This window comes from uncultured Polaribacter sp. (assembly GCF_947497125.1).
Taxonomy (GTDB): Bacteria; Bacteroidota; Bacteroidia; order Flavobacteriales; family Flavobacteriaceae; genus Polaribacter.
Window position 1 is genome coordinate 634,388 of sequence record NZ_CANMFI010000001.1, and the last position, 57,671, is coordinate 692,058.

Consider the following 57,671-nt stretch of genomic DNA (forward strand, 5'->3'; position numbering starts at 1 on the left):
AAAAAACACCAGGTACAGTTGGTAACTTTATCGCTTTAACAGAAGGTAATCTAGAAAATGCCGTAAAAGAACAAGGAACACCTTATTATAACGGACTAAAGTTTCATAGAGTTATACCCGATTTTATGATTCAAGGAGGATGCCCACAAGGAACCGGAACTGGTAACCCAGGTTACAAGTTTGATGATGAATTTCACCCAGACTTAAAGCACGATGTTCCTGGTAAATTAGCAATGGCCAATTCTGGTCCTGCAACCAACGGAAGTCAGTTTTACATTACCCACGTTCCTACTCCATGGTTAGATGGTAAACACACTGTTTTTGGAAGTGTTATAGAAGGGCAAGATGTAGTAGACTCGATAGCACAAGGCGATGAACTAACTTCTGTAGAAATCATTAGAGTTGGTGCAGATGCCGAAGCTTTTAATGCTGTAGAATCTTTTAGAACTTTTGAAGGATCTAGAGAAAAACGTGAAGCAGAAGAAAAAGCAAAACAAAAAGAATTATTAGATAGTGTAGCTGCTGGTTATGATGAAACTGAAAGCGGTTTACGTTACCAAATTTTACAAAAAGGTACCGGAAAAAAAGCTACAAAAGGTGCAGGAGTATCTGTACACTACAAAGGTCAATTATTAGACGGTACTGTATTTGATTCTTCATACAAAAGAAAACAACCTATAGATTTTAATGTAGGCGTTGGTCAAGTTATATCTGGTTGGGATGAAGGTATACAATTATTACAAGTTGGCGATAAAGCTCGTTTTGTAATTCCTTCTGATTTGGCTTATGGTGCAGCTGGTGCTGGTGGTGTTATACCGCCAAATGCAACATTAATTTTTGATGTAGAATTAATGGATGTAAAGTAAAAAACACTTTTACAAATACCTTTATAAAATGCAAAAGCTCTCTAATTTTAGAGAGCTTTTTGTTTTCAGTAACATGTTGTTTAATCAAGAACTAATAAACCCTTTTAAAAAGGGAATTATAGAAATATTGAACAAGAGTAAGAAGATTATAATCTTACTCTAAACCTTGCATTTCTGCATCATAAAACGCACCAGCTTTATCCATTAAATCGGCTAATTCGGTTGCAATATCTTCTTCACGCTCACCCGTTAAATCTTCGAACCATTCTACTTCATCATCTTTTAAATTGATTAAAAATCGAGGAAATTCTGTGTGCAACACAAAAATATCATCCGGAAAATTACTGTTGTCTGCTAATAAAAATTTAGGTAAATCCATTTGTTGTCTTTTATCTGTTCGAGCGCAGTCGATAACTATTATTAAAATTATACTTTTTATGTATCTCTCGACTGCACTCGAGTAGATAATTTCACTTTAATTTTGTTTTTCTTTTATCAACTTTAAAGTTAACTTATTAAATCTTATAAATAATAAAACCGAAGCAGTTGTTAAACCTGCTAGCAAACCTAGCCAAATACCAAAACTACCATACATATCTTCTTTTCCTAAAAAGTAAGAAACCGGAAAACCAACAATCCAATAAGAAATAAAAGTAAGTATCGTTGGTATTTTTACATCTTGCAAACCTCTTAAAGCACCTAATACAACTACCTGAATACTGTCTGATATCTGAAAAAATGCTGCAGCTAAAAGTAAGTTTGATGCAATAGAAAGCACTTCCATATTGTCTTTATAGTTTTCTACATCACTTAAATCTACATAAATATTTGGTAAAAACTCGTGAAATATAAAGAAAACAAGAGCAAATAAAGTTGCTAAAATAACCCCCAATAGAAAAATAGAAAAAGCAATTCTACGCAACTCACTATAATTTTGCAACCCTTTTTGGTTGCCAACTCTAATCATAGAAGCCACACTTAATCCCATGGCAACCATAAATGTCATAGAAGATAAATTTAAGGCAATTTGGTTTGCAGCCTGCGGGTTTTTACCTAACAAACCACTTAACCAAATGGCTGCTGTAAAAATTGCTACTTCAAAAAACATTTGCATCGCACTTAAAGACCCTAAATTGATTATTTTTTTTATCATCAAAAAATCGACCACAAAAGACTCTATATTTTTTACAATTTTAGCAGAACGCTCTTTAAAACGTAATAGCAACCATAAATAAACAACCATAATAACCCTAGAAGCTAGTGTACCGTATGCAGCACCAACAATACCTAATTCTGGAAAACCGAATTTTCCAAAAATTAAAATATAATTCAGTACAATATTTACAATATTCGCTAATAATGTGGCATACATTGGGTATTTGGTCATCGACATTCCGTCGCTAAACTGTTTAATTGCCTGAAAAATAACCAAGGGAATTAATGAAAATGCTACCAAATCTAAATACGGAATTGCCAAAGTAACAACCTCTTCTGGCTGATTCATTAAATGCATTAACGGTTTACAGAAATAGACACCTAAAAAAAGTGCAATTCCTAAAGTAGTACATAAAAACAAACCACTTTTATAGGTAGATCTTGCTTGTTTTAAATTATTAGAGGCATCTGCTTCTGCAATTAAAGGAGTTATAGCCGTAGAAAAACCAATACCAATAGACATGGCAATAAACATAAAACTGTTCCCTAAAGAAACCGCAGCCAATTCGGCAGTTCCTATTTGACCTACCATTATATTGTCTATAAAACTCACAAAAGTATGCCCAAGCATACCAAGCATTACCGGTGCAGCAAGTTTCCAGTTATATTTAAATTCTGATGTATATTTAGAAATATTCACTTTTAGCTATTCATTTTTCAGACTGCGAAGATACTACTTCTGTTTAAAGTTCTTAATCGAGATGCAATTTAAAGTTTCAATTAAAAGATTCAACTTTTTTCAAGAAAAAAAGTTATTTTTGACTTTTATAAAAAACTCTACAAATGGCAAATATTACGTTAAAAGGAAATGCAATTGATACAATTGGTCTACTACCAGAAATAGGCAAAAAAGCACCCGATTTTAAATTGACAGCAGTAGATTTATCTCACAAAACACTTTCTGACTATTCGAATAAAAATATCATACTAAATATTTTTCCGAGTGTAGACACTGCTACTTGTGCAAGTTCTGTAAGAGAGTTTAACAAAAAAGCAGCCTCCTTAAAAGATACTGTTGTTATTTGTATCTCTAAAGATTTACCTTTTGCTCAAGCTCGTTTTTGTGGTGCAGAAGGCATTAAAAATGTAAGTATGCTATCTGATTTTGCTGATGGTAATTTTGGCAAAACATATCAACTAGAAATTAAAAATGGTCCTTTGGCTCATTTGCATTCTAGAGCAATTGTTGTAATTAACAAAGAAGGTGTTGTTAAACACACAGAACAAGTATTAGAAATTACAGAAGAACCTAATTATACCGATGCTTTAAACGCTATTTAATCTATGAAAAACCCCAAAGATGGATTTTTAAAAGGTAGATTGCGTAGTTTTAAATTTGCTTTAAAGGGTATGTGGCTATTAATTACTACAGAAGATAGTATTAAAGCACAATTATTTATTGCAGTTTTAGCAACTTTAATTGGTTTATATTTTGATATTAGTACCACAGAATGGATGTTTCAATTTTTTGCAATTGGGCTAGTTTTAGTAGCAGAAGCATTAAATACTGCTATTGAAAAAATTGCAGATTTTATACACCCAGAATACCACGAAAAAATTGGCTTTATTAAAGATATTGCTGCTGGAGCGCCAAGTTTTGCAGCATTTACCGCATTAATTATATGCGTTTTTATATACAAATCTAAACTAGTGGTATTATTTAGTTAATTCAGGTTTACACAAAAAAGATCTTACATAAAATGATTAAAAGGAAACAAAGCACAAAAAAAACAATTAATTCTTTAGAGAATAAACCTAGTTTTTTTTCTTCTTTGAAAACAAGACAAGCACAAACAATATTAGGTACCTTCTTACTATTGTTTTCTATCTTTTTATGCATTGCCTTTGTTTCATTCTTTTTTAATTGGCAAGAAGACCAAAGCACATTAACTCAATTAACTAATAAAAATGTTCGTAGCAATAACTTATTGGGTAAAATTGGTGCGAGTCTTAGTCATTTTTTTATATATAAAGGCTTCGGTTTAGGGGCTTTTATAATTGCATTTCAACTATTTGTTAGTGGTCTGTTTATCTTTTTAAAAAAGAAAATATCTAAACATATAATCTCTTGGAACTGGAGTCTTGTAGCATTACTTTGGGTAGCTGTTACTCTTGGTTTTAGTAGAAGCAACAATGCTTTATTATCTGGAGTTATTGGTTTTGAAATAAATGAATATTTACAAACTTTTATAGGCAAAACTGGTTTAATAATTCTATTAGGTTTCTTTTTTATCACCTACTTAGTAACAAGGTACAAAGTAAATTTTGATGTTTACTTAGAAAAACTAAAACAAAAAAGAGAAGAAAGAAAAAACGCTGCTCCTAAAGAAAACACTCATACAGAAAATACAGAAGAAACAACTAATAACATTAGTTTAAAAGAAGAAGAAAACACCTCTGAAAATAATGTTTCAGCTACCGATGAAAAAGAAAAATCTAGTGTTGCACTTTCTGTAAAAAACCTACAACCAACGATAAGCAAACACTCTGAGGTAAATACCCCAAAAGAAGAGATTACTTTAAAGGTTGAAAAAGAAATAACACCTACGTTAAAAACAACTATTGCTGATAAAGAAGAATCAGTTATCGATGTAGAGATCGATGTTGCTATCGGTCGAGACGAAGAGCATTCTACTGAGAATTTATCAAATCAACTAGTAAAAGATTTTGGAGAATTTGACCCAACATTAGAATTAAGTAATTTTAAGTTTCCTACTTTCAACCTTTTAAAACAGTACAATGATTCAATATCTATTGATCCAGAAGAACTAGAGGCTAACAAAGATAGAATTGTAGAAACTTTAAAAAACTACAAAATTGGTATTGCAGAAATTAAAGCAACTGTTGGTCCAACAATTACATTGTATGAAATTGTACCAGAAGCAGGAATTAGAATTTCTAAAATTAAAAATTTAGAAGATGATATAGCACTTTCTTTATCTGCTTTAGGTATTAGAATTATTGCACCAATACCAGGTAAAGGCACCATTGGTATCGAGGTTCCTAATAAAAAATCGACCATCGTTTCTATGCACTCTGTTATTTCTTCAAAGAAATTTCAAGAATCTACTATGGAACTGCCCATTGCATTAGGAAAAACAATCTCTAACGAAACTTTTGTTGTAGATCTAGCTAAAATGCCGCATTTATTAATGGCAGGTGCAACAGGACAAGGAAAATCTGTTGGTTTAAACGCCGTATTAACATCACTCCTATACAAAAGACACCCTGCAGAAGTAAAGTTTATATTGGTAGATCCGAAGAAAGTAGAATTAACTTTGTTCAATAAAATTGAGCGACATTATCTTGCTAAATTACCAGATGTAGAAGACGCAATTATTACAGATACAACCAAAGTGGTTCATACATTAAACTCTTTGTGTATTGAAATGGACAATAGATACGATTTGCTTAAAGCGGCAATGGTTAGAAATATAAAAGAATACAATCAAAAGTTTAAACAACGTAAATTAAACCCCAATGATGGTCATCAACACCTACCTTATATTGTTTTGGTTATTGATGAATTTGCAGATTTAATTATGACTGCTGGTAAAGAAGTAGAAACACCGATTGCCAGATTAGCACAACTTGCAAGAGCCATTGGTATTCATTTAATTGTGGCAACGCAAAGACCTTCTGTAAACGTAATTACAGGTATTATTAAAGCCAATTTCCCTGCAAGAATAGCCTTTAGAGTAACCTCTAAAATAGACTCTAGAACCATATTAGATGCTGGTGGCGCAGACCAATTAATTGGTAGAGGAGATTTATTATACACTGCTGGTAACAACCTAAATAGAATACAATGTGCCTTTGTTGACACACCAGAAGTAGAAAAAATTACCGATTTTATTGGCTCGCAGAAAGCATATTCAGAAGCATATTTATTACCAGAATATGTAGATGATGAAAGTGGCACAAGTATTGATATAGACATTGCCGATAGAGATAAGCTTTTTAAAGAAGCTGCAGAAATTATTGTAACAGCACAACAAGGATCTGCCTCTTTATTACAAAGAAAATTAAAATTAGGCTACAACAGGGCTGGTAGATTAATCGATCAATTAGAAGCTGCTGGTATTGTTGGTGGTTTTGAAGGCAGTAAGGCTAGACAAGTATTGGTGGCCGATTTTGTTGCTTTAGAACAATTATTAGAAAACGAAAAAAATATATAATCACTATTTAAAAAGTGCTAAAAACAACCTAATATGAAAAAAATAGGAATCTTATTTTTAATGTTCATTTTTACGACAATCAGTTTTTCTCAAAACTCAGAAGAAGCAAAAAACCTGTTAGATGAAGTTTCTCTAAAAATGAGTGCATACAACAATATGACTATTAATTTTAGTCAAACATTAAGTAACGAAGATGCTGGTATTATGGCTGGGGATGAACCTGCTATAAGAGGTAAAATAGCTTTACAAGGAGAAAAATACAATTTAAACTATTTGGGTAATCAATTTATTTTTGATGGTAAAAAATTGTATGTAATTAACAATGATGAAAAAGAAATTACCATTAATGACGGCGATATGAGCGGAGATGATGGTTTTATCTACCCTTCTAAACTACTTACTTTTTATAAAGAAGGCTATACTTTTAGTATGGGTAATTTAACGAACGTTAATGGCAGAAAAATACAGTTTGTAACTTTAAATCCTATCAATAGTAATTCTGATATTGTAAAAGTAGAATTGGCTATTGATGCAAAAACAAAGCATATTTACAAACTATTACAAACGGGTTCTAATGGTTCGAAAACAACGTTTACAATTAACGAATTTAAAAGCAACCAACAGTTACCACAAAATTTTTTCTTCTTCGATCAAGAAAAATTTAAAAAATTAAACTTTACCATAGACTAAAGTTCTGCAATTAATAGAAAAATAATAGCAACTGTCATCTTAAGAAGCTATTTTTGCAAAAGATGAAAATTTTAGACAGATACATCCTAAAAACATTTTTAGTTCCTTTTATAGCTACGTTTCTAATTGTGCTATTTGTTTTGGTAATGCAACTCTTATGGCAAACTTTCGAAAGCATTGCTGGTAAAGGAATTAGCCTGCCTTTTATCTTAAAATTTTTATATTACTCTACCTTAATAATTACCCCGCAAGCACTGCCAATTGGCGTGTTATTATCTTCTATTATGGCATTGGGTAATTTAGGGGAGAATTATGAATTTGCTGCGGCAAAATCTGCCGGAATTTCTCTACAAAGACTGGTAAGACCTTTGGTATTTTTAACCCTCTTATTAAGCGGTATTAATTTTTTATTTTTAAACAACGTTTATCCTTACGCGGTCTTAAAACAAAAGAATTTATACTTAAACATAAAAAAGAAAAAACCTGCCATGGCATTAGTACCTGGTAGTTTTAATGGCGATTTAACTGGCTTTCAAATTAAGTTTGAAGAAAAATATGGTGAAGAAAAAAACTTACTTAAAAAAGTTCTGATTTATGATTTATCTGGTAATAAAGGAAATCAGAAAGTAATTACTGCAGAAAGAGGAAAAATTATTTCTGAAGAAGGTAGCCGTTACATGACCTTTATTTTATACGATGGTTATTATTATGAAGAACATGTAAAATCTGCCACCACAGCTATCAAAAGAAAAAAGATGGCAGCCTCTAATGCTACTTTTAAAGAATATGAATTTAATATTGATATTTCTGACATTTCTGGTGATAAAGGTTTAGATGAAACCAAGCACACTAAAAATTTTATGATGCTTAGTCTAAATCAACTTAAAGATACCATTCCTAATTTAAAAGCAAATTATGATGAAACGTTGCTTTTAAAATCTAAGAATATTTATGCCACAACATTGGCAAATAAATTATACAAATATCCGGACAGTTTAAAAGACCATAAAACAGATAGTATTGTTTTAAATAATTTCGATTTACAAGGTAAAATTACAGTATTAAATGCGGCTTCTACAAAAGCATCTAGAGCTTTAAGCTCTATAAAAGACAATATTGTTTCTATCAAATGGAAACGTAAAAACCTTAACTTTTTTGATACCGAATATTACAACAGAATATCATTATCATTATCTTGTTTGTTTCTGTTTTTTATTGGTGCTCCTTTGGGTTCTATTATTAGAAAAGGTGGTTTTGGATTACCAATGATACTAGCTATTGCTGTATATGTTACCTATTTCTTTGGCAATACCTTTGGAAAAAACTTAGCAGAAGAAAGCTCTATTTCGGCCTTTTTGGGTTCTTGGATTGCCGCTTTTATTATGATACCTGTTGGTATATTATTAACACGCAGAGCTACAAAAGACAAAGGGCTTTTTAATATTGATACCCTAATACAACCTGTACGAAATTTCTTTACAAAAATATTTACAAAAAAAGACGCCTAATTTACATGACAAACACTAAAAGTAACTCGCAATTAAACTCAATTTCAGAAGCAATTGAAGACATTAAAAACGGTAAAGTAATTATTGTTGTAGATGATGAAAACAGAGAAAATGAAGGCGACTTTTTAGCTGCAGCTGAAATGGTAACTCCAGATATGATTAATTTTATGGCGACACATGGTCGTGGTTTAATTTGCGCACCATTAACCGAAAAAAGATGTAAAGAGTTAGAGTTAGGCATGATGGTAAATAATAATACCGACCCTATGGAAACCGCTTTTACAGTTTCTGTAGATTTACGAGGCAAAGGTGTTACTACAGGCATTTCTGCTACCGATAGGGCATTAACCATTAAGGCATTAGTTGAAAAAAACACCAAACCATTCGATTTAGCAAGACCAGGTCATATTTTTCCTTTAAAGGCAAAAGAAGGTGGTGTTTTAAGAAGAACCGGCCACACAGAAGCTGCCATAGATTTTGCACGTTTAGCAGGTTTACAGCCAGCAGGTGTTATTGTAGAAATTATGAATGAAGATGGCACCATGGCTCGCCTACCAGAACTTTTAGAAGTTGCTAAAAAATTCGACATTAAAATAGTTTCTATAGAAGACTTGGTTGCCTATAGAATGGAACATGATTCTTTAATTGAAAAGAAAGAAGATTTTAATTTACAGACACGTTTTGGTGAGTTTAGAGTAAGAGCATACCAGCAAACCACAAATAACCAAGTACATTTAGCTCTTACTAAAGGAACTTGGTCTAAAGACGAAGCGATCTTAACAAGAGTAAATTCAACTCTTGTAAACAATGATATTCTTGGCACGTTAACAAATAATGCAGATGCCAAGTTAGATCAAATGTTTCAAGTAATTAATAAAGAAGAAAAAGGAGCTATTTTGTTTATCAACCAGCAAAACCAATCTCAAAACTTATTAAGTAGGTTAAATTTATTAAAAGAAAACCAATCAAATGGCGAAATGAAAGCTCCTGCAATTGGTATGGACAATAAAGATTTTGGTATTGGAGCGCAAATTTTACATGATCTTAAAATTAGCAAACTAAATTTAATTACAAACACACAACAGACAAAGCGTGTAGGAATGATTGGCTATGGTTTAGAAATTGTAGATTACGTGAAGTATTAGTGGTTAGTGGAAGAAAAAAAATAGTTAGGAATTCTCAAAGGATTATAACTTTTTTTACACTTTTACACTTTTACACTTTTAAACCTTTCAACTTTTAAACTTTTAAACTTTTAAACTTTTCACATCTTCAACACTTCTCACTTCACAATAAATTTAAATTTCTACCGCTACCCCGCTTTCAAGTTCAATAGGCAATTTATCTTGTTTAAATAATCTTGCGGTATGTTTTCCATTTAAAATAATTTTGTCATTATCAACAGTTAACCAACTTCCTTCTCGCAAACCTAAAACCGGAATACTATTAAAAACATGGTACTCTTTTATTCTTGTTTCTCGAGTTTCCCCCATATGCGTAGATCCTAGAAGCGGATCTAAATAATGAGCGTTAATATTAAACGGAATTACATTTAACGTATTAAAACTAGGCGGATACACAATCGGCATATCATTAGTATTCATCATTGTTACCCCACAAATATTGCTACCTGCACTGGTTCCTAAATAAGGTGTCCCGTTTTCTAAAGCTTGTTTTAAGGTTGATAAAACATCCTTTTTATAGAGCTGATTTACTAGCTCAAAAGTGTTTCCTCCTCCTGTAAAAATAGCTTCTGCTTCTAAAATGGCTTTTTTAGGATTCTCAAATTCATGAATTCCTTTTACCGTTATACCAATGCTAGCAAATGCCGCTTTTACAATAGCAGTATATGCTGTATAAGTTTTACCACTTGCTCTAGCATACGGAATAAACAAAAGCTGTTTTACATCTTTAAAGTGAATTTTTAAAGTAGGCAACAAATAATCTAAATACCCACTATTATATATTGTTGACGTGCTTGCGAGAATCATTTTTTTCATACTTCAAAAATAACAATTTATATTCCTAGAATTTAACACAAGTTTATTATTCTGTTAATAAAGATTTAAGAAGCACATTTTCTTTCTTTGTATCAATGAAAAAAACTGCTATATTTTTAATTTTATTAGTCAATATTTACTTTCTAAACGCCCAAGAAAAAAACATGCTAATTTTAGGAAAAATAATACTTAAAGATAGCATTGCAAAAGAAATACATGTTGTAAACAAACAACAACACAAAGGAACCATTACCGATAATAATGGTTTATTTAACATTACAGTTAAAGTTGGTGATACTTTATTTTTTTCACACATAAACCTAGAAAACAAAGATATTATCATTACAAATAAAACAATACTTCAAGGTGAAATAACAGTATATTTAGATGAAAAAACTGAAATTTTAAACGAATTTGTTTTAGAAAAAAAGAGAAGTATTTTTTATCAAGATCCAGAAATTATTACCTACAATGGCCCAGTAGTAAATGCAAAAACTTTAAACTTACCGTATGCAGAAAGTGTTGCCGAAAAAGAAAAAAATATTTTAAAATTTAAATCGGGCGCGGTAGTAAGTTTAGACAATTTAATAAACAGCTTAAACGGAAATAATAAGAGAACAAAGCAGCTTAAAAAAATGTCTTTAGAAGACATCGAAATTCAAAAAATTAGAACATTTTTTACAGATAGTTTTTTTGTAGTTGATTTAAAAATAAAAAAAGAATACATTAATCTATTTTTAAATGACTGCCTCGATAAAAATATTATACGTATTTTTAAAAAGGACAATTCGTTAAAACTGACTAAAATATTAATTAGTGAAAGTAAACTATTTCCAAAAAAAGTAACAGATGAAAAATTACTTTTAACCAACAACTAACATATAGAAATGTTAAAAAAACAACTATTATTTTTATTTGCTTTTACAATGGTATGCACTGTTTTTGCGCAAAAAAATATCGTAATGTTGTCTGGTAAAATAACAGATTCTATTGGCGTGGTTAAAAACGCAAACATTATTAATTTAAATACAAAACAAGGAACCTCTTCTGCAGATGATGGCTCTTTTAAAATTACTGTTTTTAAAGGAGATACGATACAAATTTCTACAATTCAGCATGCTGTAGTTAAAGTCCGTATTAAAGAAAAACATCTTAAAAATAGAGCGATTAACATTCAGTTGCAATCTACTACCTACGTTTTAGATGCCTTTGATTTAAAAAAACACAATTTAGTTGGTCGTTTAGGCATCGATTTAAAACAAGTCCCAAAAAACAAAAGAGATTCTTTGTTAAAAAACACCATGGATTTTTCTGATGTAAACATGAAAAGAGCCGAAGCAGATGATTATATAGACAAAAGAGTACGACCTCAAATAGCAGAAACAGACCCCACCGCCAAGTTTGTTGGTGCAGGTGCAGCCGCTGTAATTCCTTTTAAATACTCTGAACGTTTATGGGCACTTCGAAAAAAATTGGCTCGTAAAAAAGCATTTCCTACTAAAATACTAAACGAGCTTGGCGAAGATTTCTTTTTTGATACCCTAAAAATTCCTGTAGACAACTATTTTCATTTTTTAGAATATTGCAATCCGTTAGGAATTGAAGAACTTCACAAAGAAGACAAAATATTAGAATTGATAAAAATTTTTAAGAAAGAGAGTACTTCGTATCTTAAAATTATAAAAAAGATGTAAATTAGCTGATATTATTTCCCTTTATTATGAGTTTTAAAAAAATATTTTTACTAGTCGCAATTACTCCGCTACTACTCTCCTACACCACTCATAAATATTATTTAAGCTTAACACAACTCGAGTATAAAAAAGAACAACAAGCCATTCAAATTACAATTAATGTTTTTATGGATGACATAGAAGTGGCCTTAAACAAAGATTACAACATCGATTTACAATTAACCACAAAAAAGGAGTTGCCCAACAATACCAAATATTTTAAAAAATATCTTTCTGAAAAACTACATTTTAAAATTAATAATATTGCTACTAACTTTACTTACATTGGCAAAGAATATGATGGCGATTTAGTAGTGCTGTATTTAGAAATACCAAACATTAAAGAATTAAATTCTATAGAAATTAAAAATAACATATTAACAACACATTTTCCCGAGCAAAAAAACTTGGTAAAAACTAAAGTAGGTCAAAAAAATAAAAGTGTCTTTTTAGATGCTGATAAAAATAAAGACCTATTGTTATTTTAACCGCAACTAATTTTATTAAAAGATAAACACAATCAAAATGAAAAAAATTACACCCTTATTACTTGCATTCTTTTTAGTTGGTGCAACTGCATTTTCTCAAGAAAGTAGCACAAAAAGAGGCCATACAAATCAAAATAAATTTAAACAATTAAAAGATGAATTGGCTACCCCAAACTCGCAAAGAACTGCTTCTGGTGCACCTGGTGTAAATTACACACAGCAAAAGGTAGATTATGTGATGGATATTGTTTTAGATGACAAAAACCAACGTATTTCTGGTAAAGAAACTATTTTATACCACAACAACTCTAAAGACAACCTAGCATATTTATGGGTGCAACTAGACCAAAACATGAGAGCTAAAGACTCTAAAACACCCGATATACAAACTACTAAAATACCGAAAAACCTTAGTAAAGAAAGGTATAACAAAAGTTATAAAGATCAACCTTTTGATGGTGGTTTTAATATAACTAGTGTAACTAATGAAGATGACAGCAAGCTATCTTACACAATAAACCAAACCATGATGCGTATTAATTTACCAAAACCATTGGCATCTGGCGATACTTTTAGTTTTAAAATTGAATGGTGGTACAATATCAACAACCATAGAAAAGATGGTGGTAGATCTGGTTATGAGCATTTTACAGAAAACGGAAATAACAACTACGTAATTGCTCAATTTTTTCCTAGACTTTGTGTGTATGACAATGTAGAAGGTTGGCAAAATGATCAATTTTGGGGAAGAAGCGAATTTGCTTTAGAATTTGGTGATTATACCGTAAACATTACTACTCCAGAAGACCACATGTTAGGCGCAACAGGAGTATTACAAAACGAACAAGAGGTACTTAGTAAAAAAGAATTAAAAAGATTAACTAACGCTAGAAAAACGTTTGACAATCCTGTAATTATTAGAACACAAGAAGAAGCAACAGAAATTGAAAAAAGCAAAGCTACAGCTACCAAAACATGGAAATTTAAAGCTAAAAATGTTAGAGATTACGCATTTGCATCATCTAGAAAATTTATTTGGGATGCAATGGCAGTAGATATTAACGGTAAAACGGTGATGGCTTATTCTTTATATTCTAAAGAAGCAAACCCATTATATGGCGATCATTCTACCAGAGCTGTCGCGCAAACTTTAAAAACATATTCTAAATATACGTTTGATTATCCGTACCATAAAGCAATTTCTGTAGATGGACAAATGGGTATGGAGTATCCTCAAATTTGTTTCAACCCAGGAAGACCAAATGCCGATGGCACTTACTCTGATAGAACAAAATACAGAATGATAAAAGTAACCATACACGAAGTTGGTCATAATTTCTTTCCGATGATTGTAAATTCTGATGAGAGACAATGGACTTGGATGGATGAAGGATTAAATTCTTATGTAGAAATGTTAGCCGAACTGGCTTACGACAAAGATTTTCCGATCACTAGAGGATATCCAAAGAATATTGTAAAATACATGAGCGGAGATCAGTCTAAAATTGCACCTATTATGACAAAAGGAGACAATGTATATGAGTTTGGGAATAATGCCTACGGAAAACCTGCAACAGCTTTATGGATTTTAAGAGAAACCATAATGGGAAAAGAATTATTTGATCATGCATTTAGAACATACTCTAAACGTTGGATGTTTAAACACCCAACACCAGCAGACTTTTTTAGAACCATGGAAGATGCATCTGGCGTAGATTTAGATTGGTTTTGGAGAGGATGGTTTTACACAACAGATGTAACCGACATTGGTATTAAAGAAGTGAAAAAATACCACACAAAATTAGTAGGTGATAATGTAGATTTTATAGAAGACACCACCACAGGACTTGGTTTTAAAGCGAATATTAATAAAGACTCTAAATTTCATTATGAAATAACATACAACAAGCCAGGCGGTTTGGTAATGCCAATTATTGTGCAATTTACCTACAAAGATGGTACTACTGAAAGAAAAGTATATCCGGCTCAAATATGGAGATATAATGATGATGAAATAACCAAAGTATTTAGCACTAACAAAGAACTGTCTAAAATTGAAATAGACCCAGATTTAGAAACTGCAGATGTAGATACCTCTAACAACAACTGGCCTAAAGAAGACAAAAATAAATTCGAAAAATTTAAAAAAAATATTAAAAAATAAATCCAACATTTTTTCTTACAAAATAAGCAATTAAAATATCACGCTTATCCATAAGAAAAACACCCCCATGTTGTTAAATTAGTTTTTTTTTAAGATGTAATTAATTAGTATATTTGCATCGTTAATCCTAAATAACAATGTATTGTATTTGTATTCTCTATTAAAAGACCTTGTCCCTAAAACAACGTTAAGAAAACAAGTCTCTCTATTTTCTCTTTTGTTGGGGGTTATTTTTATGAGCTATAAATTTGTAGACCATTTATCTACAAATAATACTCCTAAACACAATACGTATTCTTCTTATACAAATACTGAAACTAAATCGGTAATATCAACTTTTAAAACTACAAACAACAGTTTTTTTAAAAACGATATTGCTCAAGCCAATACTTTTAATTGCGGCGGTACTCCTGGAGGAACAGGACCTAATGATGATTTTGATGGCGACGGAATTTGTAATGATGTAGATATAGACGATGACAACGATGGTGTTTTAGATACAGTGGAAACTCTATTTTGCCCCACAGGAGATTCAACTAACCCTTTTACAGCACTAAATCAAGTTAATAATATACCATCGGGTAGATATTTTTTTAATTTAGGAAGTGGTTTGTTTGAAGCGGATGTAGATAATAGTGAAGGTGGTGGTTGGGTTTTGGTACTTCAATATGTTCACTTAGGTGGAACAAACCCTGCATTAAACGTAATATCTCCAGGAGCCAATTTACCTAAAAACAGTGTAGCTAATTTAGGGACCAACGAATCTAGTATTGTTGAAAATTGGGGGCATACTGGTAATACAGCGCTTTCTCAGTTTACAAATATTACCGATGTGCGTTTTTATGGAATAAGTAGTGGGCACAATAGGGTATTACATTTTAAAACAGGTCTTAATTCAGTTATTAATTATTTTAAAACAGGTACAGGTTCAGTTACCACTGCTTTAAGCACTAATTTTACGTCATTAACAAATCATTCTGCGAACCTACCTGCAGCTGTATCTTCTGTGTTTACTGACAGAGCAGATTATGCTATGACAAATTTTCCTTTTTTTAAAACGGCTAATTATCATTGGGGTATCAAAGGGGTAGATACAAGATGGGAATCGGATGATTTTCCAAACGACTCTAGTAAAAACACTATTCATAAAATCTGGGTTAGAGACACTACTACTTATGTTTGTGCAGATACAGATAATGACGGTATTCCCAATCGTTTAGATTTAGACAGTGACGGAGATGGTTGTCCAGACGCAGTAGAAGCAGGTATTTCTACGAACTTATTAACATCAGCAACTGTTAGTAACGGATCAGGTGGTACAGTAACCAGTACAACATCAATTGCAAATGCATTGGTTACGGGTACTACAGATGCTAATAACAACGGTTTATTAGATAGTGTAGAAAACGGCACAACGGGTACAATCAATTATAATTCTTATTACAACATTTATGCAGAAGACAATGCTTTAAATAATTGTTTAGATTCTGATGCTGACGGTTTAGGAGATGTAATTGATTTAGATGATGACAATGATGGTGTTTTAGATGTTGACGAACAAGCTTTTACTACCGCAACTTTATCAAACTCAGGAATAACAATATCTACAGAATTTGGCTCTTGGAACGGAAATTCTATTTCAGAGATTGTAGATGGTACAACAAATAATGAATTTGCATTTGCAGACGAAGCTAACGCTTCTAATAAAGTAATTATAGCTCTTGATTTAGTTGCCCCAGAAGTATTGTCTTCTATGGAATTTAATTTAGATGATAATGACGGATTTATAACATCAGGTTCTAGTTATAAAATTCAAGGGTCTGATAATGGTATCAATTGGGTAGATATTAAATATGGTTACGCATTTGACCCATATTCAACTACACAAACTTTTTCTTTTGAAGAAAACAAAACATTATATCTAAAATATAGAGCTTTTTTAATTTCTGGAACAATAACAAATAACTCTTATGTAAAAGAAGTAAATCTTAAAAGGAAAGTTTTTACAGACATAGATACAGACAATGACGGTGTTGAAAATCGTTTAGATTTAGATTCTGATGGTGATACTTGCCCTGATGCAGTAGAAGCAGGTGTTTCTAAAAATGTATTAACCTCAGGTATTGTTAAAAATGGTTCAGGTGGTACAGTAACTAGTACAACAACTATAAACAACGCATTGGTAACTGGTTTAGATAGCAACAACAACGGATTGTTAGATAACGTAGAAAACGGCACAACAAGTACTATTAATTATATCTCGTTTTATAAAAAATACGCAACACAAGGTACTTTATCTGTTTGTGGAGGTTCTGATGGAGACCAAGTTGGAGATCTTATAGACATCGATGACGATAATGATGGTGTTTTAGATGCAGATGAACAGGCTTTTACAATAACAACTTTGTCAAACACAGGAATAACTGTTTCTACAGACTTTGATACTTGGAGTGGAAATTCTATTTCAGAAATTATTGACGGTACAACGAATAACGAATTTGTATTTGAAGATGAGGAAAATGTTACAAATAAAGTAATTGTAGCGTTTAATTTAGTTACCCAAGAAGTATTGTCTTCTATGGAGTTTAATTTAGATGATAATGACGGATTTATAACATCAGGTTCTAGTTATAAAATTCAAGGATCTAATAATGGTACCAATTGGATAGATATTAAAAATGGTTACGCAATTAATCCATATTCAACTACACAAACTTTTTCTTTTGAAGAAAACAAAACGTTATACTTAAAATATAGAGCTTTTTTAATTTCTGGAACTATTACAAACAACTCTTATGTTAAAGAAGTAAACCTAAAAAGAAAAGTTTTTACAGACATAGATACAGATAATGATGGTGTAGTAAATCGTTTAGATTTAGATTCTGATGGAGATGGTTGTCCAGATGCTTCAGAAGCGGGTGTTTCTAAAAGTTTATTAACATCAGCAACAGTTAGTAACGGTTCGGCAGGTTCTGTTACCAGCACAACAACTATAGCAAATGCTTTGGTAAGTGGTACCACAGATGCCAATAACAATGGCTTGTTAGATAGCGTAGATAACGGCACAACAAGTGCTATTAATTATAATTCTTATTACAAATCTTACGCATTAAACAACGCATTAAATAGTTGTTTAGATTCAGATGCTGATGGTTTCGCAGATCTAATAGACTTAGATGATGACAATGACGGAATTTTAGATGTAGATGAACAAACATATACGTCTGCAAAACTTTCAAATACAGGAATTACTGTTTCATCAGATTTAACTCCTTGGAACGGCACTACTATTTCAGACATTGTAGATGGTACAACAGGTAATGAATTCGCATTTGCTTCTGTATCTAACGTTACTAATAAAGACGTTGTCGTTTTTAATCTAGTAACACCAGAAGTCTTGTCTTCTATAGTATTTCAACAAGATAATAACAGAGAGTTTTTTGATGCAGGAAGTAGTTATAAAATACAGGGTTCAAATAATGGAATTGATTGGTCTGATATAAAAAGTAGTTCTGTTGAAGACATGAGTTTAGAAAATCTAAGATTCCCTTTTCATTATAATAAAACACCCTATTTAAAATACAGGCTTTTTATTGTTTCTGGAGGAATAAATCAAAGCCCATACTTAAAAGAGGTTCACTTAACCAAAAAAGTATACGCAGATAAAAACACAGATTCAGATGCAATTGTAGATCGTTTAGATTTAGATACAGACGGAGATGGGTGTTCTGATGCTTTAGAAGGTGGTGCAGCTTTAACAACTGCAAACCTTACTACTAGCGCAATGCCTGGTGGTAACACAAATGTAACTGCAGACCCAGTTTCTCAAAATATTTCTGGAACTGTAGATGATAATGGTGTACCTACTTTAGTTGCTGGAGGACAAACAATAAATTGGAGTCAAAACGCGAGTATTAACGAATCTTGTATAGATACAGACGGAGATTTAGTAAATAATGAGCTAGATTTAGATGATGACAACGATGGTATTTTAGATACTGAAGAATGTAGCGGACAAAGCTTTACCTTAGATTTAGGTGATTTTGACGATGAAGTTAACGATAGAGTAAATAGAGGGCAAAGTATCACAAAAACAAAACCATTAAATGGTGCTGGCACGGGTAAAAATGTAACCTTAACTATGGCGCACAATGGTACTTGGGGAAAAATTGAAACAAAAGCTACAGGTGGTTACCTTGATAGTTATTCCCCAACTAGTGATGACAGTGTGATAGAGTTTAGAGACATGGATATTACTAATCAACATGAAAGTTATGTTGAGTTTCAGTTTGATGTACCTGTCTACAACTTAAATTTTTACTACATAGACATTAACGACGGTGGCTATACAGGACCTGAAAAAACAATTATAGAAGGGTCTTACAATGGTGTTATTCACACCCCAATAACTACAAACTTTTACCGAAACAATTTTCCAGCAATAAATGGTGTTCTTAATAATATTTATGAAGGTACCAATGCTTCTAATGAAAACATTATAAAAATAAATTTTGACCAACCTGTTACTGTATTAAAAATTAAAGTTACCGCAACAACATCAAACAACGTAAAATTAAACCAGGCACTTTATAACCTAAATTATTCTTTTTGTAAAGATTCAGATTCAGACGGATTGTTAGATCGTATAGATCTAGATGCTGATGATGACGGTTGTGCAGATGCAATAGAAAATGGTGGTGGTTTTACCAACGGTATGTTAGTACAAAGTTCAATTACAACTGGTGGCACTTCTGTTAATATGAATTTAGGGAACACTGTAGATGCAAATGGTGTACCAGTTATTGCTACTGGAGGGCAAACTATCAACAATAGCCAAAATGCAGCCGTAAATAGTTCTTGTATAGACACAGACGCAGATGGCGTTAATAATTATGTAGATTTAGACGATGATAATGATGGTATTTTAGATACCGAAGAATTACAGTGTAGTAACTTTACTCCTGTTGATTTTACGAATACTACTAATATACCCACTATTGATGTTAACGGAGTTGATGTAAATGTAAATATAGCTACAAATGGTATCGGTTCAATTTCAGGTAGTAGCAATGGTAATTTATATCAAAATAATGGTGATCATACAGATAACATCAATGAAGTTATTATTAATTTTGATGTACCAGTACTTGTTGTAATCAAGTCTAAAGTAAATAGTAACGATGCTTGGTTTGCGAAAAACGATAACTACAATATAAGTGATTATGGCAACAATTTTGAGTTATCAGACCCAAATAATGACCTTAATGTAACCTCTACAAGCCCAAAAAACTTCATAAAATTTACTTCAGTTGCAGCGAACCAAAACAATTATAATGATGATTGGACTATTACTACAAAAAAACTTACGAGTAGTTTAACCATAAAGTATCAAAATCCAGAGCAAACGAATAATGGAGGTGCCATTAATATTGGAATAATTTGTGTAGCCCATGATACAGATACAGATGGTATTCCTAATTATTTAGATTTAGATTCAGACGGAGACGGTTGTGCAGATGCTGTAGAAGGAGACGGACCTTTTTTAGTTTCTAATTTGGTAACAGACACTACTATTGATGGTGGTAATGATGCAACAGGTTTCACAGGAATCTCAGGAGCATCACCAGTAAAACAAAATTTAGGAACCACAGTAGATACTACCCCAGACAGTGCAACGTATGGGGTGCCAACTGTTGGTACAGCAACTACTGCAGTAACACAAGGCGTGGGTATTGGTTTAGATAAAACGTTAGAAAATTGTACAGATACCGATAGTGACGGGATTTCAGATTTTACAGATTTAGACGATGACAATGATGGTATTTTAGATATCATTGAAAGCCCAAATTGTTATTATGCTGCCTCAGAAGTTAAAAGTTTAATTACTTCAATAACTTCACAATTTGATTCAGACGTTAGCTTTGAACTTTTATATAATGAGATTTTAGAAACAACAGAAGCTGCTGGATTTACTTTTTCTAGTACTGTTTTACCATCTGAAAATCAACCTGGTAGTAATCTTTTTACCATAGAATTTACAAAACCTATAGAATTAGGGTCATTGGTAATTAGCAACAATATATCTCATACAGATTCTGCCAGAGCCTTATTATTTGGATCTAATAATGGTACAGATTATGTACAGTTAACTTCTACAGAAAGCAATATTAGAACTACAAGCGGAACTACATTTACAATAGACCAAAATCAAAATAAATACCTCTATTATAAAATTCAAACTTCAGTAGCTGGTGGTATTTTAACATATGATTTTATAGCAGAAATTACGCCTGTTGTAGCAAGTAACTATAATGCAAACTCTTACCCAAAAGCAACCTGTACCGACGACAATGATAATGATGGTATTTTTAACCATTTAGATTTAGATTCTGACGGAGACGGTTGTGCAGACGCCATAGAAGGAGACGGAACTTTTATACTATTAAATTTAGTAACAGATACTACTATGGATGGTGGTAATGATGCAACAGGTTTTACAGGAATCACAGGAGCATCACCAGTAAAACAAAACTTAGGCACCACAGTAGATACAGACCCAACAAGTGCAACGTATGGCGTGCCAATTGTAAGTCCAGCAACTGTTGCGGTAACGCAAGGTGTGGGTATTAGTGCAGATAAAACGTTAGAAAATTGTACCGATACCGATAGCGATGGCATACAAGACGCTATTGATTTAGACGATGACAATGATGGTATTTTAGATACAGATGAACAATTTTGTAGAAACATATCAGATTTTTCTGATAAGTCTACAGCTTTAGTTAATGTATTAGACGGTGCTACTGTTATTGGAACAAGAACTATTTCATTATCAGGAACAGCATCTATTTCTGATGGTTTTTCAAATGGAGATATAGAAATATCGAATCCAAATGCAGCTGCAAATTCTGATGCAACTATAGAATTTCAATTTACTAATAGTCAAGAGGTAACTATAAAACATGCGTTATTAATTGGAGGTTTTTTTGATGGAAATTCATCTGACTCAGATCAGTTAAAAATTACGAATCCTTCAGGAGGATTCACCATCTCGGATCCCAATAATCAGCTTGTTGTTTTATCTCAAACAACTACAGAATTAATTGTTAGAGGAAATACTAATAATCTAAGCAACTCACAAGTTTGGGAAATTAAAACAACGGGTAAGAGCGTAATTGTTGATGTTTTAGATGCGTTGGTTTCAGGAAAAGTACCATTTAACATTTCTGTTGTAGTATGTGATTTAGATACAGACAACGACGGTATTATTAACCGTTTAGACCTAGACTCTGATGGAGACGGTTGTGCAGATACTATAGAAGGAGACGGTGCTTTTTTGCCAACAGATTTGGTTACCTCTACAATAGATGGTGGTAATACTGGTGTAAGTTTTACAGGAATTACAGGAGCATCCCCAGTAAAACAAAACTTAGGCACCACAGTAGATACAGACCCAACAAGCGCAACGTATGGAGTGCCAATTGTAAGCCCAGCAACTGCTGCGGTAACTCAAGGTGTAGGTATTAGCAAAAATTCAAAACTTGAAAGTTGTACAGATACTGATGGCGATAGTGTTATAGACTACGATGATTTAGATGATGATAATGATGGGGTAATGGATACAGATGAACAATTATGTAGAAACTTATCAGATTTTTCTGATAAGTCTACAGCTTTGGTTAATGTATTAAACGGTACTACTGTTATTGGAACAAGAACAATTTCATTATCAGGAACAGCATCTATTTCTGATGGTTTTTCAAATGGAGATATAGGAATATCGAATCCAAATGCAGCTGCAAATTCTGAGGCAATTATAGAATTTCAATTTACTGATAGAAACGAAATAACTATAAAACATGGGTTATCAATTGGAGGTCTTTTTGATGGAAATTCATCTGACTCAGATCAATTAAAAATTACGAATCCTTCAGGAGGATTCACCATCTCGGATCCCAATAATCAGCTTGTTGTTTTATCTCAAACAACTACAGAATTAATTGTTAGAGGAAATACTAATAAAACAAGTAGCTCACAAGTTTGGGAAATTAAAACAACGGGTAAGAACGTAATTGTTGATGTTTTAGATGCGATGGCTACAGGAATAGTGCCATTTAACATTTCTGTTCTAGTATGTGATTTAGATACCGACAACGACGGCATTCCAAACCATTTAGATTTAGATTCTGATGGAGATGGTTGCCCAGATGCAGTAGAAGCGGGTATTCCAACGGCATTAACCGCGGGAAGTGTTACCAATGTTGATGCTACAGATGCTACAGCAAATACTACAAGTACTGTTTCAGACGCGGTAATAGATGTTACTGCAGACCCAGTTGGCGCTAATGGTTTTGCCAATAGTTTAGAGAGTGGTGCTACAGATTCTGGTACAGTTGCCAATGCATATACCACTACAAACTATACAACTTATGGGTTAGATAATAGTAAGAATGGTTGTGGTATTCCTATGATTACGCAGGTATATCAGAGTGCAAATAAACGTTGGATAGAAATTACCAACATCAACAGCAATATTATAGTACCTAATGCTGCTACTCTTGGTTTGTATAAAGATTTAACAGGCAATCAAGATGATGTAGCACCTACAACATCTATAGCAAATAGTGCAGAAATAGCAGGCGGTAAAACTATTTTATTTTCTTCTAGTGCTGTTGCAAATAAAGCAACTACAGCAACAGAGACTATAAATTCAGCGATTACAGATTTTGAGGGTGAAAATGACCAGCTTATTATATCAAGAGGAAACGGTGTAAAAAGTTATAACGGACGTGTAGATATCATTAAAGACATTGAAGATAAAACTAGTTATGTTCGTATAGACGAAGCGATAACAGGCAATGCTACTTATACCAGTTCAGAATGGGTTGCCTATGTAGACGATACCATAACAACCTATACCGATGTAAATGATGCGGCTACAGAAAGACATGTACATGCTCCGTTAATTTCAGAGATATCATCTGCCAACGATCAGGCAAATATAAAGCCAGGTCTGCATAGAGTTTTATTAACCGAAAAAACAGCGAGTGGTTGGTCTAACGGATTTCCAGACAGATCAAGACATGTGCGTGTAGGAATAGATTACAATCATACCTCAACAGCTTTAAATGCTAGAAAGTTAACAGTACATAATGGTAGTATTCTTAGCATTACCAACCAAGCATTAGTAGTTTCAGATGCTATTGATATTAACACTGCAACAGATCAGATTCGTTTGGTAAGTTCAGGCAATAACAACCAAGCCCAGTTGATACAAACCCATGAAGGAGTTGGTAATATTACCGGAGCCGGAAGACTGTTGGTAGACCAAAACTCAGAAACCTCAAGTGTGTATCGATTTAACTACTTTAGTTCACCAGTAAACAGTATTGGAGCAACTACTTTTACAGTAGCAGATGTTTTAAAAGACGGAACCACGGAACTAGATGCAAGCAGTACCGTAGGCACTCAAGTAGCCAAAGAGATTGACTTTGTAGCTGGTTATGACGGAGATAATACCGATCCTATTAAAATAGCTAATTATTGGCTTTTTACGCAAGCTGCAGGAGGCAATTGGTCTCAAAAAGGAAGCACAGGAGTAATACCACAAACCGATGGTTTTATTATGAAAGGAACCGGAGTTGCCCAAAACTATACCTTTAGTGGAAGTCCGAAAGACGGAACATTAAGCACAAGTATTGGCGCCGAAGAGTTTTATTTAGTAGGAAACCCTTATGCATCATCTTTAAGTGTACAAAAGTTTTTACAAGACAATTTAACTACTTTAACAGCAACGGCTTATTTCTGGCAACATGCAGGCGAAGATGTAGCTTTTGGTACCCAAGGACATAATTATGCAGGGTATATTGGTGGGTATGCTACACGTAACCTTTCGATGGGCTTAAAGGCAAACGACCCTCAAATAAGTGGTGAATTTGATATTTATTTAGAAGCAGAAGATGCTACTTTTACAGGAAGTACTCAGACAATTAATGGTACTACTGTGGTAGAACTAAATACAACAAACAGTAGTGTTGAGTTTGCAAACCTTGTAAAAGGAGTTGATGTTTTAACCTTACAATACCAATCTGCTAATAACAAGCTGATTAAAGTACATGTAAATGGGGTGTTTAAGCAAGATATAGAATTAACAGCTAATACTGCTCAGCCATTTGGTCTGTTTAATATCAACCTTTGTGTAGAGGCTGGTAGTACTGTTACACTTATTTCTAATGACAGCAATACTGCTTACATCGATCTTTTAAGATTATATGATGCAGACGGAGACATTAGTTGTTCGCCAAGTTTAGGAACAGGAGTTACTTATAAAGTACCTGGCCCATTTGTACCTATCGGACAAGGCTTCTTTATTGAAGGAGATGCTGGTGGTGCTGTTGAGTTTAACAACAGCCAAAGAGCCTTAGTTATAGAAGATGGTGAAAACTCAGTATTCTTTAGAGGACAAGCCAAAACAACAACAGCGAATACAAACACAGAAAACAGCACCTTACCACTTATTAAGTTAGGGATGGATTATCTGAATGCAAACAATACCACCTTGCACCGTCAGCTAGGAGTATCATTCAAAGCCACCAATACATTTGCATTTGACAAAGGGTACGATTCAGAGATTTTTGACATCAACCCAACAGATGTGTATTGGAAGTTTGACAACAACAATAGCAAATACGTGATTGCAGGTGTACAAAGTATTAGCGACGATTTAGAAATTCCTTTAGAGATAGTGATTGCTAAAGACCAAAGTACGGTTGTATTTGGTATCGATGAGATACAGCAAATAAGCAATGAGGTGTACATACTAGACAAGTTAACAGGGCATACACATCAAATAACCCACAACAGTGCGGCAATTGTTTTAGATGCTGGGGTGTATAGCGATCGTTTTGCAGTAACTTTTAAAGCACAAGCAGCTTTAAGTACCACACAAACAGAGGCAGTAAACAATAGTTTACAAGTATATTACAATACCATAGATGCCATAGAATTGGTAAACAAAGACAATCTAAGCATCCATGAGGTAAGCTTATACTCTTTAGATGGCCAAGAAGTTAAAAAATGGAAGGTTACAGAGAATAACACGCAAACAAACAGCAGTTATAAAGTAAGCAACCTTGCTAGTGGTATATACTTTGTAAAAGTATACACCAAAGACAAACAAACAATCTCTAAAAAGCTATTAATAGATTAGCGAACAACATAGTGATTAAGAAAAAGAAAACCCTACAAACAAAATGTTTGTGGGGTTTGTTTTTTAAAGTATAATGGCCTGATCTAAAACAATAAACAATACCAAATACTAGTAAAATAGTTTTTTTTAAGAGAGAGATATTAATTTTTGGTCTTTCTAAACATCAACCAAAAACCTATTAAAATTAAAGGGATACTTAACACTTGACCAGTATTTAAAGGACTAAACAACCACTCTTCTCCTCTTTTTACAACTTGAGGTTCTTTTAAAAATTCTATCACAAAACGTAAAGACCATAAAACGACCATAAAGAGGCCAAAAAGAAAACCTGTTTGTTGTTTTCTAGACGTTTTCCAATACAAGTGCCACATTACAAAAAACAAAGCTAAATAACTAAATGCTTCATATAATTGAGTTGGATGTCTGGGTAATGTTTCTCCTGCAGCTGTAAATATTACTCCAAAACTACTACCAGTTTCTTTTCCGTAAATTTCTGAATTAAAAAAGTTACCAAAACGAATAAAAAATCCGGCAAGGGCAACCATAATTGCCAATCGGTCTAAAATAAATAACCAAGGTTTGTTTAAGTGTTTCTTAGAATAGAAATACAGTGCAACAGGAATTCCTATTGCAGCTCCATGACTAGCAAAACCAGTAAACCCTGTAAATTTCCATCCTTTAATAATACCAAATAAAGCATCGTTGGCACTTTGCTTAATCGGTAAAAATATCTCAAGTAAATGATTTTGGTAATAATCCCAACTATAAAAGAAAACATCACCTAAACGCATACCTACAAGCATCGATATAAAAACATACATAAAAAGTGTGTCTAATTTTTCTAAAGAAATTTTATCTTCTTGGTATACTTTTTTCATCAAGCGCAAGCCTAATAAAAAAGCTGCTACAAACATTAAGCTGTACCATCGAACCACAAAAAAACCTAAATCTATACCCAAAGAAGGGTTCCACTCTATTGCTAAAAAATTCATATTTTATAATCTGTGTTTGGCCGAACGCAGTGAAGACCTTAATTTCTAATATCTGATAATTTACAAACCTCTCGACTGCGCTCGAGGAGACAATTGTTAGTTTTTTTCTTCTAATTTTTCTGGCACAGGGTCATACCCACTTTTCCCCCAAGGATGGCAACTAAAAATTCTTTTTAATGCCAACCAACCGCCATTAAATAATCCATGGCGTTGCAATGCTTCTACAGTATAATGAGAACAGGTTGGACTAAACCTACATGTTGCTGGTGTATATGGTGATATTGCTATTTGATAAAAACGTACTAACAATATAAATGGATAAGACACTATTTTTTTCAAAACTAACTGTATGAGTGAAATTATAAAATTGCAGTTACTGCCATTAAGAGAATTGTGCTCTAAAATTTGTTATTATTTCTAATTTAAAGAAAATGTGGTGCCGTCTTTACCATCTTTTAATTGAATGCCTAATGCAATTAATTCGTCTCTAATTTGATCAGACAACGCCCAGTCTTTATTATCTCTTGCTTGTTTTCTTAATTTGATTAATAAAGCCACTACTCCATTTATTTTTTCTGAATTGTCTTGAGAATTTTCATTCATCAAACCTAAAACATCAAAAATAAAATTATACAAAACAGTGGTAAACAGTAATAAATCCTCTGCTGTTAAACTCGCTTTATCTTCTTTAATTAGGTTAATTACTTTAACGGCGTCGAATAAATGGGCAATTAAAATTGGTGTATTAAAATCGTCATTCATTGCTGCATAACAATCCTTTTTCCATGCTAATACATCAAAAGTAGATGTTTTGCCTGATTTTACATTTGCTAAAAGCTGCACCGCTTCCATTAACTTAGTGTGTCCTTTTTCTGAAGCCTCTAAAGCATCACCAGAAAAATCTAAAATACTTCTGTAATTCGCCTGCATGTTAAAAAAACGAACAACGCTTGCTGAAAAAGCTTTTGGAAGTATGTTATTTTTACCCGATAAAATTTCATTCGGTAAAATAAAATTACCGGTAGATTTTGCCATCTTCTGGCTATTTAACAGCAACATATTTGTATGCATCCAATAACTTACAGGGTTTTTACCACTGCATGTTTTAGATTGTGCAATTTCGCATTCGTGGTGCGGAAACTTTAAATCCATACCACCACCATGTATGTCAAATTGTTCTCCTAAATACTTGGTACTCATCACAGAACATTCTAAGTGCCAACCAGGAAAACCATCGCTCCAAGGAGAGGGCCATCTCATTATGTGGCGTTCATCTGCTTTTTTCCAAAGTGCAAAATCTTGTGGATTTTTTTTATCAGATTGACCATCTAAAGTACGCGTATTGTGTATTAAATCTTCTACTTTTCTGCCCGATAAAATACCATAATGGTTTTCTTTATTGTAAGCTAAAACATCAAAATAAACAGATCCATTTACCTCATAACCAAAGCCTTTTTCGATAATTTCTTTGATCATTTCTATTTGCTCTAAAATATGACCAGTAGCTGTTGGCTCTATACTTGGTGGTAAAAAGTTGTAATTTTTAAGCACATCATGAAAATCTACCGTGTAACGCTGTACAACTTCCATCGGCTCTATTTCTTCTAACCTGGCTTTTTTTGCAATTCTATCTTCACCTTCATCTGCATCATTTTCTAAATGACCCGCATCTGTAATATTACGTACATAACGCACTTTATACCCCAAGTGTAAAAGATATCTATACACCACATCAAAAAACATAAATGTTCTTACATTTCCTAGGTGCGCATTGCTGTATACCGTAGGACCACATACGTACATACCTACATATCCGTCTGTTAGGGGTTTAAATTCCTCTTTTGTTTTTGATAAAGAGTTGTATACTTTAAGTTGATTTTCTTTGTAAAGTTCCATTAAAAAAATACCTTTTTATAGACGATAAATATAGGCACTTTTAAAAGAATAACGAAACCAAAATTGGTAGAAGTTATTTTGTTTTATGAAATTAAAAAAAAGAGTTTAATTAATATATATTTAAAATTAGTAGGGTCTTGACTTTTTATATTCGTTTCGGAATTGTAATTTTGCAGCTTATGGATAAATTAAAACAGCGCTGGGGCATACAAAGCAATTGGGCAATTGTGGCAATCTTTATTGTTTTTGCAATAAACGGTTCTTTTGCTTCTTGGGCAGCCAAACCAATAACAAGTTTTATTGGCCTTTCTGCAGAAACTACAAACGCATGGTTGTATTGGCCTTTACGTTTTTTACTGATTTTTCCTATCTACCAACTAACACTACCTATTGTTGGATGGCTTTTTGGGCAGTTTAATTTTTTCTGGGCATTCGAAAAAAAATTTCTTTGCCGTTTAGGCCTTGGCTTCTTGTTTAAAAATTAAATTTCAGAAATTTCTTCTGTAGAAAAAACATATACATACAACCACATTAATGTAAATGTTGGCAATACATCTGTATAAGGTATAATTTCTTCTATAAAACTAATAATACTTGCTATTTTAGCTTTTTTGCCTTTGTACATTTTTAACATAAAATAACTTGACAAAGGCGCCCAAATAAAATCGAAAAAAGGAATTGGAATGATGCCAACAACATCTATTAAAATACTAGCGATTAGTTTTTTATATTTTATACTCATGTTTATTTTTAATTACAATAGCGTTTAAAACAAATTTCTTGCCAAAAAGTTGTTTTTAGCAAAATAGACATTTACTTTTAAGAAATATTTTTTAACAATGACTTTTTCTGATTTTAAAGATAAAATAACGACCATTAAAACGAGTAATTTAGGCGGATTAAATGCACAGTTTAAACTAGCACCAAAAATGCGTTTAAAATACAATGCAGAAAAAATTAAAGCGAGACAACCAAAAGTAGCCGCAGTTTTAGCTTTATTTTATCCGGATGATCATAACAACATGTGTTTTCTATTAACCCAAAGAGCTCATTATAAAGGTACACATTCTGCTCAAATTAGTTTTCCGGGTGGTAAAATAGACGCTGTTGATAATTGTTTAGAAGAAACCGCTTTAAGAGAAACTTTTGAAGAAGTAGGTATTGCCGAAAAAGAAATTACTGTTCTTAGAGAATTGACAGACGTGTATATTGCCCCAAGTAATTTTTTAGCAACTCCTTTTATTGCATATGCAGATGAGAAACTCGTTTTTAAAAAAAATTATGAGGTAGCAAAAACAATCAATGTGCTGGTTAGTGATTTGCTAAACGATAAAACAATTACAACTACTTTTATTAATAACACCTATTTAAAAAATGAGACAGTGCCTTGTTTTCTATTAAATAACACTGTTGTTTGGGGAGCAACTGCAATGATCTTATCAGAAATTAAAGAACTTTTAAAATAGGTTCTTTATTAATTGTTTTTGTAGATTTGTGTTTCAACTAAAAAAGAATAAGAATGCCTTTACTAAAAAGGAATCCGTTTGGTCATATTTTACTACTAAAAAAATGGCTAATTCGTTTTTTCGGAATAATATCGCACGGAAGGTACCGTAATTTTAACAACCTAAACATTGAAGGCTCTGAAATATTAAGAGACTTACCAGACAGTGGTGTTTTATTTATTTCGAATCATCAAACTTATTTTGCAGATGTTGCAGCTATGTTTCATGTTTTTAACGCCTCTTTAAAAGGACGCGATGACACTATTAAAAATGTTGGCTATATATGGCATCCGAAGTTAAATATTTATTTTGTTGCCGCTGGCGAAACCATGAGATCTGGTATTTTACCAAAAATATTTGCTTATGCAGGTTCTGTTTCTATTGATAGAACATGGCGTAGTGCGGGTAAAAACGTAAATAGACAGGTTAAAAATTCTGATATTTCTAATATTGGTAAAGCTATAAAAGATGGCTGGGTTATTACTTTTCCGCAAGGTACCACTACCCCATTTAAACCAATTAGAAGAGGAACTGCACACATTATTAAAACTTTTAAACCTGTAGTTGTACCGATTGTAATTGACGGATTTAGACGTTCTTTTGACAAAAAAGGATTGAATATTAAGAAAAGAAATGTATTGCAATCTATGGTTATCAAGCCTCCTTTAGAAATAGACTATGAAAACGAAGAAATTGCAGATATTGTAACAAAAATAGAGTTTGCAATAGAGCAACACCCTTCTTTTCTTAAAGTTTTATCACCTAAAGATGCAGAAGAATATATAAAAGAGGAATTAGAATTGAATAAGAAAAGAAAATTTTGGAGCAGTTAAGAAAGGCATCTGTAAGTTATTAGCTTTAATTAATTGAACAAAAAACACCTTACTCATATCAAATTCATAAAAAAATATACCTAAAAAAAGGCCTTACAAAATTGTAAGGCCTTTTACTTTATAAGTGCAAAGAGTATTACTCTTTTGCTTTGTTTTTAAAATCTTCAAATTTATTAGATTCTTTCTTTGGCCAGCTATTGTTAGAAGTATCTACATCTGCTGTTTCAAAATCTGGATCTACAACTATACTCTTAATTTCTTTAGTTGCCGCAAAAACTCTTTTAACAGAAGTATCATCTTTCATCCAAATCTGAGCAGGAAACGTTTGTCTTTCTGTAGTTCCATCAGCATAAGTTAACTCTACAATTAATGGCATAATTAAACCACCTGGCTTTTCGAACTCTACAGAGTAAATATAAGCAGGTACTTCTTTACCATCTGCATAAGTATCCATTGCCTTAGAGTTGGCATCTTCTTTTTTATCTGTGATATAAACCAAGTCTCCTAAACCATCAAAATATTGCTTGTATTGCTCTTTTAATTTAGCAACTCTTTCGCTTGGCTTGTCTGTTAAATACAAAGGCTTTACCTCTTTTACACCAATGTCTGTAACATCTGTTGTATAAAACCAGCCTCTCCAGAACCAGTCTAAATCCATACCAGAAGCGTCTTCCATAGATCTAAAGAAATCTGCTGGTGTTGGGTGTTTAAACATCCATCTTTTTGAATACGTTCTAAAAGCATGGTCAAATAATTCTGGTCCCATAATTGTTTTACGCAACATGTATAAACCAGCAGCAGGCTTAGAATAAGCGTTTGGTCCAAATTGTTTTACGTAATCTCCTTGAGACATAATTGGAGATATATTACTTTGATCTCCGCCCATATAACGAGTAATTTCTTTTGCAGGATTGGTTGCAAACAACTCTGGGTCATAAACTAATTCTGCTAAAATTTCTACAAAAGAGTTTAAACCTTCGTCCATCCAAGTCCATTGTCTTTCATCAGAATTAACAATCATCGGAAAGAAATTATGCCCAACTTCATGCACAATAACACCAATCATTCCTTTTTTAGTTCTATCAGAATAAGTACCATCTGCATTTGGTCTTCCAAAATTAAAACAAATCATCGGGTACTCCATCCCTTGTCTTTCAGAATGAACAGAGATAGCTTTTGGATAAGGATAATCGAAAGTTAATTTAGAATATTCTATTAATGTTGTTGCTACCGCTCTTGTTGAGTGCTCTTCCCAAAGTGGGTTTCCTTCCTTTGGATATAAAGAAACAGCCATTACTGTTTTACCATTTACATTAGTTGCCATGGCATCCCAAATATATTTTCTAGAAGATGCAAATGCAAAATCTCTAACTCTATTTGCTTTAAATTTCCAAGTTTTTGTTTTGGTAGCTCTACCTTTTTCTGCAATTTCTGCTTCGGCTTGCGTAACAATCATTACTGGGTTGTCAAAAGATTTTCTTGCAGTTTCCCAGCGTTTTCTTTGTTCTTTTGATAAAACTTCTTTTTCGTTTTGTAAAACACCCGTTGCATCTACAATATGATCTGCAGGCACGGTTAAATTTACTTCATAATCTCCAAATTCTAATGCCCATTCAGATCGACCCCAGAATTGCATGTTTTGCCATCCTTCTACATTATTATAGACTGCTAAACGTGGAAAAAATTGAGCAATAGTATAGTTGTTGTTTCCGTCAGGAAAAGACTCTAAACCAGAACGACCACCATCTTTATTAATGTCATTTATTTTATAATTCCAACGAATACTAAAGTTAAAAGAATCGCCAGAAGCCAATGGTTTAGGTAAATTAATACGCATCATTGTTCTGTTGATAAAATGAGAAAGCTGTGCGCCATTACTTGTTACACTTTCTATATTAAAACCAAAACCTTTAGAGGCTTTCATGTAATCATTTTTAAAATTTTCTGGTGTAATAAAAGGCACTGCACCTGTAGACTTTGCCAAAGGTGTTTTAGAATCGTCTGCTCTCATATTCTGGTCTAATTGTACCCATAAATATTCTAGCTGATCTTTTGAATTGTTGTGGTAAGTTATTTTTTCATTACCATAAATTTTATTTTCAGACTCCTCTAAACGAATATCCATCACATAATCAACTTTCTGTTGAGTATATTGATGCCCTGGTGCACCAGAAGCCGTATGCTGATCATTTGGCGTTGCCAAAACATCTTTTAATTGTCTAAATTTATTTTGATCTGTGTGCCCTTGTTGCACTTTGCTTTCCTCCTTTTTTTCTTGCGAAAAAGTTGCTGTTACAACAAAAAATAAGGATAGCACTAATAAAGATACTTTTTTCATTTGTATTGATTTGGTTATAATTGTCGCTAAATTTAGTAATAAGATTATAAATAAGTTAAAAAATGTTAAATTTTAACAAACCTTTATCAAAAATCGAATGGATTTAACGTGTAATTAGTCTTCGTTGTATTTAAAATTTAATTTATTATCTCTAACTTTACATTTCTATTTTATTTTATGAATAAAAAAACACCAGCATTACAAGAAGTAAAAGGGGTTTCTAAACCAGAAACTACCAATAAAAATGCTTTTGAAAAGATAAAAAAAAGTAGAGCAAAAATTACTTCAGCAGCAACTTTTATTGCTAAAATTTTAGAAGGCAATATTCCGTTTCTAAGCAGAGCCATCACTTTAGTAGAAAGTACAAATAGCAGGCATCAAGAAAAAGCAAACCAAATTTTAGAAGGCTGTCTTCCGTTTGCAAATAAATCGGTAAGAATAGGAATTACAGGTGTACCTGGTGTTGGTAAAAGTACATTTATAGAAGCCTATGGAAAATATTTAACTTCCAAAGGAAAAAAAGTAGCTATTTTGGCTATAGACCCTAGCAGTTCTGTTCATAAAGGTGCTATTTTGGGTGATAAAACTAGAATGGAGGAGCTGGTAACCGATACCAATGCCTTTATTAGACCTTCTGCCTCTGGTACTTCTTTGGGAGGTGTTGCTCAAAAAACACGCGAAAGCATTATTCTTTGTGAAGCTGCTGGCTTTGATACTATTATTATAGAAACAGTTGGTGTGGGGCAATCTGAAATAACTGTTAACGCTATGGTAGATTTTTTCTTACTCTTAAAACTAGCGGGAGCTGGAGATGAGCTACAAGGTATTAAACGCGGAATCATTGAAATGGCAGATGCTATTGTTATTAATAAAACAGATGGCGATAATATAGAAAATGCCAAAATTGCAAAAGTAGCATTTAATAGAGCGCTGCATTTATATCCCATAAAAGAAAGCAAATGGCAACCAAAAGTACTTACTGCTAGTGCTTTACAAAATAAAGGCATTGCTGATATTTACAACCTTATCGAAAGCTATATTTCTTTAACAAAAGAGAATCATTATTTTTACAAAAAAAGAAATGAGCAGAATAAGTTTTGGCTATTAGCAACTATTGAACAACAATTGAAAGATAATTTTTATAAGAATCAAAAAGTACAAGAGGCACTTGCAGAAGAAATAATTAATCTAGAAAACAGCAAAACAACACCTTTTAATGCTGCTAAAAAAATATTAAAATTATAGCCAGTTTTTAACAAAATAGCTAACTAATTTCACTCCATATTTTAGAAGTCTTCACCAACTGAATAAAAGTTTTTTTGATATTCGAGTTTTCTGGTTTAGACAAATTATCATCGTCTTGTAATAGTGAAATAGCAGTATTTCTTGCCGCTACTAATATTTTAGAATCTTTTACAATATCTGCTATTTTAAGATTTAAAACACCACTTTGCTGCGTTCCCATAATATTTCCCGGACCTCTTAATTTTAAATCTACTTCGGCTATTTTAAAACCATCTGTAGTATCTACCATCGTTTTTAAACGCGTTTTACCTTCTTCGGATAATTTATAACTAGATAATAAAATACAATAACTTTGGTCTGCACCTCTACCAACCCTTCCTCTTAATTGATGCAATTGAGAAAGCCCAAAACGTTCTGCACTTTCAATAATCATCACACTTGCATTAGGCACATTTACGCCTACTTCTATAACCGTAGTGGCCACCATAATTTGAGTTTCTCCGTTTACAAAACGTTGCATCTCAAATTCTTTATCTGCAGGTTTCATTTGCCCATGCACAATACTTATTTGGTATTTAGGAGAAGGAAACTCTCTAGAAACACTCTCATAACCATCCATTAAATCTTTATAATCCATTGCTTCAGATTCTTGAATTAATGGATACACAATATACACCTGCCTGCCTTTCTCAATTTCATCTTTCATAAATTTAAAAACAGACAAACGATTGCTATCAAAACGATGTACCGTTTTCACCTCTTTTCTACCAGGCGGCAACTCATCAATTACAGAAACATCTAAGTCACCATAAACAGACATTGCCAAAGTTCTTGGTATAGGTGTGGCAGTCATTACTAAAATATGAGGTACTATGGTATTTTTTTTCCATAATTTAGAACGCTGTGCAACACCAAATCGATGTTGTTCATCAATAATAGCAATTCCTAAATTTTTAAAAGTTACCTTATCTTCTAACAGTGCATGGGTGCCAATTAAAATATGTAGGCTTCCGTCCATTAAGTCATTATGAATTTCTCTTCGTTTTTTTACCCTAACAGAACCAGTTAATAATGCTACCTTAATATTCATGTTCGCCAACATTTCAGAAATGGCTATGTAATGCTGTGTTGCTAAAATTTCGGTCGGCGCCATCATTGTAGCTTGAAAACCGTTATCTAATGCCAAAAGCATTGCTAACAGGGCAACAATTGTTTTTCCAGATCCTACATCACCTTGTAAAAGACGATTCATATGAGCGCCAGAGGCAACATCTTTTCTTATTTCTTTTAAAACCCTTTTTTGTGCATTTGTTAGGTTAAAGGGCAAATAATCGTTGTAAAAAGTATTAAAATTATTACTTACATTTTCAAATACAAAACCTTTTATTTTTGATTTATTGATTAATTTTTTGCGTAATAATTGTAATTGAATAAAAAATAATTCTTCAAATTTCAATCTACTTTGTGCTTTTGCTAAACTTTCTTGGCTTTTAGGAAAATGTGCATTTAGCAATGCTTCTCGTTTAGACATCAAGTTAAAATTATCAATTATTTCTTGTGATAAACTTTCTGTAATATGATCGAAAAACTGTTGTAATAAATTTTGCACATAAGTCCGCATCAACTTATTAGAAACACCAGAATTTGTTAATTTTTCTGTGGATGGATACACAGGTTGCATTTTAGATTGCAATTTCTTTTTATAAACAGCAACCAATTCTAGTTCTGGATGCGGAATACTAAAGCTACCATTGTAATGATTTAATTTACCATACACTACGTAAGGTTCGTTAATTCTTAAGGCATCTTTAATCCATTTTTGCCCTTTAAACCATACCAACTCTATGCTACCTGTTTGATCTTGAAACGTTGCTACTAACCTACTTCCTCTTTTTTGTGCTACCGATTTAACACTTGTAATTTTACCCACAATCTGAACCTCTGCTGTAGTTGGTTGTAATTGATTAATCGTATAAAAAGTAGTCTTATCTATGTAACGAAAAGGAAAAAAGTTTAATAGATCGTTGCAAGTTTTAATCCCTAATTCTGCATACAAAAGCGATGCTTTTTGCACACTAACTCCTTTAATATATGTAATTGGATTATTTAAAGTCAACATATAAAATTATTGAGAACGAAAATACTGAAATGTAACAAATTATAGGTTCAATTGATTACAATTTTTAAAAATTAAAAAAAAATAAAATTTTATATAATAAAATGTGACTTCTACATAAAAGAAATGTCTAAATAATAAAAAGGAATGTCAATAAAAATTTGTACTATTGCATGTTCCCCAATTTAATAGTACAATATAATTTGCTAGAAAAATGAAAAGAACACCTCCGAATGGTCTTAATTCGTTTAGAATTTGGAAGAAAAGAAAAGAAATTGCCAGTAATTTAAAATCCCTAATTTTTATTATCCCATTAGCATTTACGATGCTAATTAGCACATCTAACTACGCATTTTTAGAAAAAAATGATCGTAGCCAACTTGTTTTTACGCTAAAAACAAAATCTCTTGATATTGAAAAGGACAGTTTACCCTTAAAACCTTTTTCAGACAATTCTAAAACTTGGACAACCAAGAACGGTTACAATTGGGCAGGTTGGGAACTACAAGAAAAACAACTTCAAAAAACAAACTATATTTTTGATAATGGTTCTTCTGAACAATACAATACTACCTACGTAAATTTACAAACTAGTGGTAATGTATTAACTAGTTACATCAGTAATAAAACAAAAAATCAGCAGGTTACCGCCAATACAAATCCTACTAATGGAACCGTTAAATTCTTTGAAGACGGAACCTATCTATACACACCGAATAAAGATTTTGTAGGTATAGACTCGTTTCAATTTACAGTTTGTGACATTAACAATTTAAATGATTGCAATACAGGAACCGTAAGTGTAATTATAAATGACTATAATAATTTTTCTAGAAACGCACATGCTAAAAACAACAAAGAACTGGAGTGTAATACTGCAGAAAGCTTTGTAAATGGTGAATATTTTGACAATGTACAAGTTACAACACCTAATTTTCCATTGGGTCTAATTCCTCCATGTTTAGGTACAATAGTAAGTGCAAATAACGTAATTGGTTCAGATGAAGCTGCTGCAAACATCGTTATGACTGGTGTTGGCTGTTTAGCAAGTATATCTGTAAAAGATACAGATGACACTTTTTCTGCTGGTACTTACGCTGGTTTTGAAGTAGGATCTATAGAATTAATTTCTGCTTCTGTTTTTGCAACTATCACTGTTAAAACTTATTTAAATGGAGTTCAGCAAGAGTCTAAAGTTGTTTCTTCTGATTTGATCTCTGCAGACGTATTTTTAATTAGTCCTGACGAAAGAATAACACTTGGCTATGTTGCTTCAAAAGAATTTGACGAGGTTAGAATAGAATATTTCTCTTTAGTTGGTGCACTTTATACCGCTCAAGTTTACAGAGCTGTAATAAAAAAATTCTGCCCTGGTGAAGCACTTGAATGTAATGAGCCAACAAGAATGAAAAACCCAGAACATTCAGTTGTTATTAATTCAGAAAATACAGGTATTTCTGGTTTAGCATGCGTTGGTTGTTCTGTTAACAATGCAGAAGATGTAATTAGTAGTGACGATGATGCATACGCTACCATAAATATGCTTGCTTCTATAGGTGTTATGGGAAGTATTGCAGTAGAAGATGTATTAAATGAATATCCTGCTGGTACATTTGCTGGCTTTGATATTTCTAACCCAAGCATTATAAACTTTGATGTTGCTGCATGGGTAACTATTAGAACTTTTTTAAATGGAGTCTCACAAGAAACATCTACCTCTGGATCATTAGCATCTGTTAATATTCCTATTTTAAATGGATCTGGCAGAAAAGTACTAGGGTTTGCCACAACTAAACCTTTCGATCAAGTAAAACTAGAAATTGTTAATCTTGCTAGTGTTTTAAATACTACAAGAGTATATGGCGCTGTTTTTCAAACTTTTTGTGAAGGAGAAGAGCTTTTATGTAATACTCCAACAACGTTAAGTACACCAACGTATCCTGTTGTTATTAATAGCGAAAGAACAGGTGTAAATTCGCTAGCGTGTGTTGGCTGTTCTTTAAATAATACACAAGATGCAATAGATAATGACGAGACAACTTATGCCCAAATGATTTTAGGGGTTAGTGTTCTCGCAGAAGCAAGTATGTCTATAAAAAATCAGATAACAAATTATCCAACCGGAACTTTTGCTGGTTTTGATATAGAAAATCAAACCTTAATTAGTGCCAATGTAATAGATACTTACAGGGTTTGTACATATCTAGATGGTGTGTTACAAGAATGTAAAATTGGTGGTACACAGCTAGTAACAGTTGGTTCTGGTTTAATTGCGTCAAACAATAGAAATACAATTGGTTTTGTTGCCAACAAACCATTTGATGAAGTTCAATTTTCTGTAATCAACCTAGCAGGTATAGATATAGGAGAACTTAAAATATATGGCATGGTAGTTCAAGAATTTTGTGAAGTAACACTAGAATGTGGAAACACATATAGTTTAAGTACACCTAAATTTCCTGTGGTTATCGATAACGCAAACTCTGGCATTGCTGGTATTGCATGTGTAGGATGCTCTGTAAATAACACAAAAAATGTTGTAAGTGAAGACTTAACAGATTATGCAGAAATAACAATGCTTGCTGGTGTACTTTCATCAGGATCTATAGCTGTAACAGATGGAATATCTACCTACCCTTCAGGATCTTCTGCTGGTTTTACCGTTTCTTCACCAAACACTCTTCTTCAGTTAGATGTGCTTGGTAGCATTACAATATGTACATCTTTAGATGGTGTTAGACAAGAATGCAGAACAGGTTTAGGTTTAATAGATTTATCTGCAATATTTAGTATTATTGGCCTACCAAACACAGCAACTTTTGTTGGCTTTAAAACTTCTTTACCATACGATAGTATACAAATTTCTGTTGCATCTTTAGCAAGTGTTCTTAATATTATAAGAGTTCACAGTGCTTTTATAGATACAAATGGTGCAGAAATTGAAGGAGTTTTGTGTCTAGACTATTGTGATGCTAGTATTTCAGGAAATACAGATACTGATAATGATGGTATTAGTGACGTTTGTGATAAAGATGATGATAATGATGGAATTCTAGATATAGACGAAGGTACTGGCGATATTGATAATGATGGAATTCCAAATCAATTAGACTTAGACTCTGATAATGACGGAATATTTGATATTGTAGAAAATGGTGGCTTAGATGAAGATGGCGATGGTAGAATAGGAACTGGAAACCCGATTGACACAGACAAAGACGGTGTACCAGATTTAATAGACCCAGACAATGGTGGCACTAATATACCAATTAAAGATTCTGATAATGACGGAGTTCCTAATTACTTAGATTTAGATTCTGATAATGACGGTATTACAGATGTAATAGAATCTGGTGGTTTAGACCCAGACAAGGATGGTGTTATTGGTTCTGGCCCTATTACAGATACTGACAACGATGGTCTTGCTGACAACGTAGATACAGACGATGGAGGAACACCTCTAATAATTATTGATACTGATAAAGATGGCATTCCTAATTCACAAGACTTAGATTCTGATAATGACGGAACAACAGACCTTATAGAAGCTGGTGGTATTGATATTGATGGAAATGGTGTTCTTGACGTTTTAATAGATAGCGATAATGATGGTCTTGCAGATATAGTAGATCCAGAAAATAATACAACTACCAATATAAATGATGGTTCTGGAATTCCTTTAACAAACCCTGATACTGATAATGATGGCTATCCAGACTTGATAGATCTAGACTCTGACAATGATGGCATTACAGATGTTTTAGAAAATGGAGGTTTAGATCCAGATGGAGATGGTATGGTTGGAACTGGATTAATTTATGATCAAGATAATGACGGATTATCAGATATAGTAGATACAGACAACAATTTAACCGCTACCGCTAACGACGGATCAGGGGTAGCATTACCTAACAATGATGCAGATAATGATGGCATTAGAAACGCAAGAGATTTAGATGCAGATAACGATGGGATACCAGACAATATTGAAAGTCAATCTACTATAGATTATATAGCACCAAGTGGTTTAGACTCTGATAATGATGGTTTAGATGATGCCTATGACAAAAATACCGATAACACCGGCCTATTGGGTATTATTCCTGTTAATACAGATAATACAGCAAGCAGTAATTCAGACAATTTACCTGATTACTTAGACTTAGATTCTGACGGTGATGGTATATTTGATATTATTGAATCTGGCAGTAATTTAGCAAATAACGGATTCGGTAAAGTAACCGGAAATGTTGGTTTAAATGGATTGGTTGATGCAATTGAAACTGGTGGTATTGATTTAGGATATACAGATATTAATGGATCGTATGATACAACACAAGTAGATAATTTTACAGATACCGATAACGACGCATCATCTGTTGGTGATGTTGATTATAGAGATGCAGAACTAAATGGAATTCCTATGATAACACAAGTGTATCAATTTGGTTCAGAGAAATGGATAGAAATCACAAATAACAGCAAGTTATACCCAATTGGAAAAGACTTAATTAAAGTACAGTTTTATAAAAACAAAACTGGGGATCAAACAAGTATTTTACCCGATAAAATAATTACAATAAACACTAGTTTAGAAGCAGGTAAATCTATATTAATTAGTAACACATCTAATAGTATAACCAATATAGACAATGCTGCAACTATTATTGTAGATAATGATTTTACAGATTTTGAAGGTGCAAATGATATAATAACATTATCACCAAGAAACAATCGTAATTCTTATCGTTTAAAATACGATGTAATAGAAGCTTTTAAAAATAAAACTAGCTATGTAAGAGTTGATGAAAAGCTATCACCTAATAAAGATTACACTTTAAGTGATTGGGTGTTATTTATAGATGATGCGCTAGATCCTTATTTGCTTAAAAACTTAACAGATAATACAGGTGGTCCTGAAAGACATCCTCATGACCCTTTAATTTCTGAAGTAAACAATGCAATTAATACAACAAATACCTTATTAGGAAAGCACCATTTCGATAAAACTATCAGAATAAATAATGCATGGAGTAATGGTTCTCCTGATAGATCTAGATTTGTACATATTGCTGAAGATTACAATCATACAAATGGTAAATTAAGCGCTAGAAAGCTTAAGGTTGATAACTCTAAAAAGCTTTCAATTACAGATAATTTATTAGTTGTTACTAATGACATTGAATTAAACGGACAAATTCGATTGATTACCCCTAACTCTAATAGTGAGTCACAATTAATTCAAACGCATAATAACGCTTCTTTAGTTTCTGGTTCTGGTAAATTACTTGTAGACCAAAATTCTAACGTACCAAGTGTATATAGATACAATTACATTGGTTCCCCGGTAGTTAGCAATCAAGGAAATGCAACTTTTACAATAAAAGATATTTTTAAAGATGGCACTATACCTACAAACCATTCTGGTATTGTAAACACAGATATTGCAAGAGATATTAATTTTATAGGTGGTTTAAACGGTAATACATCAAGCCCGATATCATTAGCAGAATATTGGATGTTTACGAACTCTCCTATCGGTGGTAACCCAAGTGCTTGGAGCCAACAATTAAGTACAGGACAAATTTCGAATACAGATGGATTTATTTTTAAAGGACCTGGTATTGAACAAAATTATACTTTTTTAGGCTCTCCTAACGATGGTTTACTAACTACTTCAATTAGTAAAGATGAAGAGTATTTAATGGCAAACCCTTATTCTTCGGCCATTAGTGTTAAGAATTTTATAGAAGACAATGCCAATTCAATAACAGGAACATTATATTTCTGGCAACATGCAAGTGAACAATCTAGCTCTAGCAACACTTCTGATGGACATAATTTTGCTGGTTACATTGGCGGCTATGCTACCAGAACAATTACCATGGGAGTTTCTGCAAAAAATGCTGCTAGAGGACCTATTAATGCAAATTTAGAGGCAGAAAACGAAACAATTAATGGTGGTATAATAGAAACTGTAAATGATAACACACAAAATATAGACGTTGTTAAACTTAACGCTGCAGGCCAAAAAATTATCTTTAATGAAATTATTTCTGGAGTAGATACATTAAGAGTTAGATACAAATCTAATAGTTCAAAAACTATTAGGATTAAAGAAAACAACAATTTTAGAACAGATGCTGTTTTACCAGCAACTGGTGGTAATTTTACAATCAAACAAATAGTAATTTGTGTATTAGATGATAAAAACATAACATTAGAATCATTAGATAGTAATGAAATACAAATAGATTATTTAAACTTAACTGATAATGGAAATATTAGTTGTGCACCATCGACATCTGTAGATGGCTTTGATTACACTAAACCTGAGCCTTATATAGCTATAGGTCAAGGATTCTTTGTTATTGGTGATGATACTGATGGTGGTGATATTGTATTTAAAAATAGCCAAAGAGAATATAAAAAAGAAGTTTTGGGTGAATCTGTATTTTTAAGGTCTAACGAAAACCAAACAAATTCAATAAATAATATATCTACCATAAAATTAGGAATGAACTTTGATTCTGATATTAGTAACAGTAAATATCACAGACAAATAGGCTTATCATTTAATAAATATCATTCATTTGAGCATGATAAAGGTTATGATGCCGAAATAAATGATATTGGCACTACAGATTTCTATTGGAAATTTCCTTCTAATGCATCTAAATATGTGATTGCTGGGATACAAGAAATAACAGAAGATTTAGAAGTACCTCTAGAAATTAAAATTGGTATTAGTGGCTCTATATCTATAGGAATCGATGAATTAAATAACATTAATAGTAAAATTTATATTGTTGATAAACTGACAAATAATTCTTATAACATAACAGAAAGTGATGCTGTAATACATTTAAATGAAGGCACCTATTCAGACAGATTCATATTAGCTTTTTCTGAACATAAAGCTTTATCAATAGAAAATAATATTAGTAAAAAAGAGACTAATATCTATGTAGATAATAAGAACAAAAAGATAGTAATATCTAAAGAAGAAAATATCGATTTAAATACCGTTAAAGTTTATAATGTAATTGGTAAAAAAATAATCTCATGGGAAATTAAAGATCAAAAAACTAAGTACTTTTTAGATGTTAACAAGCAATTATCAAACGGCATCTATTTTGTTGTAATAGATACAAACAAAGGAAAATACAACAAAAAAATCATAATAGAATAATCAAAAAATTCTTTGCATAATTGTTTCTTTAGTGATAGTTTTGCAAAGAATAATTAATTAAAAAATAATTATTAAATTTAACAACAATGGCATTTATTCAAATACCTCCACCTCCTTCGGGACCAAGTTTCCCTCCAGGGCTTCCGATAGACAATGGAATTTTATTCTTATTTTGTTTAGCAGTTGTATATGGCTTATACAAACTAAAAAGAAAATCAAAATTATATCGTTCTGTAAAATAACGATCTATAAAAAAGCAACTATTTTTAATTTAATAGTTGTCTGTAATAATTAATCACAAGAAACATCTATTTAAAATAGATGTTTTTTTGTGATTTTTTTTTATCAACCTAAAGCAATTAAGCCTTGTCATTATATTATGCTAAAAAAAGCATTGAATTCATTTTTCACTATTTTATTAATAAGCGCATGTAATATTTTACTTTCTTGCTATTATAAGTAACAATTATTACTTCATTTAAAAAAATCTAAAATCTAATATAGATTAAGCTTATTTTGTACATTTGTAGTCTATTTTAGATAAAAAAATGAGATTACACAGAAATTTAACATTTGCTGTTATAGACAGTATTAGAGATATATTTAACGAAGGTGTTTATGCAGACAAAGCTGTAGAAAAAGCATTAAAAAGAGACAAACGTTGGGGTGCAAGAGACCGAAAATTTGTGGCCGAAACTATTTACGATATTGTTAGATGGAATCGTTTATACGCTGAAATTGCAGAAGTTAAAGCACCGTATGATAGAGATAATATTTGGAGGCTTTTTTCTGTGTGGTGTATTTTAAGAGGTATTAAATTACCAGATTGGAATCAAATTGGTGACGTTCCTGAAAGAAGAATAAAAGGACGTTTTGCTGAATTGTCTAAGATTAGAAAGTATAGAGAATCTATACCTGATTGGATGGACGAGATTTGTGTTGCAGAATTAGGCGAAGAAGTTTGGACCAAAGAAATTGCTGCATTAAACAAGCAAGCTAGTGTTATTTTAAGAACCAACACATTAAATATTTCTAAAGAAATTCTTCAAAAAAAATTAAAATCAGAAAATGTAGATACCGAATTTGTACCCAACCACCCTGATGCTTTAATGCTTCCGGAAAGAGCAAATGTATTTAAAACAGAAGCTTTTCATAATGGTTATTTTGAGGTACAAGATGCATCATCGCAACTTGTTGCTGCTTATTTAGAAGTAGAACCGGGTATGAAAGTAGTAGATACTTGCGCGGGTGCTGGTGGTAAAACACTTCACTTGTCTGCTTTAATGGAAAATAAAGGTCAGATTATTGCTATGGATATTTACGAAAGTAAACTCCGTAAGTTAAAAGTAAGAGCTAAAAGAAACAAAGCACACAATATAGACATGCGTGTAATAGACTCTACCAAACCTATTAAAAAACTGTATGGCAAAGCAGATAGAGTTTTAATTGATGCTCCTTGTTCTGGTTTGGGTGTGTTAAGAAGAAATCCTGATTCTAAATGGAAACTTCAACCAGAATTTATAGACAATATTAAAAAAGTACAGCAAGATGTTTTACAGCAATACTCTAAAATGTTAAAACCTGGCGGAAAAATGGTGTATGCAACTTGTTCGGTTTTACCCTCTGAAAACCAAGATCAAGTAGCTACTTTTTTAGCTTCTGAAGCAGGAAAAGAGTTTAGCCTTGTAAAAGATAAAAAAGTAATGGCACATGTTTCTGGGTTTGATGGTTTTTACATGGCTTTGTTAGAAAAAAAATAAGTAACAATGATTAAAAAATTACTCCTTCTATTACTATTAATTACAATTACTTTTACCTCTGCTCAAGAGTCTTATTACAACAATGTTGATAAATCTCTTTTTGGAACAGCTCTAAAAGATGCCTTGGCCACAAAAATTATAAGTACACATACAAGAACTTTAGAATACACCAGTAGTTTACCCGATGTTTGGGATGCAACAAAAGCAACCGATGAAAATACGGCCAATACAAATGAAGTTATGTTGTTTTACGGTTGGGAAAACGGAACAGACCAAGATATTACTAACGACCTTACTAGAAACAAAAACTTGCAAGACAATGGTAGTGGGGCAGATTTTGTTTGGAATAGAGAACATGTGTTTCCTAAATCTTTAGCAAATCCTATTTTAGATACAGACATACCCGGTCCTGCAACAGATGCACATCATTTAAGAGCTGCAGATAGAGGTAGAAATTCTGCCAGAAACAATAGAAAATACGGAAGAGGAACTGGATTTTCTAACTATTCTAGTGTCGATTTTCACGAAGGATTAGATGGCCCAAATACAGCTGCTTGGTATCCTGGTGATGATTGGAAAGGAGATGCTGCCAGAATGATTATGTACATGTATCTAAGATATGGTAGCGTATGTTTACCAACAGCAGTTGGTGTGGGTAGCAAAGAATTTACCGAAGACGAAATGATTGATTTATTCCTACAATGGAATGCAGAAGATCCTGTGTCTCAGATAGAAAAAGACAGAAATACCTATCATGCAAATACAGCAAACAGTGCCGCACAAGGAAACAGAAATCCATTTATAGACAATCCTTATTTAGCAACAAGAATTTGGGGCGGAGAAACATCTGCAGAAGACCGATGGAACTATTACAAACCAACAGACACAGAAGCACCAACAACACCAACAAACATTGTTATAAATAATACAACCTTAAACACAATAGATATTTCTTGGAATGCAGCAACCGATAATATTGCTGTAACTGGGTATCATGTTTATATAGATGGCATTCTTAAAAAAATTACTACAGCTACAACTGCAAGTTTTGCAAATTTAGAAACCAATACAGGCTATAGTTTTACTGTGGTAGCCAAAGATTTAATAAATAACAGATCTGCGGCAAGTACTGCTGTAAGCGGAACAACTTTACAAGATACTCAAGCACCAACAACACCTACTAATATAACCATTGGCAATATTACAGATTCTTCTTTTATGATAAGCTGGAATGCAGCCACAGACAACAATGCAGTTGCTGGCTACGAAGTGTATGTAGATAATACACTAATAACTACTACAACAGAGCTTTCTTACACAGTTACTAATTTAAATGTAGCAACAACTTATGTGGTAGAAATTTTAGCAAAAGACACTGACAATAATGCCTCTGCAAAAAGCACTCCTATTGAAGCAACTACAACAAGTGGCGAATCAAACGGAGTTACAGAATTATTTATTTCTGAATATGTAGAGCCAAGTTCTGGCAACAATAAAGCAATTGAAATTGTAAACCTTACAGCTACAACAATCAACTTATCAGAATACTCAATTCAAAAACAATCTAACGGTGGTAGTTGGGTAGATAATTTTCCACTGGGCAACACAAACATTGTTCCTGGTGATGTATTTGTTATTGTGAATGTAAACACTTCGGATGCGCATCTATTGGCAGAAAAAGACTTATTGGGACCACCAAGTATAGATACAACTCCATATAGATACGGATCTCCAATGAATTTTAATGGTAACGATCCAATAGGTTTGTTTAAAAACGATGTTTTAATTGATATTATTGGTGAAGAGGGAAATTCAGCTTTTCACATATCAAACGCAACTTACAGAAGAAAAAGAGCAATCACAGAACCTAACATCAATTTTAATGCAAACGAATGGGATGTTTTACCTGCAAATACTTTTGATGGTATTGGTAGTCATAGCTCAACTTTATCTACTAAAGTTAATGTTTTTGAGAATTTTAGAATGTACCCAAACCCTACAAAAGGAAACACAGTATATTTTAATATAAACGAGACTGTAAACATCAATATTTACAATGTTCTTGGTAAATTGGTAACAACAACAAAACTCTCTAAAAACAATACTAAAATTGATATTTCTAAATTATCTAAAGGCATTTATTTAGTTAAAATCAATTCTAAAAATCAAACAATTACTAAAAAATTAATTAAAAACTAACCGCATGAAAAAACTACTACTTTTAATTACAATTGTATTCTTTTTTGCAGAAAGTAAAGCACAATTAACTCCACCAACAGCGCTACAGTCTTATTATAATGATGTTGATTTTACACTAACCGGCACAGAATTATTTAATGATTTGGCAACGGTAACAATTTCTAAACATACAAACATTTTAGAATATTTTAGCAGACATGATTATCTGTATAGTGCAGACCAAGATATTGCTAATACAGACAATGTTGTGTTAATGTATAATGGAGAAAGTAGAGACAAAAGAGAATATCAATCTGGTAGCAACCAACATACTCCACAAACATTTAACACAGAACATGTATACCCACAATCGCTTATTGTTAATAATGCTAAAGGTGATTTACATCATTTAAGAAGCTGCGATATTAATATAAATTCTAATAGAGGCAACCTTCCTTTTACAGATGGTTCTGGTAACTATGCACTTATTGGAAACGCTTGGTATCCTGGTGATGACTGGAAAGGAGATGTTGCAAGAATGATTATGTATCTTAATTTAAGGTACAATGAATCTTTTACGGATGTTGGTACCTTAAATTTATTTTTAAAATGGAATCGAGAAGATCCAGTTTCAGACTTTGAAAAACAAAGAAATACCCAAATAACAACGGCTCAAGGAAACAGAAATCCGTTTATAGACAACCCTTATTTAGCAACTGTTATTTGGGGAGGAACTGCTGCTCAAAATACTTGGGGTGATGCAGACACTGAAGCACCTACTGTTCCCACAAATGTTACTTTAAGCAATATTACAGCAGCAACTATCGATGTTACTTGGCTTGCTGCAACAGACAACATTGCTGTTACAACATATGAAGTATATGCAAATGGCACTTTAAACGGAGAAACAGCCGACTTAAGTTATACAGCAACTGGTTTAGAGGCAAATACTAATTACGCAATAACAGTATTGGCTAAAGACCAATACGCCAATACATCTGCACAATCAACTGCTGTAAACGGAACCACTTTAACAGATAATACAGCACCAACTGTACCAACAAATATTGCTATTAGCAATATTTCTGGAACCTCTTTTAAAGCAACTTGGACCGCTTCTACAGACAACGTTGCTGTAGAAAGTTACACAATTTATATTGATGGAAGTATAAAAGGAACTACAACAAATACAGAATTTGATGTTACCGGTTTAAATATTTCTACAACTTATGCTGTAACTGTTCTTGCTAAAGATACCAGCGGAAATGAATCTGCACAAAGTGATGCTGTTAACGAAACTACAACTGATGGTTCTGCTGCTTCTGATGAACTGTTTTTCTCTGAATATATTGAAGGTGGGGGAAACAATAAAGCAATTGAAATAGCAAACTTTACAGGGCAAACCGTTTCTTTAGCTAATTATTCTGTAAAATTAGGTTCTAACGGTCAAGATTTTGGAACACAAACATTAACATTTACAACCGAAACAATTGCTGATGGTGATGTGTTTGTTATCGGAAATTCTCAAATAACAATTTGTACTTCAGAAGTAGATGTTTTTAGCAATGTTACCTTTTTTAATGGTAATGACGTGTTGGGCTTATTTAAAAATGATGTGTTGATTGATATCATTGGCGAAGAAAATAATAGTTCTGACTTTGGTAAAAACTTAACGTTAGTAAGAAAAGCAAGCATTACTTCTCCCAATACAGTTTATAATGCAAACGAATGGCAAGAAGGCTCTGGTGTAGATGATTGCACTAATTTAGGTACACACGATGTAAGTACTGCAAGTGTAGAAAATTTAGATAGTAAAAATTTTAAAATATACCCAAACCCTACTACTGGTAATAAAGTTTATTTTAACCTTACAAAAGAAGTTACTATTAATGTTTACAATGTTTTAGGAAAATTAATTAAAACAGAAAAAGCAAATAGTAGTAAAAACAATATTGATATTGCTACTCTGGTAAAAGGTGTTTACCTTTTAAAAATAAATACTGCGAATGAAACTTTTACTAGAAAGTTTATCAAAAATTAATAAAATAGCAACATATTTAAAAAAAAGACTGTCTAAAATGGCAGTCTTTTTTAGTTTATAAATACGTGAATAACTCTCTAATTTCATTTAAATAATTCATTCATTTTACCGCTAAAAAAGTTAAATTTGCATTACAAAACAATACGCAAACACAACTTTATAATGATTCATTTCTTCGGAAACACAAATAGCAAAGTATTTGCTGTTCAAACACTAAAAGAATTAACTTCAGAAAATACTGCTAAATTAACGTGGCTTTTTGGCAATCAACCAAAAATAGACCATACATCTTTAGACCAGTATTTTATAGGCCCAAGAAAAGCAATGATTACTCCTTGGAGTACAAATGCTGTAGAAATTACTCAAAATATGGGTATAAAAGATATTCTTAGAATAGAAGAATTTACTGCAGCTACTAAAGATTTCTCTGACTTTGACCCTATGATCTCAGAAAAATTTGAACGCCTAGATCAAGATAGTTTTACAAGCAATAGTAAGCCAGAAGCAATTTTAGAGATTGAAGACATAGCGGCTTATAACAACCAAGAAGGTTTGTCTTTAAGTGACGAAGAAGTAAGCTACTTAGAAGAAGTTGCTACAAAAATTGGAAGAAAACTAACAGACTCTGAAGTATTTGGTTTTAGCCAGGTAAACTCTGAGCACTGTAGACACAAAATCTTTAACGGAACGTTTGTAATTGATGGTGAAGAAATGCCAACATCATTATTTAAACTAATTAAAGAAACTTCTAAAGAAAACCCGAACGATATTGTTTCTGCGTATAAAGACAATGTTGCGTTTATCAAAGGACCAGAAGTAACTCAGTTTGCTCCAAAAACAGCAGACAAACCAGACTTTTATCAAACTAAAAATTACGAATCAGTTATTTCTTTAAAAGCAGAGACACACAATTTTCCTACCACAGTAGAGCCTTTTAACGGAGCTGCAACCGGTTCTGGAGGAGAAATTAGAGATCGATTAGCAGGTGGTAAAGGTTCTTTACCCTTAGCTGGTACTGCAGTATACATGACATCGTACTCTAGATTAGAAGAAAACAGGTATTGGGAACACAAGTTTAAAGAAAGAGATTGGCTGTATCAAACACCAATGGATATTTTAATAAAAGCCTCTAATGGTGCTTCTGACTTTGGTAACAAATTCGGACAACCATTAATTACAGGCTCTGTGTTAACTTTTGAGCACGAAGAAAACAGTTCTTCTAGTGAAGCGAAGCCAAGAAAATTAGGTTTTGATAAAGTAATTATGCAAGCCGGTGGTATTGGCTATGGTAAAGCAGATCAAGCACTAAAAGATACGCCTAAAACTGGCGATAAAATTGTAATTCTTGGAGGTGAAAATTACCGAATTGGTATGGGTGGTGCTGCGGTATCGTCTGCAGATACTGGTGAGTTTGCCTCTGGAATAGAATTAAATGCTGTACAAAGATCAAATCCAGAAATGCAAAAACGTGCTGCCAATGCAGTTCGTGGTATGGTAGAAAGTGATGAAAATTTTATTGTTTCGATTCACGATCATGGAGCAGGCGGACATTTGAACTGTCTGTCTGAATTGGTAGAAGATACTGGCGGAAAAATAGATTTAGATAAGTTACCTGTTGGAGACCCTACCCTATCATCCAAAGAAATTATTGGCAACGAGTCTCAAGAAAGAATGGGCTTGGTTATTGCTGAAAAACACATAGAAACCTTGCAAAAAATTGCAGATAGAGAACGTTCTCCAATGTATACCGTTGGTAACGTTACTGGCAATCATCGTTTTACATTTGAATCTAAAACCAACGGAGATAAACCGATGGATTTAGCTTTAGAGGATATGTTTGGGGCATCGCCAAAAACAATTATGACAGATAAAACGGTTCTTAGAAACTACAAAAATCCTCGTTATAAAGTTAAAAATTTAGAAATTTATTTAAAACAAGTGCTGCAACTAGAAGCTGTTGCTTGTAAAGACTGGCTAACAAATAAAGTAGACAGATGTGTTGGTGGTAAAGTTGCCAAACAACAATGTGTGGGGCCGTTACAAATCCCTTTAAATAATGTTGGGGTTATGGCATTAGATTACAATGGTAAAGAGGGTGTTGCAACTTCTATTGGCCACTCGCCTATTTCTGGTTTAATACACCCAGAAGCTGGTAGTAGAAACTCTATAACAGAGGCTTTAACAAATATTATTTGGGCTCCATTAAAAGACAATTTAAAAAGTGTATCGCTTTCTGCAAATTGGATGTGGCCATGTAAAAATGAAGGTGAAGACGCTCGTTTATACAAAGCTGTGCAAGCAATTTCTGAATTTTCGATAGATTTAGGAATTAATGTACCTACAGGTAAAGACTCTTTATCTATGAAACAGAAATACCAAGACGATGAAGTAATTTCTCCGGGTACTGTAATTATTTCTGCAGCTGCAAATTGCAACGCAATTACCAAAGTTGTTGAGCCTGTTTTGAAGATTGACGGTGGTAACATTTATTATATTAATATTTCTCAAGACGAATATAAATTAGGCGGTAGTTCTTTTAACCAAACTTTAAATGCTATCGGTAACGAAGCACCCGATGTTACCAATGCAAGTTATGTTAAAAAGACATTTAACGTGATACAGAAACTCATAAAAGCAGATGCAATTAAAGCTGGGCATGATGTTGCTTCCGGAGGTTTGATTACTACGTTATTAGAAATGTGTTTTGCTGATGTAAATCTAGGAGCAGATTTTAATATCTCTGAATTGAATGAGTCAGACTCTATAAAAGTATTGTTTTCAGAAAATACTGGTATTGTTTTTCAGGCAGATAGCTCTGTAGAAACTTCTTTCGAAGAAGCAGGTATTACGCTTTTTAATATTGGTAAAGCAAATACAACTGGGGTTGTATCTATTACAAATAATGAAGATGTTTTTTCTTTTAATGTTGAAGAATATAGAGATGTTTGGTACAAAACCTCTTATTTATTAGACAACAAACAAACTGCTAACAATTTAGCAAGAACTCGATTTGACAATTACAAGAAACAACCTTTACAATATACGTTTCCAAAGAACTTTACAGGAAAACTACCTGTAACTTCAAACTCTGTAAAACAACCTAAACCAAAGGCTGCAATTTTACGAGAAAAAGGAAGTAATTCTGAGCGAGAAATGGCAAATGCTATGTATTTAGCTGGTTTTGATGTAAAAGATGTTCATATGACAGATTTAATATCAGGCAGAGAAACACTAGAAGACATTCAGTTTATTGGTGCTGTGGGTGGTTTTTCTAATTCTGATGTTTTAGGATCTGCTAAAGGTTGGGCAGGTGCTTTTAAATACAACGAAAAAGCAAATACTGCTCTTAAAAATTTCTTTAAAAGAGAAGACACATTGTCTGTTGGTATTTGTAACGGTGCACAGCTTTGGATGGAATTAGATTTGATAAATCCAGAGCATAAAGTTCATGGCAAACTAATACACAACGATTCTAAAAAACACGAAAGTTCTTTTACTTCTGTAAAAATTGAAAAGAACAATTCTGTTATGCTAAGCAGCTTAGAAGGAGCTGAACTTGGTGTTTGGATTTCTCACGGAGAAGGTAAATTCAATTTGCCAGAAAAAGAAGAAAATTACAACATTGTAGGTAAATATGGTTATGAAGGATATCCGAATAATCCTAATGGTTCTGATTATAATACAGCAATGTTATGTGATACTTCTGGAAGACATTTGGTAACAATGCCACATATAGAGCGTTCTATTTTTCAATGGAATTGGGCGAATTACCCTACCGAAAGAAAAGATGAAGTTTCGCCTTGGTTAGAAGCATTTATAAACGCTAAAAACTGGATCGAAAAAAAGTAATACTTGATTAAACATAAATTATGAAATAAAAAAAGGGGAAAACCCCTATTTTTAAGAACCTAATTTAATTTAACTTGCAATCACTTATAGTAATGGTTAGATTAGGGGCTAATGATTACTAAATTTTAACTAGCTTCTTAAAAGGAGCTAGTTTTTTTTTTAATTGGTAGTATAAAAACTAAAACTTCTTATTTAAAATTACTTTGTTATATTTAGGTCTATGATAGATAATATGACAAAACAAATTTCTAGATTATTCGATTTTCCATACTACCAATTAAATAAAAACCCACAAGAGAGATGTTTCAACTTTAAAAAAGGAAACGAATGGCAATCTATTTCAAGTAAACAATATGTACTAGAAGCAAATAAAGTAAGTGCTTCTTTATTAAGTTTAGGCATTAAGCCTAATGATAAAATTGCAATTATTACAGAAAACAACAATGTTAATTGGCATATATTAGATATTGGAATACTTCAAATTGGAGCACAAAACATCCCTTTATATGCAACATTATCCGAAAAAGATTATACATATATACTACAACATTCTGATGCTACTATTTGTTTTGTTTCTTCAGATGAAATTTATAACAAAGTAAAAGCGATAGCAACTGATACTCAACTAAAAAACATATTCTCTTTAGAAAATATGGACACTAGTTATAGCTGGAATTATTTTTTAAAGTTGGGCGAAAAAGAAAACTATAACTCAAAAATAAGCACTTTAAAAAACAATGTAAAGACAGATGATTTAGCTACAATAATATATACTTCTGGTACTACAGGCACCCCAAAAGGAGTAATGCTAAGTCATAAAAACATTATTAGTGCCGTTTTTTCTGTTGATGCCTCTTTACAGCCAATACACAAAAAACCAATTAGAGTTATAAGCTACTTACCTATTTGTCATATTTTTGAAAGAGCCTCTAATTACTTCAATCAATATAACTCTGCTGAAATTTATTTTGCCGAAAGCATCGAAAAGTTGGGTGATACAATTAGAGAAGTCAAACCTCATTACCTAGCAATTGTTCCGCGTTTATTAGAAAAAATATTCGATAAAATTGTAGACAAAGGCAGCCATCTAAATGGTGTAAAAAAAGTACTCTTTTTTTGGGCTTTAAATTTAGCAGAAACTTACGAACCATATTCAAAAAACAGACCTTGGTATCATTTTAAATTAGCAATTGCAAACCTATTTATATTCTCTAAATGGAGAAAAGCTTTGGGTAACAATTTACAATATATGATTTCTGGCAGTGCACCCTTACAACCAAAATTAGTACGAATTTTTACCGCCGCAAAAATTCCTGTTTTTGAAGGCTATGGAATGACAGAATCTTCGCCAAGTGGAAGCGTAAACGACTTAAGAAATCAAAATTTTAAAATTGGTACTGTAGGCAAAGCTGTAAAAGGTGTTGAACTTAAAATTGCAGAAGATGGAGAAATTTTAATGAAGGGCGATAACATTATGCTAGGCTACTATAAAAACCCAGAAATGACTGCAAAAACAATTATAGACGGTTATTTATATACAGGAGATATAGGGAAAATTGATGCCGAAGGTTTTTTAACAATCACTGATAGAAAAAAAGAAATTTTTAAAACATCTGGCGGAAAATATATTGCCCCAGCGGCTTTAGAAAGTCAGCTTAAACAATCTCGCTTTATTGAACAAGTTTTAGTTGTTGGTGAAGGAGAAAAAATGCCAGCAGCAATTATACAATTAAATATAGATTTTGTTGTTGAATGGGCAAAAAGACATCAACACAAAATAAAAGAGATCAGTACCGATAAAAAAATTAGAGCTCGTATTCAAAAAGAAATTGAATATTATAATGAAAGCTTTGGGAAATGGGAACAAATAAAAAAGTTTGAAATTACACCCGATGAATGGACAATTGAGGCAGGACACTTGACACCTACTCTAAAAATGAAGCGAAAAATAATACTAAAAAAATACCGTTCTCTTTATCAAAAAATATATAATGTGTCTTAAAAATTAATTTATCTTTATTTTTAAACTCTTAAAATAAGTATTTGTTAAATTGAGCTAAAAGAGTTAATTTGCCTACTTCAAAATAACATGTATGCCAATAGAAGTTACACGATTATTCGATTTTCCATATTATCAATTAGAAAAATACAACTTAAAGAATGCTTTTACCTCAAAAGCTTCTGGTAAATGGGTTACCATAAACACTCAAGAATATATCAATGAAGCAAATAAAATTAGTAGAGGTCTACTTAAGCTTGGTATTAAACCCAATGATAAAGTAGCCGTTATTTCTTCGACAAATAGAACTGAATGGAATATTTGTGATATTGGAGTGCTGCAAACTGGAGCCCAAAATGTACCCATATACCCTACGATCTCTAAAGAAGATTACGAGTATGTTTTAAATCATTCTGAGGCAACATACTGTTTTGTATCTGATATAGAAGTCTTAGAAAAAATTAACAAAATAAAAGACAATACAAAACTAAAAGCAATTTATACTTTTGATACTATTAAAGGTGAAAAAAATTGGCAAGAAGTACTAGACTTAGGAACAGACACAAGCAATCAAGAAGAACTAGACCAACGTAAAAATAATGTTAAAACAGATGATTTAGCTACTTTAATTTACACTTCTGGTACCACAGGTAAACCAAAAGGAGTGATGCTATCTCATAAGAACATTGTAAGTAATGTTTTAAGCTCATACGAAAGAGTTCCTTTAGACTATGGTAACTCGAAAGGGTTAAGTTTTTTACCAATCTGTCATATTTTTGAAAGGATGATTTTGTATTTATACCAATACTGTGGTGTTTCTGTATATTTTGCAGAATCTATCGAAAAATTATCTGAAAATGCACAAGAGATAAAGCCTAATGTGATGACAGCAGTACCTCGTTTATATGAAAAAATTTATGATAAAATTATTTTAAAAGGAGAGACTTTAAAAGGAATTAAAAAAGCACTATTCTTTTGGGCTGTTAATTTAGGTCTAAAATACGAACCTAATGGCGCCAATGGATGGTGGTATGAAAAGCAATTGGGACTGGCTAGAAAATTAATTTTCTCTAAATGGCAAGCGGCTTTAGGCGGAGAATTAAAATTAATGGTTTCTGGTAGTGCAGCATTACAACCGAGATTAACAAAGGTATTTGCAGCAGCAGGAATGCCAATTATGGAAGGTTATGGTTTAACAGAAACATCGCCAGTAGTTACCGTTAACGACCAAAGAAACAAAGGATTTAAAATTGGTTCTGTCGGTAAAATAATTACAGATGTAGAAGTTAAAATAGCAGATAATGGAGAAATCTTGGTAAAAGGGCCTAATGTAATGTTAGGATATTACAAAGATGCCGAAAAAAGTGCTAGTGTTTTAAAGGATGGTTATTTTTATACTGGTGATAAAGGAGAGATTGATAGTGATGGCTTCTTAAAAATTACCGGAAGAACTAAAGAAATGTTTAAAACTTCTGGTGGTAAATATGTTGTACCACCTTTATTAGAAGGAGAACTAAAACAATCTCTTTTTATAGAACAAGTAATGGTAGTTGGTGAATCTGAAAAAATGCCAGCAGCAATTATTCAACCAAATTTTGAGTTTTTAAAAGATTGGATTTCTAAGAAAGAACTAAAAATAGGCACTTCTAATGCAGAAATGATCTCTTCTAAAATTG

Annotated in this window: 33 protein-coding genes (2 of these 33 running past the window's edge); 24 read left to right on the top strand and 9 right to left on the bottom strand. The window is 32.5% G+C overall.

Annotated elements, in window-relative coordinates:
* Positions 1 to 866: the 3' portion of a peptidylprolyl isomerase gene (locus Q0678_RS02865; protein ID WP_299053573.1), read on the top strand. The gene continues 67 nt to the left of window position 1, outside the view; the window shows 866 of its 933 coding nt (coding positions 68–933); its start codon lies off the left edge, out of view; the stop codon is at positions 864 to 866.
* A gap of 154 nt (positions 867 to 1,020) precedes the next feature.
* On the opposite strand, the gene Q0678_RS02870 is transcribed toward Q0678_RS02865, so the two are convergent.
* Both Q0678_RS02870 and Q0678_RS02875 read right to left on the bottom strand, forming a co-directional pair.
* Positions 1,021 to 1,245 (bottom strand): hypothetical protein, encoded by a 225-nt coding sequence (locus Q0678_RS02870; protein ID WP_299053575.1) that lies wholly within the window; start codon positions 1,243 to 1,245, stop codon positions 1,021 to 1,023.
* A 96-nt stretch (positions 1,246 to 1,341) separates the two neighbouring features.
* On the bottom strand, positions 1,342 to 2,721 hold the full coding sequence (locus Q0678_RS02875; protein ID WP_299053577.1) for an MATE family efflux transporter: 1,380 nt from the start codon (positions 2,719 to 2,721) through the stop codon (positions 1,342 to 1,344).
* Between the two features lie 143 nt (positions 2,722 to 2,864).
* On the opposite strand from Q0678_RS02875, the gene tpx reads away from it, so the two are divergent.
* The 6 genes from tpx (at position 2,865) to ribB (ending at position 9,602) form a co-directional block, all read left to right on the top strand.
* On the top strand, positions 2,865 to 3,362 hold the full coding sequence (gene tpx, locus Q0678_RS02880) for a thiol peroxidase (RefSeq protein ID WP_299053579.1): 498 nt from the start codon (positions 2,865 to 2,867) through the stop codon (positions 3,360 to 3,362).
* A 3-nt stretch (positions 3,363 to 3,365) separates the two neighbouring features.
* Positions 3,366 to 3,749: a diacylglycerol kinase family protein gene (locus Q0678_RS02885; RefSeq protein ID WP_299053581.1), complete on the top strand. Its 384-nt coding sequence runs from the start codon at positions 3,366 to 3,368 to the stop codon at positions 3,747 to 3,749.
* Positions 3,750 to 3,781: 32 nt separating this feature from the next.
* On the top strand, positions 3,782 to 6,259 hold the full coding sequence (locus Q0678_RS02890) for a DNA translocase FtsK (RefSeq protein WP_299053584.1): 2,478 nt from the start codon (positions 3,782 to 3,784) through the stop codon (positions 6,257 to 6,259).
* A gap of 33 nt (positions 6,260 to 6,292) precedes the next feature.
* Entirely contained in the window at positions 6,293 to 6,949 is a 657-nt protein-coding gene (locus tag Q0678_RS02895; protein WP_299053587.1) for an outer membrane lipoprotein carrier protein LolA, read from the top strand.
* Positions 6,950 to 7,011: 62 nt separating this feature from the next.
* A complete protein-coding gene (locus Q0678_RS02900; protein ID WP_299053590.1) occupies positions 7,012 to 8,457 on the top strand; it encodes an LptF/LptG family permease in 1,446 nt (481 codons plus the stop codon).
* 5 nt (positions 8,458 to 8,462) lie between these two features.
* Positions 8,463 to 9,602, top strand: a complete 1,140-nt coding sequence (gene ribB / locus Q0678_RS02905) for a 3,4-dihydroxy-2-butanone-4-phosphate synthase (protein WP_299053593.1) — start codon at positions 8,463 to 8,465, stop codon at positions 9,600 to 9,602.
* A 153-nt stretch (positions 9,603 to 9,755) separates the two neighbouring features.
* Here ribB and pepE read toward each other — a convergent pair whose 3' ends face one another.
* Positions 9,756 to 10,457, bottom strand: a complete 702-nt coding sequence (pepE, locus tag Q0678_RS02910; RefSeq protein ID WP_299053596.1) for a dipeptidase PepE — start codon at positions 10,455 to 10,457, stop codon at positions 9,756 to 9,758.
* A 164-nt stretch (positions 10,458 to 10,621) separates the two neighbouring features.
* Between pepE and Q0678_RS02915 the strand changes: the two genes are divergently transcribed.
* The 5 genes from Q0678_RS02915 (at position 10,622) to Q0678_RS02935 (ending at position 26,051) form a co-directional block, all read left to right on the top strand.
* Positions 10,622 to 11,335 (top strand): hypothetical protein, encoded by a 714-nt coding sequence (locus Q0678_RS02915; RefSeq protein WP_299053599.1) that lies wholly within the window; start codon positions 10,622 to 10,624, stop codon positions 11,333 to 11,335.
* A gap of 48 nt (positions 11,336 to 11,383) precedes the next feature.
* Complete coding sequence (locus Q0678_RS02920; RefSeq protein WP_299053602.1) at positions 11,384 to 12,151, top strand: hypothetical protein; 768 nt, start codon at positions 11,384 to 11,386, stop codon at positions 12,149 to 12,151.
* A gap of 26 nt (positions 12,152 to 12,177) precedes the next feature.
* Positions 12,178 to 12,678, top strand: a complete 501-nt coding sequence (locus Q0678_RS02925) for a DUF6702 family protein (protein WP_299053605.1) — start codon at positions 12,178 to 12,180, stop codon at positions 12,676 to 12,678.
* 37 nt (positions 12,679 to 12,715) lie between these two features.
* Positions 12,716 to 14,842 (top strand): M1 family metallopeptidase, encoded by a 2,127-nt coding sequence (locus Q0678_RS02930; protein ID WP_299053608.1) that lies wholly within the window; start codon positions 12,716 to 12,718, stop codon positions 14,840 to 14,842.
* A 148-nt stretch (positions 14,843 to 14,990) separates the two neighbouring features.
* On the top strand, positions 14,991 to 26,051 hold the full coding sequence (locus Q0678_RS02935; RefSeq protein WP_299053612.1) for a T9SS type A sorting domain-containing protein: 11,061 nt from the start codon (positions 14,991 to 14,993) through the stop codon (positions 26,049 to 26,051).
* 140 nt (positions 26,052 to 26,191) lie between these two features.
* Here the strand turns inward: Q0678_RS02935 and lgt are convergent, their stop codons facing one another.
* The 3 genes from lgt to cysS form a co-directional block, all read right to left on the bottom strand.
* Entirely contained in the window at positions 26,192 to 27,043 is an 852-nt protein-coding gene (gene lgt / locus Q0678_RS02940; RefSeq protein ID WP_299053615.1) for a prolipoprotein diacylglyceryl transferase, read from the bottom strand.
* A 96-nt stretch (positions 27,044 to 27,139) separates the two neighbouring features.
* On the bottom strand, positions 27,140 to 27,382 hold the full coding sequence (gene yidD, locus Q0678_RS02945) for a membrane protein insertion efficiency factor YidD (RefSeq protein ID WP_299053617.1): 243 nt from the start codon (positions 27,380 to 27,382) through the stop codon (positions 27,140 to 27,142).
* A gap of 78 nt (positions 27,383 to 27,460) precedes the next feature.
* Positions 27,461 to 28,939, bottom strand: a complete 1,479-nt coding sequence (cysS, locus tag Q0678_RS02950; protein ID WP_299053620.1) for a cysteine--tRNA ligase — start codon at positions 28,937 to 28,939, stop codon at positions 27,461 to 27,463.
* 179 nt (positions 28,940 to 29,118) lie between these two features.
* Between cysS and Q0678_RS02955 the strand changes: the two genes are divergently transcribed.
* Entirely contained in the window at positions 29,119 to 29,424 is a 306-nt protein-coding gene (locus Q0678_RS02955) for a DUF6787 family protein (RefSeq protein WP_299053622.1), read from the top strand.
* Here the strand turns inward: Q0678_RS02955 and Q0678_RS02960 are convergent.
* Positions 29,421 to 29,681 carry a hypothetical protein gene (locus tag Q0678_RS02960; protein ID WP_299053625.1) on the bottom strand — a complete coding sequence of 87 codons (261 nt, stop codon included), beginning with the start codon at positions 29,679 to 29,681 and terminating at the stop codon, positions 29,421 to 29,423. The genes Q0678_RS02955 and Q0678_RS02960 overlap by 4 nt on opposite strands.
* Before the next feature lie 97 nt (positions 29,682 to 29,778).
* Here Q0678_RS02960 and Q0678_RS02965 point away from each other — a divergent pair, with 97 nt between their 5' ends.
* Together Q0678_RS02965 and Q0678_RS02970 are read left to right on the top strand one after the other, a co-directional pair.
* Positions 29,779 to 30,405, top strand: coding sequence for a CoA pyrophosphatase (locus Q0678_RS02965; protein WP_299053628.1), 627 nt, complete (start codon positions 29,779 to 29,781; stop codon positions 30,403 to 30,405).
* A gap of 53 nt (positions 30,406 to 30,458) precedes the next feature.
* Positions 30,459 to 31,277, top strand: a complete 819-nt coding sequence (locus Q0678_RS02970; protein ID WP_299053631.1) for a 1-acyl-sn-glycerol-3-phosphate acyltransferase — start codon at positions 30,459 to 30,461, stop codon at positions 31,275 to 31,277.
* Between the two features lie 136 nt (positions 31,278 to 31,413).
* On the opposite strand, the gene Q0678_RS02975 is transcribed toward Q0678_RS02970, so the two are convergent.
* Entirely contained in the window at positions 31,414 to 33,615 is a 2,202-nt protein-coding gene (locus tag Q0678_RS02975; RefSeq protein WP_299053634.1) for a M1 family metallopeptidase, read from the bottom strand.
* 177 nt (positions 33,616 to 33,792) lie between these two features.
* On the opposite strand from Q0678_RS02975, the gene meaB reads away from it, so the two are divergent.
* Positions 33,793 to 34,860: a methylmalonyl Co-A mutase-associated GTPase MeaB gene (gene meaB / locus Q0678_RS02980; protein ID WP_299053637.1), complete on the top strand. Its 1,068-nt coding sequence runs from the start codon at positions 33,793 to 33,795 to the stop codon at positions 34,858 to 34,860.
* Between the two features lie 19 nt (positions 34,861 to 34,879).
* Here the strand turns inward: meaB and recG are convergent, their stop codons facing one another.
* Complete coding sequence (gene recG, locus Q0678_RS02985; RefSeq protein ID WP_299053639.1) at positions 34,880 to 36,979, bottom strand: ATP-dependent DNA helicase RecG; 2,100 nt, start codon at positions 36,977 to 36,979, stop codon at positions 34,880 to 34,882.
* 211 nt (positions 36,980 to 37,190) lie between these two features.
* Here recG and Q0678_RS02990 point away from each other — a divergent pair, with 211 nt between their 5' ends.
* The 8 genes from Q0678_RS02990 to Q0678_RS03025 all read left to right on the top strand — a co-directional run.
* Entirely contained in the window at positions 37,191 to 44,168 is a 6,978-nt protein-coding gene (locus Q0678_RS02990; RefSeq protein ID WP_299053641.1) for an Ig-like domain-containing protein, read from the top strand.
* 86 nt (positions 44,169 to 44,254) lie between these two features.
* Positions 44,255 to 44,410 carry a PID-CTERM protein-sorting domain-containing protein gene (locus Q0678_RS02995; protein WP_299053644.1) on the top strand — a complete coding sequence of 52 codons (156 nt, stop codon included), beginning with the start codon at positions 44,255 to 44,257 and terminating at the stop codon, positions 44,408 to 44,410.
* A 306-nt stretch (positions 44,411 to 44,716) separates the two neighbouring features.
* Positions 44,717 to 45,928: an RsmB/NOP family class I SAM-dependent RNA methyltransferase gene (locus Q0678_RS03000; protein WP_299053646.1), complete on the top strand. Its 1,212-nt coding sequence runs from the start codon at positions 44,717 to 44,719 to the stop codon at positions 45,926 to 45,928.
* Positions 45,929 to 45,934: 6 nt separating this feature from the next.
* Complete coding sequence (locus Q0678_RS03005) at positions 45,935 to 48,127, top strand: endonuclease (RefSeq protein WP_299053648.1); 2,193 nt, start codon at positions 45,935 to 45,937, stop codon at positions 48,125 to 48,127.
* A gap of 4 nt (positions 48,128 to 48,131) precedes the next feature.
* The gene (locus Q0678_RS03010) at positions 48,132 to 50,147 is read left to right on the top strand and encodes an endonuclease (protein WP_299053649.1); all 2,016 of its coding nucleotides are present in this window, start codon (positions 48,132 to 48,134) and stop codon (positions 50,145 to 50,147) included.
* Positions 50,148 to 50,309: 162 nt separating this feature from the next.
* Positions 50,310 to 53,996: a phosphoribosylformylglycinamidine synthase gene (gene purL, locus Q0678_RS03015; RefSeq protein ID WP_299053651.1), complete on the top strand. Its 3,687-nt coding sequence runs from the start codon at positions 50,310 to 50,312 to the stop codon at positions 53,994 to 53,996.
* Positions 53,997 to 54,228: 232 nt separating this feature from the next.
* Positions 54,229 to 55,998: a long-chain fatty acid--CoA ligase gene (locus tag Q0678_RS03020; RefSeq protein WP_299053653.1), complete on the top strand. Its 1,770-nt coding sequence runs from the start codon at positions 54,229 to 54,231 to the stop codon at positions 55,996 to 55,998.
* A 91-nt stretch (positions 55,999 to 56,089) separates the two neighbouring features.
* On the top strand, positions 56,090 to 57,671 hold the 5' portion of the coding sequence (locus Q0678_RS03025) for a long-chain fatty acid--CoA ligase (protein WP_299053655.1). 194 nt of this gene lie beyond the right edge of the window; only the first 1,582 of its 1,776 coding nucleotides appear in the window; it begins with the start codon at positions 56,090 to 56,092; its stop codon lies off the right edge, out of view.

What these genes read in the sequence shown, in the direction of transcription:
- Q0678_RS02870 (WP_299053575.1), bottom strand. Translation starts at nt 1,245, where the DNA reads ATGGATTTACCTAAATTTTTATTAGCAGACAACAGTAATTTTCCGGAT.
- tpx (WP_299053579.1), top strand. Translation starts at nt 2,865, where the DNA reads ATGGCAAATATTACGTTAAAAGGAAATGCAATTGATACAATTGGTCTA.
- Q0678_RS02885 (WP_299053581.1), top strand. Translation starts at nt 3,366, where the DNA reads ATGAAAAACCCCAAAGATGGATTTTTAAAAGGTAGATTGCGTAGTTTT.
- Q0678_RS02890 (WP_299053584.1), top strand. Translation starts at nt 3,782, where the DNA reads ATGATTAAAAGGAAACAAAGCACAAAAAAAACAATTAATTCTTTAGAG.
- Q0678_RS02895 (WP_299053587.1), top strand. Translation starts at nt 6,293, where the DNA reads ATGAAAAAAATAGGAATCTTATTTTTAATGTTCATTTTTACGACAATC.
- Q0678_RS02900 (WP_299053590.1), top strand. Translation starts at nt 7,012, where the DNA reads ATGAAAATTTTAGACAGATACATCCTAAAAACATTTTTAGTTCCTTTT.
- ribB (WP_299053593.1), top strand. Translation starts at nt 8,463, where the DNA reads ATGACAAACACTAAAAGTAACTCGCAATTAAACTCAATTTCAGAAGCA.
- pepE (WP_299053596.1), bottom strand. Translation starts at nt 10,457, where the DNA reads ATGAAAAAAATGATTCTCGCAAGCACGTCAACAATATATAATAGTGGG.
- Q0678_RS02915 (WP_299053599.1), top strand. Translation starts at nt 10,622, where the DNA reads ATGCTAATTTTAGGAAAAATAATACTTAAAGATAGCATTGCAAAAGAA.
- Q0678_RS02920 (WP_299053602.1), top strand. Translation starts at nt 11,384, where the DNA reads ATGGTATGCACTGTTTTTGCGCAAAAAAATATCGTAATGTTGTCTGGT.
- Q0678_RS02925 (WP_299053605.1), top strand. Translation starts at nt 12,178, where the DNA reads ATGAGTTTTAAAAAAATATTTTTACTAGTCGCAATTACTCCGCTACTA.
- Q0678_RS02930 (WP_299053608.1), top strand. Translation starts at nt 12,716, where the DNA reads ATGAAAAAAATTACACCCTTATTACTTGCATTCTTTTTAGTTGGTGCA.
- lgt (WP_299053615.1), bottom strand. Translation starts at nt 27,043, where the DNA reads ATGAATTTTTTAGCAATAGAGTGGAACCCTTCTTTGGGTATAGATTTA.
- cysS (WP_299053620.1), bottom strand. Translation starts at nt 28,939, where the DNA reads ATGGAACTTTACAAAGAAAATCAACTTAAAGTATACAACTCTTTATCA.
- Q0678_RS02955 (WP_299053622.1), top strand. Translation starts at nt 29,119, where the DNA reads ATGGATAAATTAAAACAGCGCTGGGGCATACAAAGCAATTGGGCAATT.
- Q0678_RS02960 (WP_299053625.1), bottom strand. Translation starts at nt 29,681, where the DNA reads ATGAGTATAAAATATAAAAAACTAATCGCTAGTATTTTAATAGATGTT.
- Q0678_RS02965 (WP_299053628.1), top strand. Translation starts at nt 29,779, where the DNA reads ATGACTTTTTCTGATTTTAAAGATAAAATAACGACCATTAAAACGAGT.
- Q0678_RS02970 (WP_299053631.1), top strand. Translation starts at nt 30,459, where the DNA reads ATGCCTTTACTAAAAAGGAATCCGTTTGGTCATATTTTACTACTAAAA.
- Q0678_RS02975 (WP_299053634.1), bottom strand. Translation starts at nt 33,615, where the DNA reads ATGAAAAAAGTATCTTTATTAGTGCTATCCTTATTTTTTGTTGTAACA.
- meaB (WP_299053637.1), top strand. Translation starts at nt 33,793, where the DNA reads ATGAATAAAAAAACACCAGCATTACAAGAAGTAAAAGGGGTTTCTAAA.
- recG (WP_299053639.1), bottom strand. Translation starts at nt 36,979, where the DNA reads ATGTTGACTTTAAATAATCCAATTACATATATTAAAGGAGTTAGTGTG.
- Q0678_RS02990 (WP_299053641.1), top strand. Translation starts at nt 37,191, where the DNA reads ATGAAAAGAACACCTCCGAATGGTCTTAATTCGTTTAGAATTTGGAAG.
- Q0678_RS02995 (WP_299053644.1), top strand. Translation starts at nt 44,255, where the DNA reads ATGGCATTTATTCAAATACCTCCACCTCCTTCGGGACCAAGTTTCCCT.
- Q0678_RS03000 (WP_299053646.1), top strand. Translation starts at nt 44,717, where the DNA reads ATGAGATTACACAGAAATTTAACATTTGCTGTTATAGACAGTATTAGA.
- Q0678_RS03005 (WP_299053648.1), top strand. Translation starts at nt 45,935, where the DNA reads ATGATTAAAAAATTACTCCTTCTATTACTATTAATTACAATTACTTTT.
- Q0678_RS03010 (WP_299053649.1), top strand. Translation starts at nt 48,132, where the DNA reads ATGAAAAAACTACTACTTTTAATTACAATTGTATTCTTTTTTGCAGAA.
- purL (WP_299053651.1), top strand. Translation starts at nt 50,310, where the DNA reads ATGATTCATTTCTTCGGAAACACAAATAGCAAAGTATTTGCTGTTCAA.
- Q0678_RS03020 (WP_299053653.1), top strand. Translation starts at nt 54,229, where the DNA reads ATGACAAAACAAATTTCTAGATTATTCGATTTTCCATACTACCAATTA.